Source organism: Arthrobacter sp. BE255 (genome assembly GCF_031457335.1).
In the GTDB taxonomy this organism is placed as follows: domain Bacteria; phylum Actinomycetota; class Actinomycetes; order Actinomycetales; family Micrococcaceae; genus Arthrobacter.
This window is the reverse complement of record NZ_JAVDWK010000003.1, coordinates 225,316-282,986: the sequence shown is the minus strand read 5'-3', so window position 1 is coordinate 282,986 and position 57,671 is coordinate 225,316. Positions and strand designations below refer to the sequence as shown.

Genomic DNA, 57,671 nt, shown 5'->3' with positions numbered 1-57,671 from the left:
TGCCCTCTTTGGTGGGGGTGAACCTGATGTAGTTGGTCTTGCCCGGGATCATGTCGCGCTTCTGCAGGAAGGCGGGAACCCAGAACGAGTGGATGACATCGCGGGAGTTCAGCTCTACGTCCACGGACTTGCCAACGGGCAGGTACAGCGTGGGGAGCTTCTCTTTGTCGATGGTGTCGCCGGTGAGGTGCGCCTGGACACCGGCTTCGTGGACGTCCTCTTCGACGACGTCGCCGGACTTGTAGTTGAAGTCCCAGGCCCACTGCTTGCCACGGACGTCCACAACGACGTCGGCGGGCTGTGAGCGGTCATCAATGGCCTGCTGGTCGCGGTCGGTGAAGTAGAAGAACACCAGGACCATGAACAGCGGGATTGTCAGGTAAAAGACCTCAAGCGGCAGGTTGAAGCTGATCTGCTTGGGAAAGCCCTTGGTCCCCTTGCGGCGGCGGTAGGCAACCAGGCACCAGACGATCAATCCCCAAGTAATGATGCCCACAACCAGTGCGGCGATCCATGAGTTGACCCAGAGGTCCATGATCCGGTCGGTGTGATTGGTGGTGCCACGCTCGGTGGGCAGCCACCCCTTCTCTACCTCTGGCGAACATCCAGTCAAAACCAACGCGCCGGCAAGTGCCAAGCCTGAGATCGAAGTGATCGTTTTGCGTCGGCTGCCGGTTCGGTTCTGCGAACTCACAGACGGCCCTTCCTACTTGTTGCTGTTGCCCGGCAACGTTGGCTGCCCGGGCACACTAAAAGTTTTACTACTCGGTGTAGAGCTTACCGCTCCGCCGGGCGTTTCGCCCACATGTCGGCACAGTGCGGCCGTGCCGTTTCGGGCACGGCCGCACGAGGTGCCGCCATCGGGCGAAAAGTCCGGGTCAGTGGAACGAATCCCCACAGGCGCAGGAGCCGCCGGCGTTGGGGTTGTCGATTGTGAAGCCCTGCTTCGAAATGGTGTCCTCGAAGTCGATGCTGGCGCCACTGAGGTAAGGCACGCTCATCTTGTCCACGACAACTTCAACGCCGTCGTAGTCGCGGACGGCGTCGCCGTCGAGCAGGCGCTCATCGAAGTAGAGCTGGTAGATCAGGCCCGAACAGCCGCCCGGCTGGACAGCGACGCGGAGGCGCAGATCGGTCCGGCCTTCCTGCTCGAGCAGGCTGCGTACCTTGCCTGCGGCCACGTCAGTCAGCTTGACCTCGTGGGCGGCCAGTTCATCGCTGGCAGCGCTGGTGGTTTCGGTGCTGTTCTCATTGGTTGCGGTGCTCATTGGCCTACCTTCTTAGGACGGTCCCTGGCGGCCCCGCATCAGCGGCGCCTGCCCCTACGGAAACGGTATGGGCTATAGCTACATGCTACGTCGGTCAGACGTGTAGCTCTAACTCCTGACGTAACCATGGAAGCCGGATGGTTGTTCCCTGGGCGCGTCCCGCAACCTCGACGGCGGCACTGCTGTCCGCTGCCGCCGTCGAACGTTCAGTCCAGCCCGTCCGCATTCAGCCGGGCAAGGAGGAAAGCCTCCGCCACGATGGCGTTCCTGAAATCCCCAAGATGAAGGGATTCGTTGGCACTGTGCGCGCGCGAATCGGGGTCCTCGACGCCGGTGACGAGGATCTGCACGTCCGGGTACAGCTCCGTCAGGTCGGCGATGAACGGAATGGAACCGCCGATTCCCATTTCCACCGCGGGCACACCCCAGGCTTCCCCCAGCGCCCAGAGCGCCAGGGACGCGGCCTTGGATGAGGTGTCGGTCAGGAAGGAACTGCCACTCTCCCCCGGTGTGAAGACCACCTTCGCCCCGAACGGCGCGTTGGCCTCCACATGCCGCCGGACGGCGTCCATCGCTTCGGCGGGAACCTGCCCTGGCGCGAGCCGCAGGCTGAATTTCGCCCGGGCCCGCGGCAAAAGCGTGTTCGAGGCCACGTCCACGGCGGGAGCGTCGAAGCCGATAATCGACAGGGCCGGCTTGGTCCAGAGCCGCGAGGCGATGGTGCCGGAGCCCGCCAGCCGGACGCCGTCAAGCACCGAGGCATCCGCCCTGTATTCGGCCTCGGTGAGATCTACGGCCACATCGTCACGTGAAACCAGGCCCGGGATGGCGACGTTGCCTTCAGCGTCGTGCAACGTGGCGATCAGGCGGGCCAGCAACGTCGGGGCGTCCAGCACGGGACCGCCGAACATCCCGGAGTGCACAGCATGCTCGAGCACCTGCACCTCGATGGTTCCGTCGACCAGTCCTCGCAGGCTGGTGGTCAGTGCGGGGATGCCGACTTTCCAGTTGCTTGAGTCCGCCACGACGATCACGTCGGCGCGGAGCAGCTCACGGTGGGCTTCCAGGAAGGAGCGGAAGGTGGGTGATCCGGCTTCCTCCTCCCCTTCGAAGAAGAAGGTCACGCCCAGGCCGAAACTGTCGGCGAGGACTTCGGAAACGGCTGAGAAGGCGGCCACGTGGGCCATGATTCCTGCCTTGTCGTCGGCAGCGCCGCGGCCGTAGAGCCTTCCGTCCTTTTCGACGGCGGCAAAAGGCTCCGTCTCCCACAGGGCCGGGTCTCCCGGTGGCTGAACGTCGTGATGGGCGTACAGGAGGATGGTCGGCTTGCCTGCCGAGGCCTCGCGGCGGGCCACGACGGCGGGTCCGCCCGGTGTGCCGTCCTCTTTGTCGCACCGCAGGATCCGGACATCGTCCACGCCCGTCCGCCGCAGGAGTTCGGCCACGGCCTGTGCGCTGCGGTCAAGGGGTTCAGGGTCGAAGCTTGGCCAGGCGATGCCCGGGATGGACACCAGATCCTTGAGGTGGGCCACCGTGGCAGCAAAAGCACGGTCGATGGAACGCCGGAGTTCGTCGGCATTGATGGCGCCTGCAGGACTGCCGGAGTTGTGCGGGGTTGCCGCTGTAGGAGAAGTCATGGCAAAACACTACCTGCGCCGGAGACCGGCGTGGGCTGCACCACAACCGGGCGCCCGGACTCCGTTCGTCACGGGGCCGGAGGCGGCCCGCCGCAGGGTATTCTGTTGGGGTGTTCGGACGTAAAAAGGAAGCGCCCTCGGCGCAGGAAACGATAGACCAGCAGGCCGCGGAAGCAGCCGCCCGGCAGGACGCCGCGGCAGGCAAGGGTGTGCCCACCCCGAAGCGCAAAGCGCAGGAGGCGGCCCGCAGGCGCCCGCTGGTGCCGGAGGACCGCAAGGCTTCAAAGGCGGCTGAACGGCAGGCAATCCAGGACCAGCGCACGAAAATGCGGCAGGCCCTCGACACCGGGGACGAAAAATTCCTGCCGCTGCGGGACAAGGGCCCGCAGAAGCGCTTTGCCCGTGACTACGTCGACGCCCGTTTCAGCCTGGGCGAGTACCTGATGTTCGGCGCGCTGGTCTTTGTCATCATTTCGCTTGTGGTGCCGTCCACCAGCGAGCAGATGATTTATGTCCTGGGCGGTTTCTGGGTGATGTTCCTGGCCGTTTTTGTGGACGTGTTCATCCTGTCCCGCCAGCTCCGTAAGCGGCTGGCCGGGAAGTTCGGCGAGGTGGAGCGCGGTGTTGTCTGGTACGGCTCCATGCGTTCGCTGCAGTTCCGTAAACTGCGGTTGCCCAAGCCGCTCGTCAAACGCGGCGAATACCCCTCCTAACTTCCGGCCGGTGCACGCGCATCACGGCCCCCAGCTGCAGAAAACCCCGGCGGGTTCACCCGCCGGGGTTTTTGTTTTAGCGGACCGTCAGGACCGGCGGTTCTTCGCCAGCTGCCGGTTGATCCGGGCCGCCCAGAAGGGCCCCTCGTAGAGGAAGGCCGTGTAGCCCTGGACCAGGGTGGCCCCGGCATCGAGGCGGTCCTGGACGTCCCGGGCGTTTTCCACACCGCCGACGGCCACGAGGGTGAGTGCTCCCCCGGTGGCGTCCCGCAGCCGGCGGAGGACCTCCAGGGACCGCTGCTTCAGCGGCGCGCCGGACAGGCCGCCGGCGCCTGCTTTTTCAATGCTGTCGGGTGCCGAGCTGAGGCCGGAGCGCCCGATGGTGGTGTTGGTGGCAATAATGCCGTCCAGCCCGAGGTCCAGCGCCAGGCGGGCGACGTCGTCGATGTCCTCGTCGCTGAGGTCCGGGGCGATCTTGACCAGCAGGGGAACGTGGCGGCCCGCCGACCTGTCGGCTTCCTCCCCCACTGCGGCCAGCAGCGGGCGGAGGCTCTCGACGTCCTGCAGCAACCGAAGCCCGGGGGTGTTGGGCGAACTGACGTTGACCACCAGGTAGTCGGCGGCGGGAGCGAGGCTGCGGGCGCTGACGAGGTAATCCGCAATGGCGTCCTCCAGCTCCACGACTTTGCTTTTGCCGATGTTCACGCCGATGACGGGACGTACGCCGGGATGCCGGCGCTGCAGCGCGGCCCGCGCCGCCTTCAAGCGGGGCTCAACGGTGGCCGCGCCATCGTTGTTGAAGCCCATCCGGTTGATGACCGCCCGGTCTTCGATCAGCCTGAAAAGGCGGGGCTTGGGGTTGCCCGGCTGGGCCTGGCCCGTAATGGTCCCCACTTCCACGTGGCCGAAGCCCAGCTCGGTGAGCGCCTCGATGCCGTGGCCTTCCTTGTCAAAACCCGCTGCCAGGCCGAACGGCGAGGGGAAGGTCAGGCCGAAGGCCGTGGTCTGCAGCGACGGCGACGGGGCAGTGAACTTCTGCAGGATCCTGCCGGCACCGGAGGAATGCGCAAGCCTGATGCCCTTGAATCCGATCTTGTGGGCGCGTTCGGCGTCCATCCATGAAAAGGCCAGCTTAAAGAATGTGGGATATACGCGCATGCCTCTAGTTTTCCGTCTGGGGCGGCGCAGACCAAACCGGAACGGCAACATCCGCCACGACGTCCTCCTTGCAACCGCCGGCCACGCCGCTACTCATGGGTAGGAACGCGGACTAGCATTCATTCATGGACTGGCACCCCGACATCCTTGGTGACGGCTTCGAAGCCTGCAGCTTCGAGGCGGCCGGTGAGGACGGCGTGGCGCGGACCGCGACCCTCGTCAGGTACCGCCCGGCCGCCGGTCAGGCTCCCAAGGCTTCGGGCCGCCGTCGTGCTGTGCTCTTCCTGCACGGATGGAGCGACTACTTCTTCAACGTGGACCTCGCCCGGTTCTGGGCAGACCGCGGCTACGACTTCCATGCCCTGGACATGCACAACCACGGACGGAGCCTTCGCCCGGACGCGCCCGGCGGCTACGTCGGGGACCTGGCGGACTACGACGCAGAGATCAGCAAGGCAATAGGCGTCATCGGCAGCGGCGAGCCGCAGCCGGAACTCACGCTGATGGGGCACTCCACCGGCGGCCTGGTCGCAGCGCTGTGGGTAGCCAACCACCCCGGAGCGGCCTCGCAGCTGATCCTGAACAGCCCCTGGCTGGAAATGCACGGCAACTCCCTGGTGCGGCGGGCCGCGTCAACCATGGTGGCGCCGATGGCGCGGTTCCGGCCCGAGGCCATCCTGCGATTGCCGGAGCGGGGCTTCTACTGGCGCACCATCAGCAGTTCGGCTGAAGGCGAGTGGCCCCTGGACGACCGATACCGGCCGCCCATGGCCTTCCCGCTGCGTGCCGGCTGGCTGAGCGCCATCCTGGCCGGCCACGCGAAGGTGGCGCGCGGACTGGGAATCGGGATCCCCATCCTTGTCCTGCTCTCCCAGGGAAGTGCGAACGGGCCTTTCTGGACCGAAGAGATGCGGCGGACGGACGCCGTGCTTGACGTGAACATCATTGCCCTCCGTGCATTGACGCTGGGGCGCACCGTCACAGTAGAGCGTATCGACGGAGCACTTCATGACGTCTTTCTTTCACCGCCCAAGGTGCGCGCTGATGCCTACGCACGCCTGGCCCGCTGGTTGCGCGGCTACGCGGGTGAGGGCGACGCCGCATCAACCGCGCCGCCGTAACGCCGGTCCCGCTGGGCGTAGATTTCGACGGCGTCCCACAGGGTCCGCCGGTCAACGTCCGGCCACAGCGTGTCCATAAAGACAAACTCGGCATAGGCCGACTGCCACAGCAGGAAGTTGGACAGCCGCTGCTCCCCCGAACTCCGCAGGAACAGGTCTACGTCCGGCAGGTCCGGCTCGTCCAGGTATTTCTGGATGGTCTTTTCCGTGATGGCCCCGGGCCTGAGCCGGCCGGCGGCCACCTCAGCGGCGATCGAGGACACGGCGTCCGTGATCTCCGCGCGGCCGCCGTAGTTAACACACATGTTCAGCGTGCACGTGCTGTTGCCCGCCGTGTACTCCTCGGCTTCCTCCAGTTCGCGGATGACCGAGCCCCACAGCTTGGGCCGGCGACCCGACCAGCGGACCCGCACACCCCAGGCGTCCAACTGGTTGCGCTGCCGTCGTAGCACATCCTTGTTAAATCCCATCAGGAACCGGACCTCCTCGGGTGAGCGGCGCCAGTTCTCGGTGGAGAATGCGTAAACGCTCACGTACTCGATGCCCAGTTCGATCGCACCAGCCATGACGTCCAGCAGAGCCGGCTCGCCGGCCTTGTGCCCCTCAATCCTGGGCAGTCCCCGCTGGTTGGCCCACCGGCCGTTGCCATCCATCACGATGGCTACGTGCCGGGGAATGAACTCGGCGGGAATGGACGGCGCCACGGCACCGGACGGGTGCGGGTAAGGCGCCTCCACCGGGGTGGTCCGCTTTCGGGACGGGCTGTTCTTTTTTCCCAAAGCCACAGTCAGGTACGCTCCACATGTTTGAGTGATTTCACGACACGTTCCAGGTGCCATTGCAGGTAGGCAGCCACCAGTCCGGCAGCTTCCCGGCGGTGGACGGGCAACGACCCGTCCGCCGCCGGCCAGTTCCCGGTCAGCAGGGCACTGAGCAGCACAACTGTTTCCGCTGCCGGGGCGGGAGAACCCGGCGGGCGGCAGTCGTTGCAGACCATCCCGCCCAGGGGTGCCGAGAATGCCGTGTGCGGTCCGGGCCTGCTGCAGCGGGCACAGTCCGTGAAGCTGGGCGCCCAACCGCCGGTGGCCAGCGCCCGCAGCAGGTAGGAATCGAGGATCAGGCCGGCGGAATGCTCATCCCGACTCAGCGACGCCAGCGCGCCAACGAGAAGGTTGTACTGGGCGGTCCCGGCTTCGCCGTCGACATCGGTGAGTTTTTCCGCCGTTTCAGTCATGGCTGCGGCCACGGTGTAGCGGCCGTAGTCGGCAGCGATGTTCCCGCCGTAGGCCCCCTTGGCGACCGCCTGGGTGACGATGTCCAGGGTCCGGCCTGACACAAGCTGGAGGTCGGCCACCATAAACGGTTCGAGCCTCGCGCCGAAACGGCTGCTGGTCCGGCGCACGCCCTTGGCCACGGCCCGGACCTGCCCGTGGTGCTTGGTCAGCAGCGTGATGATGCGGTCCGCCTCGCCCAGCTTATGCGTGCGGAGCACCACGGCGTCGTCCCGGTAGGACCGGGCAGCGAAGGATTGTTGGACCACGCTTAATCTTCCCATTGTCTGGCGGAATGCCGCCCATTGGGACGGGCAGGCGTTGCGCGCCGGGGGTGCCGGCGCGCAACGCGACCGGATCAGGCGCGGGCATCCCTGATGGCGCGGTTGACGGCGGAGATGACTGCCTTGAGCGAGGACATGCTGGTGTTGGCATCGATCCCGACGCCCCACAGCACGCGCTCCCCGACGGCGCATTCGACGTAGGCCGCGGCCATGGCGTTGCCGCCTTCGGAGAGGGCGTGCTCGCTGTAGTCCAGGACCCTGACATCCACGCCGTCCTGGCCGAGGATGTCCAGCAGTGCGGCAATCGGGCCGTTACCGGTTCCGGTCCGGTTCACCTGGCTGCCGTCGATGCCGAGGGATGCGTGCAGCGTCATGCCGCCGTTCTCGTCCGTTTCGGTGCGGACGGTTCCCAGGGAATAACGGCCCCACTGCCCGTCGGACTCGCTCGCGGGCAGGTACTCGTCCTGGAAAACCTGCCAGAGCTGGGAGCCGCTGACTTCGCCACCCACGGTGTCGGTGCGCTTCTGGATCACACCGGAGAATTCGATCTGGGCGCGGCGCGGCAGGTCCAGGCTGTGCTCGTTCTTGAGCAGGTAAGCCACGCCGCCCTTGCCGGACTGGGAGTTCACCCTGATGACGGCTTCGTAGCTGCGGCCCAGGTCCTTGGGATCCACGGGCAGGTACGGGACCTGCCAGGTGAAGTCGGCGACGTCCTTGCCGGCAGCGGCGGCATCCCGTTCCAGCGCCTCGAAGCCCTTCTTGATAGCGTCCTGGTGCGAGCCGGAGAAGGCTGTGAACACCAGGTCCCCGCCGTACGGTGAACGCTCCGCCACGGGCAGCTGGTTGCAGTATTCAACCGTGCGGCGGACGTCGTCGATATCGGAGAAGTCGATCATCGGGTCGATGCCCTGGACGAAGAGGTTCAGGCCCAAGGTCACCAGGTCAACGTTTCCGGTCCGCTCGCCGTTGCCGAAGAGGCAGCCTTCGATCCTGTCAGCGCCGGCCATGTAGCCCAGCTCGGCCGCCGCGACGCCGGTGCCGCGGTCGTTGTGCGGGTGCAGGGAGAGGATGATGCCCTCACGGGGGTGCAGGTTCCGGCTCATCCACTCGATGGAGTCGGCGTAGACGTTCGGGGTGGCCATTTCCACCGTGGCAGGCAGGTTGATGATGACCTGGCTGTCCGCAGAAGCTTCGAAGACGTCTGCAACCGCGTTGCACACGCGGACCGCGTACTCCAGTTCGGTTCCGGTGAAGGACTCCGGAGAGTACTCATACGTGACGTGCGTATCGACGAGGGTTTCCTCGTACTTCTTGCACAACCGGGCGCCCTGGAGTGCGATGTCCAGGATTCCGTCCTCATCCTGGTTGAACACCACGCGGCGCTGCAGCACGGATGTGGAGTTGTACAGGTGGACGATGGCCTGCTTGGCGCCAACCAGGGACTCGTAGGTCCGCTCGATCAGGTGTTCGCGGGCCTGCGTCAGCACCTGGATGGTGACGTCGTCCGGAATGTGGTTGCCTTCGATCAGCTGGCGGACGAAGTCGAAGTCGGTCTGGGAAGCGGAGGGGAACCCGACCTCGATCTCCTTGTAGCCCATGCGGACCAGCAGGTCGAACATCTTCATTTTGCGGGCGGGGCTCATCGGGTCAATCAGGGCCTGGTTGCCGTCGCGCAGGTCCACGGCGCACCAGCGCGGGGCCTTGGTGATGATCTTGTCCGGCCAGGTGCGGTCCGGAACCTCAACGGTGATCTGCTCGTGGAACGGGCGGTACCGGTGGGCGGGCATTCCTGAGGGCTTCTGTGCGTTTCGCATTACTATCGGGGCCTTTTCTGTGGTTCTTATCTGAAAGGTGGCCGGGCAACACAAACTCCGCGACGAGGGTGGGCCTTGCGCTAGATCGCGTCTGAGGCCTCGCCGCGGCAGCTAAGAAGGAGGAGCTCTGCGCGCACCATTTGAGGGTAGCACGCGTGCGTAAGATGAGAGGGCACCACCGTCCTTGTCGTCCAGCATGCAGACCCCGCGCCGGTGCCGGCACCGGCGCGGACCGTCACACGAAGGAGCTTACGTGCCCATCTCGGGGATCGATCTGTCCAATATTGACCACAGCGTCCGGCCGCAGGATGACCTGTACCAGCACGTGAACGGGTCCTGGCTCAAGGCCACCGAAATTCCGGATGACCGCCCGCTCGAGGGAACTTTCACCGCGCTGCGGGACGGAGCGGAAATCGCAGTCCGCGACATCATCGAGGAGGCTGCCGGCAAGGGCGAAACAGCCAGCGGCATCGAGCGGAAAGTGGGCGACCTCTACAACAGCTTCATGGACGAGGCCACCGTGGAGGCCAAGGGCATGGATCCCATCCGCGACCGGCTGGCCGACGTGTTCGCCACCGGCACCGCTGCCGAGCTCGTAGCCTTGGCCGGACGGCTTTTCCGGGCCGATGTCTCGGGACTCTTCTACATCTATCCCGCGCCTGACGCCGGGAACCCGGACCGCATCCTGCTGTACACAGGCCAGGGCGGCCTTGGACTGCCGGATGAGTCGTACTACCGAGAGGAGAAGTTCGCTCCGATGGTCACGGCGTACGGGGATCACGTGCGCGCCATGTTTACCCTCGCCGGCGTCGGGAATCCCGAGGAAGCCTCGGCCCGGGTGGTGGGCCTGGAAACCCGGCTGGCCTCACACCACTGGGACAACGTCACCCTGCGGGACCCGCAAAAGACCTACAACCTCAAGACCGCCGACGAAGCTGCCGCGCTGTTCCCCCTGCTCGGAACATGGTTCGACGCAGCAGGCATCGATGCTGGCAAGCGGCAGGAAATTGTCGTCAGCACACCGGACTTCTTCAGCGGCGCCAGCGGGCTCCTCGAATCTGAGCCCCTCGGCACGTGGCAGGAATGGCTTGCCATGCGGGTTATCGGCGCCGCCGCGCCATACCTGTCCCAGGCATTCGTGGACGCAAACTTCGCGTTCTACGGAACCACCATCAGCGGCACACCGCGGAACAAGGACCGCTGGAAGCGCGGGGTCGGCGTCGTCGAAGCAGCCCTCGGTGAAGCCGTAGGACAGATCTACGTCTCACGGCACTTCCCCGAAACGCACAAGGCACGCATGCAGTCCCTGGTGTCCAACCTCATCGAGGCGTACCGCCAAAGCATCACCGGCCTTGACTGGATGGGCGAGGACACCAAGGCCGAAGCACTGCGCAAGTTGGCCGCATTCCGGGCCAAGATCGGCTACCCGGACAAATGGATTGACTACTCCGCCGTGGAAATCGACCCCAAGGACCTCCTGGGGAACGTAGAGCGGGCGCACAATGCCGACGTCGACCGCCACCTCGACGAGGTAGGCAAGCCCGTGGACCTCAACAAGTGGCTCATGACCCCGCAGACGGTCAACGCCTACTACCACCCCATGCTGAATGAGATCGTTTTCCCGGCAGCCATCCTGCAGCCGCCGTTCTTTACCGCCGACGCGGATGACGCGGTCAATTACGGTGGCATCGGAGCCGTCATCGGCCACGAGATCGGCCATGGTTTTGACGACCAGGGGTCCCAGTTCGACGGCGGCGGCGCGCTGCGGAACTGGTGGACCGAAGAGGACCGGAAAGCGTTCGAGGAACTGACAGCCAAGCTCGTGGCCCAGTACGACGCACTGTCCCCCTATGCGGCGCCCGGCCACAACGTCAACGGCCGCCTGACCCTTGGCGAAAACATCGGCGACCTGGGCGGCCTGACCATTGCCTACAAGGCCTACCTGATCAGCCTCGACGGCAAGGAGCCGGAAGTTCTTGACGGGCTGACGGGGCAGCAGCGCTTCTTCGCGTCATGGGCGGCCGGCTGGCGCCAGGTCATCAGGTCCGAGGAAGCCATCCGCAGGCTGGCCACGGATCCGCACTCCCCCAACGAGTTCCGGACCAACGCGATCGCCAAAAACCTGGATGCCTTCCACGAAGCGTTCGGCGTGACCGAACAGGACGGCATGTGGATGCCGCGCGAGGACCGCGTCAGCATCTGGTAAACCGGGGCGAAAGGGCGGGCCGCCACGAACGTGCCGGCCCGCCCTTTCGCTTGAACGCGGGTAACCCGTTCAGCCCGCGACGATGAGCTCCGGGTTCGCCTGCTGGCAGACGGCGTCACCCGCAGTCTGGTTAACGATGTCCCCAGGGAGGGCAGCCGCTCCGTACGTGGCACCGCTGGTGAAGTCGGTGCCGAGGTAAACCTGGACGCCGACCACCGCCGGGGCGGGCAGCATCTGTGCCGCGGGAATTCCCAGTAGGGCAGCCACATCCGCGGCCACATCCGCGAACTCGGATCCGTAGTAGACCACGGACTGTGCCACGGGCTGGGCTTCCAGCCGGCCGGTCTGGGTGAAGCCGCCGGACACCAGCGCCTGGATAATCTCCTGCGCCCGCCCGGGAACGCCCGTGCCGTTCGCCACGGTCACTGGCTGGAGTGCCTTGTCGTAGGGAGGTGCAGGCGGAACAGTTTCGGTCGGCGTTGCGGTGGGGGCAGGGGTTGCCGTATCAGAGGGCGACGGCGTGGTGGGGGCCGTGGGGTCGGTGAGGTCCACGTCCTTGCGGAGCGCCGAAAACAGCTGGGCGCCCGCAGGTTCGGCGATTTCCAGCCGGTTCGGATCCTGCACGGCAGGCGTGGTGGGAACGGCTACGAAGGCAACCTTGCTGATGTCGATGTTTTTGAGCCGGTTGCCGATCGTGAGCAGGGACGGCACCGAGGCCAGCCCTTCGTCCACGGTGAGATTCTGCGTGACAGTGTCAGCGATCCGTAGCATCTTGCCGGGATCGGACAGGGTGCCTTCGTCCTTGATCTTGCGGGTCAGGGAGGAGAGGAAACCCTGCTGGGCCTTTATTCGCCCCAGGTCGCCGCCGTCTGCGAAAGCGTGCCGGGTCCGCAGGAAGGCAAGGGCCATTTCGCCCTGCACGGCGGACGTCCCCTTCGGGAGGCGGAGGCGTGAGTCAGGATCGTAAACGGCGTCGCTGATGCATACCTCAACACCACCGACGGTGTTGGACAGCTCCTTGACGGCGTTGAAGTCGGCCATCATGAAGTGGTCCACTTCGAGGCCGGTGAGTTTGTTGACGGTGTCCACCGCGCACCCGATGCCGGCCTGGGCCATCGCCTCGTTGATCATGACTCCGCTGCGGGCGGGGTAGACCTGGTTTGTTTTCTGGTCCTTGCACTGGGGAATGTCCACCAGCAGGTCCCGGGGGAAGCTAATGACATTGACGCGCTTGTTGTCGGCTGAAATGTCCATCAGCATCATCACGTCGGACTGCCCGTAGCCGCTGGAGAGATCAGCCGCGCCGTACTCGGAGTTCTTGCCGTCCCTGGTATCGGAGCCGAGGATAAGGATCTGCATCCGGTCGTTGGCGTCGCTCACAGGGTTGGAGTTGCCATCCCCTGCGGTCAGCGGCGCCTTGGAGATGTTGGACTGAAGCCGGAAGTACCAGTACCCGGCGAAGGCAAGGCCGCCCACCACCACAACGGTGACGACTGCTGTGGCCACTTTCAGCCACACCGGCATCCGGCGCTGCGATCCCAGGTGGCGGGCTGCACCCACCCCGGCGTCTTTCGCGTGGCGGGAAACTGGTCCTGATCCGGCTGACAGGTCAGCTCCGTACTCGCGCTCGTCGCGGCCTCGAACCACAGGGTGTACCTTCCTCTAAAATCTGAATCCGGCCCATTTTAGTAGTCCAGGCTGGGAAAAAGCCGGGTGCCCCGGCCAGGGGCACCCGCTGGGATGTTCTCAGAAGCCTAGCTTGACCAGCTGTTTGGGGTCCCGTTGCCAGTCCTTGGCCACCTTCACGTGAAGGTCCAGGTAGATACGGGCGCCGAGCAGCGCCTCGATTCCCTTGCGCGCGTTGGTACCCACCTCGCGGAGCCTGGCCCCGCCCTTGCCAATGATGATGGCCTTCTGGGACGGCCGCTCCACATAGAGGTTTACCCGGACGTCCAGGAACGGCCGGTCCTCGGGGCGGCCTTCACGGGGCACGATTTCGTCCACGACAACGGCCAGGGAATGCGGCAGTTCGTCGCGCACGCCTTCCAGGGCAGCTTCCCGGATGAGTTCGGCGATCATGACGGCTTCGGGCTCGTCCGTCAGGTGCCCGTCCGGGTAGAGGGGCGGGGACGCCGGCATGTGGCTGATCAGGACGTCGGCGACGATGCCCACCTGGAAGCCGTCGGTGGCGGACACCGGGACGATGTCCTTCCAGCCGTCCTCACCGAGGACCTCCCGGCCGAGGGCGTCGACGGCGAGGAGCTGCTCGGTGAGGCCTTGCTGGTCCACCGTGTCGGACTTCGTGACGATCGCGATGACCGGCTTGTTGCCGATGGCGGCGAGCTGGGCAGCGATAAATTTGTCACCCGGGCCGATTTTCTCGTTGGCCGGCAGGCAGAAGCCGATGGCGTCAACCTCGGCGAGGGTGTCAGCGACGAGGTCGTTGAGGCGTTTTCCCAGCAGCGTGCGGGGGCGGTGCAGACCGGGAGTGTCCACCAGGATCAGCTGGGCGTCGTCCCGGTGGACGATCCCGCGGATGGTGTGGCGGGTGGTCTGCGGCTTGGCCGAGGTGATGGCCACTTTCTGGCCCACCAGGGCGTTGGTCAGGGTGGACTTGCCGGCGTTGGGACGTCCCACCAGCACGGCAAAGCCGGCGCGGAAGCCGCCGAAGTCTTCTTTGGCGGCATCCTTGTTGCCTGGGTGGTTATTTTTCTTGCTCACGTGGAACTCCCTGCTGGGTTGTTTCCGCCTCGTCGAGGAGGTCTTCAAGGTCAGTGTCTACTTTTGGTACGGCTGCCGCAACGATGTGGCTGACACGGTTGCGGCGGCCTTCAAGGCGTTCGGCGCGCAGCGCTATGCCGCCCACCTCCACGGTGCTCCCGACAATTGGTACCCGGCCAAGGGCCTTTGCCAGCAGCCCTCCCACGGTGTCGACTTCGTCGTCGTCGAGTTCGATGTCAAAAAGTTCGCCAAGGTCATCAATGCTCATACGGGAACTGACCCGGTAGGAGCCGTCCTCCAGCGCTACGGCCTCGGCGCTTTCAGTGTCGTATTCGTCCACGATCTCCCCGACGATCTCCTCGATGAGATCCTCCAGTGTGACCAGGCCGGCCGTGCCGCCGTATTCGTCAATCACGATGGCTACGTGCGTTGATTCCTTCTGGAGTTCCCGGAGGAGGTCGCTGACCGGCTTGGATTCCGGAACGTAGCGCACCTCACGGGCCAGTGATTCGACGGGCGGCGGCTCTTCGTCGGGCCCCAGTTCGTGAAGCGTGGCGGCAACGTCCTTGAGGTAGACGATGCCCAGGATCTGGTCCGTGTTGTCCTGTATTACCGGAATCCGGGAATAGCCGGACCGCAGGAACAGGGACATGGCACGCCTGAGGCTGGATCCGGCGTCGATGCTGAGGATGTCTGTCCGGGGCACCATGACGGCGCGCACCAAGGTGTCGCCGAAGTCGAAGACGGACTGGATCATCTCCGCCTCGGTGTCCTCGATCATGTCCGATTCACTGGCCCGGTCCACAAGTTCGCGGAATTCCTGTTCGCTGAAGAATGCCTCATCGCCTCCCGGCGCACCCGGCGCGGCGGCACTGCCGAGCGCCACCAGCCACGCAGGGATGGGTCCCAGGACCCAGGTGAGGAAACGGATGAGGGGCGCCGTGAACCTCACCACCGCTGCCGAGTGGAGCCGGCCGAGCTGACGCGGCGAGACACCGACGATGACGAATCCGAGCAGGGCCATAATCCCGGTGGCTGCCAGCCCGGCGAGCCAAACGTTGTCCAGAAGGCTGTGCAGCAGGACGGCAACTGCCACCGCGGATGCCATCTCGAACCAGATCCGCCAGAACCTCAGTGCGCGGATGTGGGCCACCGGGTGCGCCATGATGCTCCTCATGGCGTTCCCGCGGCTCCTGAGGAGAGCCTCTTCGGCGTCGTGCCGCGGAAGAAAATTGAAGGCAGCCTCGGCCGCGGTCAGGACGGCGGCAATGCTGAGGAACGCCAGGGCCATGCCAACAAGGAGCAGGGGCGTCACTGCGTTGTCTCGGCGGGTGCTTCTTTGCCGGTGAAGCCGGACAGCAGTTCGCGCTGGAGCCCGAACATCTCAGCCTTTTCTTCGGGCTCGGCGTGGTCGTATCCGAGAAGGTGGAGGATTCCGTGCGTTGTCAGCAGGAGCATCTCGTCCTGGAGGGAGTGCCCCGCATTTTTCGCCTGCACTTTGGCCACCTGCGGGCAGACGGCGATGTCACCCAGCATTCCCTGCGGGGTGGGCCGGTCCGGCGTGCCGGGGGTCAGCTCATCCATGGGTACCGAGAGGACATCCGTGGACCCTGGCTCGTCCATCAGTTCGATGTGGAGCTTCTCCATCGCCGGTTCATCCACCAGGAGAATGGACAGTTCGGCCTGCGGGTGGATGTACAGCTGGCCAAAAATATACCGCGACAGCGCCACGAGCTCTGCCTCGTCCACCTGGACACCGGATTCGTTGTTCACTTCGATGCTCATGCGCGCTCCCCCTGCTTTTCACGGCCTACCGAATGCTTGACCCTGTTCCGCTGGACGTCGTCCCAGACGCTGTAGGCCTGGACGATGTCCCCGACGAGGCGGTGGCGTACGACGTCGGTGGCGTCCAGGACCGAGAAGTTGATGTCCTCGATGCCGCGCAGGATTTCCTCCACGATGCGCAGCCCGGAGCGGGTCCCGAACGGGAGGTCCACCTGGGTGACGTCGCCGGTGACCACCATTTTGGAACCAAAACCGAGCCTGGTGAGGAACATCTTCATCTGTTCGGGCGTGGTGTTCTGTGCTTCGTCGAGAATGATGAAGGCGTCGTTGAGGGTACGGCCGCGCATGTACGCAAGCGGAGCCACTTCGATGGTGCCGGCGGCCATGAGCCGCGGGATGGATTCCGGATCCATCATGTCGTGGAGGGCATCGTAGAGCGGCCTGAGGTAGGGGTCGATCTTGTCGCTGAGCGTGCCAGGCAGGAACCCGAGCCGCTCGCCGGCTTCAACAGCAGGCCGGGTCAGGATGATGCGGCTGACTTCCTTCTGCTGAAGCGCCTGTACCGCCTTGGCCATGGCCAGGTACGTCTTGCCTGTGCCTGCGGGGCCGATGCCGAAAATCACCGTGTTGGCGTCGATGGCGTCCACGTAGTTTTTCTGGTTCAGCGTTTTGGGCCGGATGGTCCTGCCACGGCTGGAAAGGATGTCGTGGGTCAGGACATCAACCGGGTTCTGCAGGGACTGGCTCCTCAGCAGGGCCACGAGTTGCTGCAGCACGGCGGGGCTGATCACTGTGCCGCGGGCGACCAGGCCCCGGACCTCCTGCAGCAGCCGCATGATCCTGGGGACATCGGCGGCAGGTCCGCTGATGGACAGTTCATTGCCGCGCACATGGAAATTGACGGCCGGGAACTGCTCTTCGATGAAACGGAGGGCCTCATCATGGCTGCCGAGCGACTGGACCATCTGATCGGAGTTGTCAAAAACGACCACCTCCGTCCGGATGCCGGGAAGGGTGTGGGGAAATTCTCCTGCGGTGCGCTCAGTATTCAGCCGGCGCTTTCCGTTCGCTGATTCAGTCATGGTGCTGGCCCGCAGGCCTGTGGTCCCCTCCAGTTCAAATTCGGTATTCCGTGGACCGCCCGGGCGTGTTGCCACACCCGCCGGAGGTCTCCGGGTTCATACCATCTTACGCCAGCGCAGGGCCAGAGGCGGCTGAGGCGAGGGCTTCACAGCGGCTCTGCGCGGCCCGCCGGCGGTATCGGAACGGCCCCCGGGGCCGGGAAGTTGCCGTCATTAGGTATCAACTTCGTATCGGCCTCATATCGTTCCCGTTGCAGTTGCACCGGCCGGCCGGGTTCGGCCCTCAGGGCCAGTTTCCTTGTGCGATGCTGGAAATCAAGGCCGTCCGGGGACCGGCTCCATGATCACAGCCAGGAAGGACAGTGCCATCACAGTGCCGGGACCAGTAACGCCCCTTGCCGTGGGACCTGCCCTGCGGCGCATCCGCTCCACCGCTTTGCTGGGCCTCCTGCCCGCTGTCCTGGTCCTCTCCGGCTGCATTGCGGATCCCGGGCCGGAGCCCACGCTGGCGCAGAATTCAAGCCAGGCGGCGGAAAACACCCCGCCGGGGGCGCCGTCCACCAGCGCACCGCTGGAAACCACGCAGTCATCCAACAAGGCGCCCGTCTACTGGATCGGCCGCAGCAACAACAACGCATTCCTTTACCGCGAGTTCAGGGATGTGCCCGAACAGGAAAACCCGGTGACCAGGGCACTGCGGGCCATGATGTCGGACAAGCCCCTCGACCCGGATTTCTTCACGCCGTGGCAGAACCCCAAGAAGCTGGCCACGTCCATCTCCGGCAAGAACGTCATCACCGTTGACGTCTCCGCGGACGCCTTCAACAGCAACCTCGACGCCGACATGGCCGGCCGCGCCATCCAGCAGCTGGTGTACACGGCCACGGCAGCCGGGGCGAGTTCAGGCCTCATCGATTCCGGCCAGCAGATCCAGGTGATGGTTCTGGTGGACGGGCACACCGACTACCTTGCGTTCAACCACGTGCGCCTTGGCACCCTGATGTCCCGCAGCGCCGGAATGGTGGCTCCGGTATGGATCATCGATCCGCAGGAGGACGTGGAAGTCGCCGATGGCAGTGTCAAGATCACCGGGCGCAACACGGTCCCCGGCGGCAAGCTGCGCTGGCGGATCCTGCGCGAGGAGGAGAACGGCGATAAGACGCCCTTCCTGACGGGTGAGACCACCGCCGCGGTGGAGGCCGCCCAATCCGGCGTGTTTACCCTCGCCTTGACGCTCACCCCCGGCGACTACGAGCTTCGCGTCGCACAGGCGGACCCCTCAGGCAGCGATCAGGAGCTGAACGTTGATACGCGCAGCTTCAACGTCCGCTAGTAGCCAAACACTCATCCCGCAGGTGCGGCCCAGCGACCCAACACGTCGCTGGCAAGCACCACCGCGGCGGGACCGGCGGTGGACGATCTCAGCACGTGGTGCCCAAGGAGCGCCGTTACCGCGCCGGCACTGCACAGCCTGGTCACCTCACGCGGACTGATCCCGCCCTCCGGTCCCACAATGAGCAGGATTTCGCGGGGCACGCTGCCGTCCGCCGTTGCCTGCCAGGACTCCAGAACGGAGCGGAACGGCCGGACGGCGTGCTCGTGCAGGATGATGGCGAGGTCGGCCTCGGCGGCTGCTGCAGCCAGCCCGGCGGTTTCGACGGCGGCCCGCACCTCCGGGATCCAGGCGCGCCGTGCCTGCTTGGCGGCAGCGTTGGCCACTGACTGCCATTTGGCGTGTGCCTTCGCTGCCCGCTCGCCCTTCCACCGTACGATGGACCGCTCGGACTGCCACGGGATGACGGCGTCGATTCCCAGCTCGGTGGCGGTTTCCACGGCGAGCTCGTCCCGGTCGCCCTTGGCCAGCGCCTGCACCAGGACCAGACGGATGCCAGGTTTTTCTTCGGCCGTCAGCGCGGAGCACTCAACTGTCAGTTCGGACGGTGATGCGGCCACCACCGTTCCGGTCAGCCGTTTGCCGGCGCCGTCCGCGATGTCCACGGACTCGCCGGGGGCAAGCCGTTTGACCGCCACGGCGTGCCGGGCCTCGGGCCCCTGCAGGACAAATTGGGCGCCGGGGACCAGGTGGTCCAGCGTCCCGGCAGCGCTGAAGAAAACCGGATTGCTCACCGCTACAGGTTACCGAGCCGGTCCCGGAGCTTGGCGAAGACGCCGCCGCTGGCGGCAAGTTTGCCCTCCGTGAACTGTTCGCCGCGCAGCTTCGCCAACTGCCGCAGCAGGTCTTCCTGTGCCGAATCGAGCTTGGCCGGCGTCTCCACCTGGAGGTGCACCTTGAGGTCGCCGCGGCCGTAGCCGCGAAGGTGGGTCACACCCAGGCCACGCAACGTGATGATCTCGCCTGACTGGGTACCCGACTTGACGTCGATTTCCTGCAACCCGTCGAACGTCTCCAGGGACACTTCCGTGCCCAGCGCCGCTGCGGTCATCGGGATGTTCAGTGTGGCATGCAGGTCGTCGCCGTCACGCACATAGGTGGCGTCGTTGTTGACCCGGATCTCAACGTAAAGATCGCCGGCGGGGCCCCCTGCCGGGCCTGCCTCGCCCTGGCCTGAAAGCTGGATCCGGGTTCCGGTGGCAACGCCGGCGGGGACCTTGATGGTCATCGAACGCCGGCTGCGGATCCGGCCCTGCCCGCTGCATTCGTTGCAGGGGTCCTTGATCACGGTGCCGAAACCTTCGCAGCTACCGCACGGCGCCGCCGTCATGACCTGGCCCAGGATGGACCGCACCGCCCGCTGGACCTGTCCGCTGCCGCCGCAGATGTCGCAGCGTTCCGGGTGGCTGCCCTCCCGGCAGCAGGAGCCGTTACAGGTGGGGCAGACGACGGCGGTGTCCACTTCGAGTTTCTTGTTGACCCCGAAGACGGCGTCGCGGAGTTCGATCCTGACGCTGATGAGGGCATCCTGCCCGCGCCGGACGCGCGACGCCGGACCGGCGGATCCTCCGGCGCCGAAGAAGGTGTCAAAGATGTCCTGGAAGGCGAAGCCCTGCCCGGCGTAACCGCCGCCGCCGAAGCCATTGTCAGTGCCGTTTTCGTTGCCGGTGGTGTCATAGACCCTGCGCTTCTGCGGGTCGGAAAGCACCTCGTAGGCGTGGGTCACGGCCTTGAAGCGGTCCGAAGCGTCCTCACCGGGGTTGACATCCGGGTGAAGCGTGCGGGCCAGCTTGCGGTAGGCCTTCTTGATCTCTTCCCCGGTGGCTTCCGGTGAGACTCCAAGGACGTCGTAGTGGCTGCTCAAAGTTCGTATCTCTTCCTGTTTGTCCTGCTGCAGTCGGACTGCTTGCACTGCTCTTCTTGCCTGGGGCCCGGCCAGGTGCGGTCAGGGGCCCAGAATCCTTGACAGGTAGCGGGCCACGGCCCTGACTGCCGCCATGGTGGTGGGGTAATCCATCCGGGTGGGGCCGAGTACCCCGATCTTGGCCGTGCTGTCCGGGCCGTACGCCGTGGCGACCACCGATGCTTCGGCGAGCCCGTCGTATGGGTTTTCGCGCCCGATGCTGACCGTCACGCCGCGGGGATCCTGCGCCATCTCGCTGAGCAGGCGCAGCATGACCACCTGTTCCTCAAGTGCTTCAAGCACCGGGCCGATACTGAGCGGGAAGTCAACGTTGGACCTGGCGAGGTTGGCGGTGCCGGCCATGACCATGCGGTCTTCGCGGCTGTTGTGGGCAAGGACCTCAAGGCCGTGGGCCAGGGCCTGCGCCGCCGGCCGCTGCCCCGGGCCAATCCCGGAAACCACCGCGGGCAGCGACTGGGTCAGCTGGCTGAGCGGGGTTCCGGCGAGCGAGCCGAGGAACCTGCCCCGGATGCCGGCGAGGGCGTCGTCGCCCAGGTCCTGCCCGACGTCGACCACTTTTTGCTCCACCTTGCCGGTGTTGGCGATGAGGACAACAAGGACCTGGCGGGGGGCCAGGAGCACAAACTCGATGTGGCGGATCGTGGCGCGGCTCAGGTGCGGGTACTGGACCACTGCCACCTGGTTGGTCAGCTGTGACAGCAGCCGGACGGTGCGCTCCAGGACGTCGTCGAGATCATCCGAGCCTTCGAGGAGCGTCTGGATGGCGCGGCGTTCAGCCTGTGACAGCGGTTTCATTGCAGAGATCTGGTCCACAAACAGCCGGTAGCCCTTGTCCGTGGGGATGCGGCCGGCGCTGGTATGCGGCGCTGTGATGAGGCCGTCATCCTCCAGTGCCGCCATATCGTTGCGGATGGTGGCGCTGGACACGCCCAGATGGTGGCGTTCAACCAGCGCCTTGGACCCCACCGGTTCGCGGGAGTGCACGTAGTCCTCCACGATGGCACGCAGGACTTCAAGTTTGCGCGGCTCGCTCACACTCCACCTCCATCCAGGATCACGGGCACCGGGTTTGCCCCCGCCGGGCGCACCGGCCGCGGCTTAGCACTCGACATGCCTAAGTGCTAACAGTCTAATATGACTCACCCCGTTGTTAGCATTGGTACCGCTCCGGGCGAAATTCCGGGCCAGGACCTAGGCAAGGCGGAACACATCCATGCAATACCAGAACTGGGGCCCCCAGGAGATCGCCGCTCCCGTCCGGAGCCAGCTCCCGGAAGTGCCGGTGGAGCGGGGCATGGTCCTGGAGGATGTCCAGTCAGGCTGGGTGGGGGCCGTGACGAGGGTCGAAAAATCCGGCGGCATGCATGTCGTGGCGTTGGAGGACCGGCGCGGCAAATCGCGTTCCTTCCGGCTTGGCTACGGCTTCCTCCTCGAAGGGCAGCCCATCCGGCTCATGCCGCCGGCACCCCGGCAGGCCACCGCCCCGGCCGGCCGGACGGCCTCCGGTTCGGTCCGTGTCGCCGGGCAGCGGGCACAGGTGGCGAAGGCCAGCCGGATCTGGGTGGAGGGCAAGCACGACGCCGAACTGGTGGAAAAGGTCTGGGGAGACGACCTTCGGGTGGAGGGCATCGTCGTCGAGCCCTTGCACGGCATTGATGATCTGGCCGCCGCCGTGGCGGACTTCTCCCCGGGTCCCGGCCGCAGGCTCGGCGTGCTTGTTGACCACCTGGTGCCGGACTCCAAGGAGTCCCGGATCGCGGACGCCGTGATGGCCTCCCCGGGGGCAGCGGGCAATGTCCTCATCGTTGGCCATCCCTATGTCGACGTGTGGCAGGCCATCCGGCCTAACGTGCTGGGAATTGAAAGCTGGCCCGTCATCCCCCGTGGCCAGGACTGGAAGACAGGCATCCTGGCGGCGTTCGGCTGGCCCCACTCCACTAAGGAAGACATCGGCCTGGGCTGGCAAAAACTGCTGGGCGCGGTCCGCAGCTACGCAGACCTGGAAGCCTCGCTGCTGGGCAGGGTGGAAGAAGTCATCGACTTCCTGACCGTTCCCTAGCAGTATTCTTGGTACTGCAGGTGCCGCTGCACTTGGGCCCGGCACCCTGTAAGTTTGAATGTTCTACATCAGCGCACCATTGCATTTTCGAAGGAAGACACACCGTGGCAGAAAACGCACGCGAACACAGGGACAACCAGGGCGGCCAGGGCCGCTCCGAGTACCATGGCGTTCCGGCAAACGCGCTGCCCCTGACGGCCAGTGAAGACCGGCAGTGGGCTACGCTGGCTCACTTCGGCGGCATTCTCGGGTGCGTTCCGTCGCTGCTGATCTACCTCATCTTCCGGGACCGCGGGCCGTTTACCGCCCAGGAATCCAAGGAAGCGCTGAACTTCAGCCTGCCTCCCACCATCGCGGCCGTGGTGGCCAACCTGCTGGTATTCATCCCCGTGATCGGCAACATCTTCGCCGTCATTGCCACGCTGATCTGGATCGCGCTGACGTGCTATTCCGTTGCTGCCGGCATCCACGTGAACCGCGGCCAGCCGCACCGCTACCAGTACAACCTGCGCTGGATCAAGTAACCGCACTCAAAAGCAACGCGGGGTCACTTCTGTCCCAATCCGGCAGGGATATTGGGCGGGAAGTGACCCCGCGTTGCTTTGCGCCGTTCAGTCCGGCAGGATCCTGCGGACCACGGCGTCGGCGAGCAGCCGGCCCTTCAGCGTCAGCACCAGCTGTCCCCAAAATGCCTGTGCAGGCTCCACCAGCCCGTCCGCGATGAGTCCGGCCACTTCTTTCCGGCCCGACTCCCCCAGCGACCTGATGCCAACACCGGTGACGAGGCGCGCCTCGAGCATGATCCGTTCCATGTCCCGTGTGCCGTCGTCGAGGGTCTCCCGCCCGGCGGCCGGTGAGAGCCCCTGGGCCAGCCTGCCGGCATAGGCCGTAGGGTGCTTGACGTTCCACCAGCGCACACCGCCCACGTGTGAGTGGGCTCCGGGGCCGATGCCCCACCAGTCGTCACCGCGCCAGTAAGCCAGGTTGTGCCGGCATGCCTGCTCCGGTGTCCGTGACCAGTTACTGACCTCATACCAGCTGAGTCCTGCCTCGCCGATCAGCTGGTCGGCGAGTTCGTACTTGTCGGCGTGGTCGTCGTCGTCGATTCCCGGGACCTCACCGCGGCGGATCTGGGCGGCGAGCTTGGTGCCGTCCTCCACGATCAGGGCGTAGGCGCTGATGTGGTCCGGCCCGTACGACAGCGCCGTCTCCAGGGAGTACCGCCAGTCGTCCAGTGATTCCCCGGGCGTCCCGTAGATCAGGTCCAGGCTCACGGCAAGGCCGGCGTCACGCGCCCACTGCACCACCTGCGGCACGCGGCTGGGGATGTGCGTCCGGTCCAGGACCTTGAGCACATGGGGCACGGCGGACTGCATGCCGAAGGAAACCCTGGTGAAGCCGGCGTCCTTGAGGACGGCAAGGGACTCCGGCGTGACGGAGTCAGGGTTGGCCTCGGTGGTGACCTCGGCGCCGGGTTCCAGCCCCCAGCGGCCGACGGCGGCAGCCAGGATCCGTGCGAGGTCTTCCGCAGGGAGCAGGGTTGGGGTTCCGCCGCCGAAAAACACGGTGCTCATGGGCCGGTCCGGGATCCCGGAGGCCCGCAGCGCGGCCGCAGCGAAGTCCACCTCGGACACGGCGGTGCTGGCGTACGCATCCTGCGACGCGCCGACTCCCAGTTCAGTGGCCGTGTACGTGTTGAAATCGCAGTAGCCGCACCGTACGGCGCAGAACGGAATGTGCACATACAGTCCGAAGGCCCGGTCCGCCGCACCGTCCGCTGCCTGCGGGGGCAGCAGACCGTCCGACGGCGCCGGGTCGCCGAGGGGAAGAACGCTAGGCACGGGTGCGGCCTCCGGTGCCTCGGGCCACAGTCATCACTACTTCTTGGCCTTGTCCTTGGACTCGTCAGTGGTCAGCGCGGCGATGAAGGCTTCCTGTGGAACCTCGACGCGGCCCACCATCTTCATGCGCTTCTTGCCTTCCTTCTGCTTTTCCAGCAGTTTGCGCTTTCGCGAAATGTCACCGCCGTAGCACTTGGCAAGCACGTCCTTGCGGATGGCGCGGATGCTTTCCCGGGCAATGATCCTGGAGCCGATGGCAGCCTGGATGGGGACCTCGAACTGCTGGCGGGGAATCAGCTCGCGCAGCTTGGTGGTCATCATCACGCCGTAGGCGTACGCCTTGTCCCGGTGCGTGATGGCAGAGAACGCATCCACCTGCTCGCCCTGGAGCATGATGTCCACCTTCACGAGGTCGGCCACCTGCTCGCCGTCCGCCTTCCAGTCCAGCGAGCCATAGCCGCGGGTCTTCGACTTGAGGATGTCGAAGAAGTCGAACACGATCTCGGCCAGCGGCAGCCGATACCGGATTTCCACCCTGTCCTCGGACAGGTAGTCCATGCCGCCCATCACGCCGCGGCGGCTCTGGCACAGCTCCATGATGGCGCCCACGAACTCGTTGGGCGCCAGGATGGTGGCGGACACCATCGGCTCGCGGACTTCGGCAATCTTGCCGGAGGGGTATTCGCTGGGGTTGGTCACGTGGACCACCTTCTTGTCCTCCAGCGTCACCTCATACTCCACGTTGGGGGCCGTGGAGATCAGGTCCAGGTTGTATTCGCGTTCGAGCCGTTCCCGGGTGATTTCGAGGTGCAGCAGGCCAAGGAAGCCCACGCGGAAGCCGAAGCCCAGCGCGGCGGAGGTTTCGGGCTCGTACACCAGCGCGGCGTCGTTGAGCATCAGCTTCTCCAGCGCATCCCGGAGCACCGGATAGTCCGTGCCGTCCAGCGGGTACAGCCCGGAGAAGACCATCGGCTTGGCATCCGCGTAGCCGGGGAGGGAATCGGAGGCAGGCTTGGCAAGGTTGGTGACGGTGTCGCCGACCTTGGACAGCCGGACGTCCTTTACACCGGTGATGAGGTAGCCCACTTCGCCGACGCCGAGGCCCTTGGACGGAGTGGGTTCCGGGGAACTCACACCGATCTCGAGGAGTTCGTGGGTGGCCCTGGTGGACATCATCTGGATGCGTTCGCGGGGGTGCAGCATGCCGTCAACCACGCGGACGTAGGTGACCACGCCGCGGTACGTGTCGTAGACGGAGTCGAAAATCATGGCGCGTGCAGGGGCGTCCGCGTTGCCCGTCGGGGCCGGCAGGTCACGGACGATTTTGTCCAGCAGCGCCTCGACGCCCATGCCCGTCTTGCCGGAGACGCGGAGTACGTCATCGGGGTCGCCGCCGATCAGGCTGGCCAGTTCCGCCGCGTATTTCTCCGGCTGGGCGGCCGGGAGGTCGATCTTGTTCAGGACCGGAATGATGGTGAGGTTGTTTTCCATCGCCAGGTAAAGGTTGGCGAGGGTCTGGGCCTCGATGCCCTGCGCAGCGTCAACCAGAAGCACTGCGCCTTCGCAGGCCGCAAGCGAGCGGGAGACCTCGTACGTGAAGTCCACGTGGCCGGGGGTGTCGATCATGTTCAGCGCGTAGCTGGTGCCGTCCAGTTCCCAAGGCATGCGGACCGCCTGGGACTTGATGGTGATGCCGCGTTCGCGTTCGATGTCCATCCGGTCCAGGTACTGGGCCTTCATGTCGCGGGACTGGACCACTCCGGTGTACTGCAGCATCCGGTCGGCCAGGGTGGACTTACCGTGGTCAATGTGCGCGATGATGCAGAAATTCCGAATAATGGCCGGATCTGTCGCGGCGGGCACCGGGGCGGTGCGGGCCATGGGAGACACGCAGGGTCCTTACTGTTGGCATTCACACGGACACAGCCAGGGCGCACCGGGGCACGCTGGCGGACAGGCCGCATATTTTCAACCTCCAGTGTCCCACGTCAGGGCCTGCCACACCGCATCCGCCGGACAACACATGGGCGGCACTGCCAGGCCGGCATTTCCCACCCGGCGATAGGGTTTCCCCATGGCACTGAACTTCCGCTCACTGGTCAACGCATTCCAGAAGTCTGTCCGCATCCTGGACGGGATGCGGCGGGAGTCAAGCGCCGCCCCCGGCACCAGGGCGGGCAGCCCTGCCGCGGGGACGCCGGCACGGCCGCCCAAGCCGACGGCGTCAAGGGCCTCCAGCGGGCCGGTCACCGGTTATCCCGGCGATTTCGGCGGCACTGCCACCGTCAGGTACGCGCCGCAGCCGGACGGCGCCCCGGACCCGGGCGAGGTCGTATGGACCTGGGTGCCCTACGAAGAGGACCACAGCAGGGGCAAAGACCGTCCGGTCCTGCTGGTCGGCCATAACGGCCGGTATCTTCTGGGACTGATGCTCACCAGCCGCGACCACGACCAGGACGCCCACGCAGGCAACGACTACGTGGATATCGGAACCGGGGCCTGGGACCGGCTGTCCCGGCCCAGCGAGGCGAAGGTGGACCGGATCCTGCAGATCAGCCCCGACGGGATCCGCCGCGAAGGAGCCGTGCTCGACCGGCGGCGTTTCGAACTGGTTGCCGCAGTACTGCGCAGGCGACACGGCTGGAACTAGGCCTGCCAAATGGCCAGCCTTCGGCCCAATCTGCTATTCTTTATAGCTGTGTGTCCGTGCAGGTCGACGGCCACTGATGGTTGGCCGCCATAGGTATCCCCACGCCGCTCAGTCAATGGCCAATCTGAAAGCCCTCTAGACCATTTCCGCATTAAAAAGAGAGTTCACACGTGGCTAATATCAAGTCCCAGAAGAAGCGCATCCTCACCAACGAGAAGGCACGCCTGCGCAACAACGCAGTCAAGTCTGAGCTGAAGACGGCCATCCGCGCCGTCAACACCGCCGTTGAGTCCACCGACAAGGATGCAGCTGCTGTTGCCCTGGTTGCCGCCAGCCGCAAGCTGGACAAGGCTGTCAGCAAGGGTGTTCTGCACAAGAACAACGCAGCGAACCGCAAGTCGGCGATCTCCAAGAAGGTCAACGCACTGTAAGGCTTCCAGTTCCCTGAACTGATGGTTGTGGCCGGCACCCCCTGGGTGCCGGCCACACCGCTTTAAGCGCGCCGCCCTGTTCCACCCCCGCAGCAGACAGCCCGCCGGGCGGCGCAGTGGGCAGCTGCCCTCAGGTTTTCAGTGCCCGTGTGGGTTTTCAGTGCCCGCGTGCGGAGGTGGCGATGACCGTGACAGCGTGCTCCACCGCGTAGACCGGATCCCGCGAAAGTCCCTTGACCTGCGCATCAGCTTCCGCGGTGACCTGGATGGAGCGGACCAGGCCCTCCGGCGTCCAGCGCCGTACGTCACGCTGGGCCTGTTCCACGAGCCAGGGCTGCATGCCAAGATCCCGGGCGATCTGCGCGGACGACCCCCGCGCGCCCGCCACCTTGGCGACCGTCCTCAGCTTGGCTGCCAGCGCGGCCACGAGCGGAACGGGGTCCGCTCCTGTGGCCAGGGCATGGCGAAGCGCGGACAGGGCCGCCGGTCCGTTGCCCGCCATGGCGGCGTCGGCAACCTTGAAGGCTGTGGCTTCGATCCGGCCGCCATAGTAGCGGTCCACCAGCTCGGGGGTCACAGCCCCGCTTGCATCCGCGATCAGCTGGCTGCAGGCCGCCGCGAGTTCGGCCAGGCTGGCACCCACGGCGTTGACCAGTGACTGGACGGCTTCGCCGCTGATTTTCCGGCCGGCAGCCCTGAATTCCGAGGTGACGAATGCGGTCTTGTCGGCGTCCTTTTTCAGCGGCTGGCAGTCCACCACAGGCCAGCCGCCGGTTTTGACGGCGTCGAGGAGCTTCTTGCCACGGACGCCGCCGCCATGCCGCAGGACCAGTACGACGTCGGCCTCGGGGCGGGCCACATAGGACAGGGCGTCGGCCAGGAAGGCATCGTTCATGCTCTCGACGCCTTCGACCTCGATCAGCTTGTTCTCGCCGAAGAGGGAAGGGCTGACGTGGAGGGTGAGTGACCCGGCTTCGTAGCTTGCCGCGTTGATGCGGGTGACTTCGACATCGGGTGAAGTTGCCCGTACCTGCGCCCTGACACGGTCCATCGCCCGGATCCCGAGGTACTCCTCCGGACCGCCGATCAGGACCACTCCCGCCGGTTCCACGTCCCGCCAGGTGGCCGTACCGGACGCCGTAGTCCTGTTTCGTGCATTCGGCGCAGCGGCCATGCTGGGTTCCTTCCGGAGGTGTTTGTGCAATATCTAAGCCTGCCACGGCGGGCCCGTGGCACCAAGCCACGTCCCGGCATCCTGCGGGGCCGTGGCGGCCAGCCAACGTGTTCCACCGTTTCCAGGAACTTCTCGATGCGGCGGTGCAGGCCAAGGAGCATGTCCACTGCCAGGCGCGGACGAAGTGCCAGCAGCACCATGGCGAGCGTGAGCACCGACAACGCAGCCATGGTCATCAGCCCGGGGACACCCTCGGGCCACGGCAGCGAGGCACCGGGAAGGCCCGCCATGAACCTGGCCGTCCCGGCCACGCCGCTGCAGAAAGTGCCCGAAACTGCTATCAGGGCGGTTGCAGCCCACGGCGCAGGCACCACCAAGGGAACCGCGGCCGTGCCAAGCAGCGTCACCGGCGCAACGAGCGGGGCCGCCACCACATTCGCCACCAGCGAGTAGGTGGAGAATTGCGGCTGCAGGAGCACAATAACGGGACCGCACAGCAGCTGCGCGGACAGCGGCACGGCGACTGCCGCCGCCACCCAGCGCGGCACGACGGCAGGCGTCAGGTCCACCATCCGCTGGCCGAGCACAATGATTCCCAGCGTGGCCAGGACGGACAGCAGGAAGCCGAAGCTGGTACCCAGGCCGGGGTCGAACAGCAAAAGCCCGATGACGGCGAGGCTCAGGAAACTCAGGCCCCGGCCCGTCCGTCCGCCGGCCAGTGACGCAAGGGCGACCGAACCCATCAGGGCGGCCCGCAGGACGCTCGCATCGGGGCCCACCAGGAGAACGAACAACCCCAGGCCCGACAATGCCATGACTGCAGCCGGCACCCGGGGCAGGCGCAGGCTGCGGGCCAGCATTAGGAGGGCTCCCAGAACCAGGCTGCAGTTGGCGCCGCTGACGGCCGTCAGGTGGGTCATGCCAACGGCCTGCATGGCCGCGGTCAGGCCTTCATCCAGCGCGCTGGTGTCCCCTGTGACCATGCCGGGCAGGAGACCGGCGGGGTCCGGTGCCAGGAATGACGCCGCGGAGACATAGAGGCTGCGCAGCTGCGCCGCCCCTTCGTGCCAGCCCGGGTAGCCGCCTGGCAACAGCACCGGGGCTGTTGATGCGGCCAGGATCCCCGCCTCCGTCTGGCCCGGATCCGCACGCCTGAGCTTCCCCGTGCTGCGGATGCGCTGACCGGCCGCCACGAAGCCCCAGTCACCACCGCCCATGACCACGATGTCGGCGCGGCCTCGGATTACCTGGCCGCCGGCCGTGACATCAAGGGCTGTGGCCGGCACGGCCCAGCGCCCGGCCACCCCGCCCTGCCCTGCCGGGGATACGGCACGCGGTGCTCCGGTGACTTCCAGGACGGCCACCACCGATGCGCCGTCCCGCACCGCATCGGACAGGGGGCCATCATGCCGCTGAGACGACGCAACGGCCGAATGCGCGGCCGTGCACACGGCGAGCAGCACAGCGATGGCGGCGGTGGTCAGGAAACTGCGGGGAACACCGACCCGGTGGGCCTTGATGAGGAGAACCGTGGCAATCAGCAGCAGCGCACAGCAAAGCCCGAGGAGGGCTGCCGGTGTCAGCCAGACCCCGGCGACGGCAGCACACCAGACCATCATCGCGGCTGGAGCAAGCCGTACGTCCGTGCGCCGCCGCCCATCTGCCGGGAACGAACGTTGGGGCCGCCCGCGCACCTTCTCCCTGACAACGCGGCGGAGGGTTTCCCCTGCAGGTATTGCCAGCTGTCCCCTACCAGCCGGGGCAACGGGCTGCGTCGGCTGCGCGGAGTAGCCGGCGGGTTCGCCGTCGCCGGTCCCCGGCGCCCTGACGGCCGCCTCCACAAACCGGCTCCACCGGCTGGGCCTACCCACCAGGACCTGCACCGTCAGGGGACATCACTCCACGCTCACCAACGGCAGCAGGGTCTCGAGCATCTTCGGTCCTACGCCGTCCACGGCGTCGAGCTCCTCGACCGACGTGAACAGCCCGTGCTCCTTCCGCCAGTCCACGATGCGCTGGGCCAGTACCGGGCCCACCTTGGGCAATGTTCCAAGTTCCTCAATACCGGCCGCGTTGAGGTTGATCTTGCCCGCGGCGGCGCGCGGTCCGGCGCCGCCCTCAACGGATCCGCCGCCCTCAGCGGATCCCCCGGCCTCACCCGCCGGGGCCCCGGCGGAGTCGGCGGGCAGGGGTTCACCGTGCCGCGGCACATAAATCTTCTGCCCGTCCACAACGACGGCGGCCAGGTTGAGCCGGTCAAGGTCCGCTGCCGCGGTTCCTCCGCCGGCGGCTGCGATGGCATCGTGAACCCGGCTCCCTGGCCCCAGCTCAACGACGCCCGGCCGGGCGACAGCCCCCGCCACATGCAGCACCGCGGGCGCTGCTCCCCCGGGTCCGGCGTCCGCGCCCGCCTGTCCTGGACTCTCCGGTCCCGTGCCGGGCGGCTCCTGCCCGGATCGGGCCGGAGCCGCGCTTCCTGACGGCGTGGCGTCACTGAGAGGCAGCACGTCTGGCCGCCCAATGGAGACCTGCCACCAGAACCAGGTCCCGCACACGACGGCGGCAATGCCCACAAGCACGGCGACCCTCAGCCCCAGCCGCCACCTGAGGACCGGCCCCGTCCGCCCCGGGCCGAACAAGGTTCCGGGCGGGGCGTCCGCTCCGGCTCCATCCGCTGGACCTGGATCCCCGCCCGAGCCGCCGCCGTAGATGAAGCCTTCCCCGCCTCCGGGCAGGAGCCCGCCGGAACCGGATCCGAGGGTAGCCTGCAAACGGCGGCCGGCATGGCGCGCCGCAGGGCTGGCTGCGGATCCAGCATCCCGGCGTGACATATCCACCACGCTAGGGAGGCGGACCGGCCCCGAACAGTGCCGGGTGCGGCTATGTGGAAAGGCCCGGAAGTCCGGCGGCAGGTTCCGACGGCCCGCCGTCCCCTACGATCACGGCCAGGACTCCCAGCCCGGCGTGGGCGGCGAGGACTGCCGGAAGCGAACTGATCTGGGCGCGGGGGCAACCCGGGAGGGCCGCCGCAAGCCTGTCGGCAAGCGCCTCGGCTTCTGCGGGGTTCCCGAAGTGGTGGACAGCGAGGCTGACGCTGCCTGCAGGCCGGGAACCAGCGTCCGCAGCCGCAATCTCCTCCAGCCGTGCTATGGCCCTGGCTGCAGAACGGACCTTTTCCAGCGGAACGATCTTGCCGCCGTCGACCGCCAGGATGGGTTTGATGGCCAGCATGGTCCCGAAGAGGGAGGCGGCCGCCCCGATCCTTCCGCCCCGGCGGAGCTGCTCCAGGCTGGGGACGTAGAAGTACACCTTCGTGCGGCCCAGCTGCGCTTCGGCCATGGCCCGTACGCCGGCAGCGTCCGCTCCTGTTGCCGCGGCGACGACGGCGGCCTGCACGCCCATCCCCAGTGCCATTCCGACGGTGCCGGAATCGATGATCTCGACCGGGATTTCCACCCGGCCGGCCGCCAGGCGGGCCGCGTCCGCGGTGCCGGACAGTCCGCCGGAAATGTGGATGGAGACCACGGCTTCGTAGCCGCGGCGTTCCGCTGCGAGGAAGGCCTGTTCGAACTGGCCCGGTGACGGGCGCGAGGTCTTGACGGATTTGCCGCCCGCGAGTGCGAGGGCAATGGTTTCGGTGATGTCGTCTTCGCCCTCGCCGTAGATTTCCTCGCCCACCATGACGGGCATGGGAATCACGGTCAGGCGTCCGTCGCCGGCACAGGCTTTGACCCATTCTGCCGGCAGGGCGGCTGCCGAGTCCGTGACCACCGCGGTCCGGACGACGTCGGCCCGGCCGGCACCGGAGATTTCCGGCCGGGGCGCGGGGCGCAGGGCCGCCAGACGGTCCCGGAGCCATAGCCAGGCGGCGGAATCACGGTCGGGCAAGTGCGCCTCCTGGAGTTATTGCCGGCCGCCGGAAGGATCCGGCGGCCGGTGCCCCGGCTAGGCCGGGACGATGTTCACCAGTTTAGGTGCACGCACGATGACGGTGCGGATGCCCCGCCCGTCGAGGGCGCGCTGGACGTTCTCCGAGGCGAGGGCCAGTTCACGCAGTTCCTCTTCGCCGATCTCCGGGGAGACTTCGAGGCGGTCGCGGACCTTGCCCTGCACCTGGACGACGGCGGTGACCGTGTCCTGGACCAGCAGTGCTTCATCGTGGGCCGGCCAGCCGGCGTTCGCGACGGAGGCGGGGTGGCCCAGGACATTCCACATGTCCTCGGCTGTGTACGGCGCGAACAGGCTGAGGATGACCGCGACGGCCTCGGCGGCTTCGCGCACCGCGGGGTCGGCTCCGCCGGCGCCGGCGTCAATGGTTTTGCGGGTCGCGTTGACCAGCTCCATCAGCTTGGCCACCACCACGTTGAACTTGTTGCTGTCCAGCAGGGCCGCGGCGTCGGCGATGGTGCGGTGCGTGACGGATCGCAGTGCGCGGTCCCCGGCTGCGGGGTCAACACCGGGCTCGCCGGTGACGTCCTGCGCCAGGCGCCAGGCGCGTGCCAGGAACTTCGCGGAGCCCGACGGCGATACGTCGGCCCAGTCGACGTCGTCCTCCGGCGGGGAGGCGAAGATCATGGTCAGCCGGACGGCGTCCACACCGTATTTGTCCAGCTGCTCGCCGAGGTCAACGCCGTTGCCCAGGGACTTGCTCATGGCCTTGCCGCCGTTGAGGACCTGGCCCTGGTTCAGCAGGGCGCTGAACGGTTCGTCGGCGTCGATCATGCCGAGGTCGTGGATGACCTTGGTAAAGAACCGGGCGTACAGCAGGTGCAGGATGGCGTGCTCGACGCCGCCCACGTACTGGCCGACCGGCATCCACTCGTTGATCTTGGCCGGGTCGAAGGGACCCTCGGTGAACTGCGGCGAGACAAACCGCAGGAAGTACCAGGACGAGTCGACGAAAGTGTCCATGGTGTCGGTGTCGCGCTTGGCTGGGCCGTGGCAGTTGGGGCATTCAACGTTGACCCAGGCTTCGGCTGCGGCCAGCGGGGACGTGCCCTTCGGGGAAAGGTCCTCGCCGCGCAGGTCGGCCGGCAGGGTGACGGGCAGCTGCTCGTCGGGCACCGGCACCTCGCCGCAGGCAGGGCAGTGGATGATCGGGATGGGCGTTCCCCAGAACCGCTGGCGGCTCAGCAGCCAGTCGCGGAGGCGGAAGTTGACGAACTTCTCGCCCGTGCCCTGTTTTTCGAGGATGCCGATGGCGGCGGGGATGGCTTCGGCCTTCGGCAGGCCGTCCAGCACGCCTGAGTTGATCAGGGTGCCCTCCCCCGCCGTCGCCTTGCCGGTAACCGCCGGGTCCTCCTCGCCGGTGTCCAGCACGGCGCGGACGGGCAGGTCGAAAGTCTTGGCGAAGTCGAGGTCCCGCTGGTCGTGCGCCGGGACAGCCATAATGGCGCCGGTGCCGTAGTCGGCCAGGACGTAGTCCGCGGCCCAGACCGGCAGCTTCTCGCCGTTCAGGGGGTTGATGGCGTAGCGGCCGGTGAAGACACCGGTCTTTTCACGCTCGGTGGACTGGCGTTCGATTTCCGTGAGTGCTTTGACCTGCTCGCGGTAGGCGTCCAGGGCCTGGGCGTGCTCGTCGGTGACCAGTTCGACGGCGATCGGCGCGTCGGCGGCGACGACGAAGAACGTGGCGCCATACAGGGTGTCGGGGCGGGTGGTGAAGACCGTGACGTCCTTGGCGGGCTTGCCGCCGTCGGCCTCGATCACAAAGTTGACGTGGGCACCTTCGGAACGGCCGATCCAGTTCTTCTGCATGGCCAGGACGCGCTCTGGCCAGTGGCCGCGCAGCTCGTCCATGTCATCGAGCAGCCGGTCGGCGTACTCGGTGATCTTGAAGTACCACTGGTTCAGCGACTTCTTGGTGACGGCGGTACCGCAGCGTTCGCAGGCACCGTTGACCACCTGTTCGTTGGCCAGCACCGTCTGGTCCTTGGGGCACCAGTTGACCGGCGAATCCTTGCGGTAGGCCAGGCCGCGCTCGTAAAAGCGCTTGAACAGCCACTGGGTCCACCGGTAGTACTCGGGGTCCGAGGTGTGCACCCGCCGGGACCAGTCGGCGGAGATGGCGTAGCGCTTGAACGACGCCGCCTGGGTCTCGATATTGGCGTAGGTCCACTCGCTGGGGTGGGCGTTGCGCTTGATGGCGGCGTTTTCCGCCGGGAGGCCGAAGGAGTCCCAGCCGATCGGGTGCAGCACGTCGAAGCCCTGCTGGCGCAGGTACCGAGCCACCACATCGCCCATGGCAAACGCTTCGGCGTGTCCCATGTGAAGGTCGCCCGAAGGGTACGGGAACATATCCAGGACGTAGCGGCGCTCGCGGGATCCGTCATCGGCGGGGGTGAAGACCTTGAGGTCTTCCCATACCTGGGGCCACCTGGCCTCCATCGCCGCGAAGCTGTAGGTGCCCTCCTCGGGCCCTTCCGCTGCCACTGCTGCTGTTCCGGTCTCTGTCTCCGGCTGAACGCTCACTGCTGCCCTCTTCTGTTCTGTTACGGCATCTGTGCGGCCATAACTTCTCTGATCCCTTCTGCTGCGTGCCCGGCAAACACGCCCGGACACACAAAAGCCCCTCTCCATGGAGGGGCTGCCGCGCGGCAATCCGGTTGAATCCGGATACCGGGCGGCTAACTAAGCAGAAGGATCGCACGCATGGAACTACTTTAGCGCACCACGGAGGGGCGACGTGGTGCCTTCTGCCCTATCCGGCGCGGCCCCGCCTGAATAGACTGGAGCCCGCCGTGCAACAACTGACCCGGACCGGTGACTGAAGGTGAGTGACGACATCCTGTTCCCCCCGCTCGGCCACCCGGCTGCGTCGGCCAGGGAAACCGCCGGCAGCAAGGCCGCTGCCCTTTCCGCGCTCAGCGGCGCCGGCTTCCGCGTTCCGGCCGGATTTGTGGTGACCGAAGCTGCGCTTGCAGCTGCAGAAGCCGGGCATTTGGGTACAGAACTCCAGGCAGCCGCTGCAGCCATCGGGCCCGGCCCTTACGCGGTGCGGTCATCCGCCGCCGCGGAAGACCTGCCGGGCGCGTCGTTTGCAGGCATGTACGAGAGCTACCTCAACGTGGCCCCGGACGGTCTGTCCGCGGCGGTGGAGCGCTGCTTTGCATCCGCCGGCGCCGGCCGCATCCGGGCCTATGAAGCGTCCATCGGGCCGGGGACTGGCACGGGAGCCGCCATGGCGGTCCTCGTCCAGCAGATGGTGGATCCGGTCGCCGCCGGCGTCGCCTTTACCGCCAACCCGCTGACCGGGGAACGCAACGAAACCGTCATCTCAGCGGTTCAGGGCCTGGCGGAGGCCCTGGTGTCCGGAGTCGAAACGGGCGAAGAGTGGGTTGTGCGCGAGGGACGGTCCGTTCGGGTCCGCGGCGCCGGCCGGGTCCTGTCAGCGGAAACCGCGACGGCGGTGGCCACCTGCGCCGGAGAGGTCGCCGGCCATTTCGGCGGCCCCCAGGACATCGAATGGGCAGTGGACCATGCGGGCAGGGTCCAGATTCTCCAGGCCCGGCCGATGACGGCCCTCCCGGAACCCGTGAGATGGGAGCCGCCGGGCAAGGGGGCCTGGCTCAGGAACTTCCGCCTGGGTGAATGGCTGCCCGAACCGGTCACGCCCCTGTTCATGGACTGGCTGATTCCCCGGATTGACAGCGCCTACAACGAGGCCGTCTTCGCGTCTGCCGGCATTTCCGTGGCAATGGGCCACGGACAGGTCAACGGCTGGTACTACGTCTCCCCGCCGAATCCCAAGGCACTGCCGCACCTGCTGTTCGGCGGCGAACCGCGATCCCTGCCCTACTTCTTCAACTCCGTGGTGAGGCCCATGGTCGACCCCGCCGGGGCAGACAGGACGGTCCTGCGTGCACTCGAACACGAATGGCGCACCGAATGCCTGCCCGAGTACCGGAGTCTTGTGGATTCATCATCGGTTGCGGTCGGGACGGCCACGCTGCCGGAACTCATTAACACCGTGGAGCAGGTGGCTCGAAAGGCGGGCGAGTACCTCTGGTTCTTTGCGGCCACTGGCGGTGCCGCCTGGAAGATGGAGCTGGTACTGGCGCGGTTCTGGCGCCGGCACCTCGCCAGGGCGCTCGCGGGCCACGCGACACAGGGGGCACCGGGGGCACAGGAGACCACCGGATACCAGACGCTCCTGGGCGGCCTGGCTCCCGCCCTGCCCGCCGGGGTCCCGCACGCCGTCTACAGCATCGACTGGTACCACAGGACGGCGGGCGAGCAACCCGGCGGGCCCGCTCCCGCCCGGGAGGGCAACGCGCCACGCCACGCACCGATGCCGTCGGCAGCTGGGCGGCGCCGCGCCGCTGAGGCCGCATGCCGTGCGTTGCTGAACGGAAGGCGGCTGAAGCGGTTTGAAAGCCTCCTCGGCCTGGCCCAGCACTATGCCCTGCTCCGCGAGGAGCAGGCCAGGGACTTCACCCTGGGCTGGCCCCTGTTGCGCCGGTGCGCAGCGGAAATAGGAGCCCGCCTGCAAGAGAACGACATCATCCAGGCGCCCGAGGACGTCTACTTCCTGACATTTGACGCCGTGCGCCTGGACGCACCGCCGCAGCATCAGAATGTTGACCGGCGGCGCACGGAGTGGCAGCGCCAGCGGAAACTGGCAGCTCCGCTGGCGTTGGGAAACCTGCCGCCTCTGCTCGGGAACATGTTCGACAGGATCGCGAACAGCGCGCGCAGCACGGGGAACCTTCCGGCAGGCGCCCTGGTGGGGCACCCGGCCAGCCCTGGCCGGGCCCATGGCAGCGTGCGGGTGGTGGACGGTCCGGAGGAATTCTCCCGGTTCCTGCCGGGCGAGATCCTGGTGGCCAGGGCGACGGCGCCGGCATGGACCCCGTTATTTGCGGCTGCCGCCGCCGTTGTCACGGACGGCGGCAACCTGGCTGCGCATGCCTCCCTCGTGGCCCGCGAGTACGGCATACCCGCGGTGGTAGGCACCGGAAACGCCACCCAAATCCTCCGCACCGGCCAATTGGTCACAGTCGATGGCAACGCGGGTATCGTCGAACTGCAGAGTCCTGCCATGACTCTTCCCGAGCCTCTTGTTTAATCGGACAATCGGGTCCATTCTGATTTTCAAGTCTGTGGGGAAACTGGCTGGTCTCAGGTCGAGGAGCCTGAAATGCATAACTGGCGTTTATGTCCACCACAACGATGTGACGGACTAAGAACACCGTCCATCATCCCTGCGAAGAACTAGCGGGGACCGACCATGTTTGGCTGGGTTACCCGGTTCAGCATGCAATTCCGTTTCCTGGTTCTTGCCCTCGCAGCGGGGCTCATCACTTTCGGCGTCGTCAATGTTCCGCATATGGCCGTGGACACGATGCCGGAGTTCGCCCCCGCACAAGTAGAGATCCAAACGGAGGCCCTCGGGCTTTCCGCTGTTGAAGTTGAACAGCTCATCACTGCACCCATGGAAGCAGACCTCCTTAACGGGGTGGCCTGGCTGGACGAGATCCGCTCGAAATCCGTCCCGGGGCTCTCGTCCATCGAACTGGTCTTCGAGCCTGGCACGGACCTCCTGCGCGCCCGCCAACTGGTGGCGGAACGCATGACGCAGGCGCACGCGCTGCCTAACGTCTCATCGCCGCCGCTGATCATGCAGCCGCTGTCTTCCACCAGTCGTGTGCTGATGGTCAGGATGGACTCCAAGGAACTCTCCGGCATTGAGATGTCCGTCCTGGCCCGGTGGAAAATCAAGCCGCGGCTGATCGGTATCCCGGGCGTGGCCAACGTGTCCATCTGGGGCCAGCGCGAACAGCAGCTGCAGGTGGAGGTCACTCCCACTCAGCTGCGTGACAAGGGCATCACCCTGGAGCAGCTTGTCAAGACCACGGGCAACGCCGTCTGGGTTTCGCCGCTGAGCTTCCTCGAAGCTTCGACGCCAGGGACCGGCGGCTTCGTGGAGTCTCCGAGCCAGCGACTTGGCATCCAGCACGTCCTCCCAATCCGCACGCCGGCCGATCTGGCCAAGGTAAGCGTGGAGGAAACGGACCCGGTGCTGCGCCTGGGCGACATCGCACAGGTCAAGGAAGACCACCAGCCGCTGATCGGCGACGCCATTGCAGGAGCCGACGCCGGCCTGATGCTGGTGATCGAGAAGTTCCCGGGCACCAGCACCGTGGAGGTCACCCGGGATGTCGAGGCGGCCCTGAAGGACATGGAGCCCGGCCTCACAGGGGTCCAACTCGATACGTCCGTATTCCGGCCCGCAACCGGCGTCCAGGACTCCGTCAACAGCCTGGGACTTGCCCTGCTGGTCAGCCTGCTGATAGCAGTCGCCCTCTTCTGGCTGCTGTTCCGTTCCTGGCGGGTGGCCCTGGTTGCTCTCGTGGCCATCGCCACGACCGTCACGACGGCGGCCGTGGTGCTGATCGCGCAAAACGCGACGCTGAACATCACTGTCCTGTTGGGCGTCCTTCTCGGCATGTCCGTGATTGTTGGTGACGTCGTCGAAGACGTCCAGGCCAACCGGCGACAAATCGCGGTTCAGCCGGCGTCCGGGACGGAGGCCCAGCCCACGTCGCGGATGAACCACATCGTGCGCTCGGTCCGCACCCCGCTGTTCCACGCTTCGCTGATCATGGTGATTGTCCTCATTCCGACCCTGTTCCTGGCAGGGGTGGGCGGCTCATTCTTTTCGCCGGTCTTCTGGTCGCTGGCGCTGACACTGGCCGCCGCCCTGATCGTCGGGCTGTCCGTCACGCCGGTGGTGGCGCATTTCCTGCTTCCGCCGAAGACGGCAAAACCCAGGGAACTGCCCGCCGTCGCCCGCGGGAAGGCGTACTACGGCCGTGCCCTGGGCGAGGTCAACTCCCGGAAGACGCTGGCCATTGTGGCTGTTGCGGTCGTGGGTATCCTTGGCATCGCGGCAGGCTCGCAACTGGCCGGAAACCGGGCCCTCATTCCCACCCTGCCCGACCGCACCCTGCTGGTCCAGTGGGACACCATGGCGGGGACCTCCACCGACGAAGTCCGGCGGATCGCCGCCCTGGCCTCAAATGAGCTCAGGACGCTCCCGGGAGTTTCCGGAGTCGGCGGCCATGTGGGGCGCGCCATCTCCGCGGACCAGGTGGTCGGGAACAGCTCTGCTGAGCTGTGGGTGTCGATCGAACGGGACGCCAACTTCGCTGAAACGGAGCGGGCAGTACGGGATGTGGTGCAGGGCTACCCCGGTATCGCCCACAACGTGCTGAACTACTCACAGCAGACCGTCGGGGACATGCGCTCCACGCTTGAACCCGGCTTCGCCGTGCGGGTTTACGGAACGGAAATGCCGGTGCTGCGCGAAAAGGCCAACGAAGTCCGCCAGGCGATCCAGAAGATTGACGGTGTCAAGAACCCGGTTATCGCGGCCGCGGACATGACCCCGATCGTCGAGGTCCAGGTCAATCTTGACGCAGCCCAAAAGTTCGGCATCAAGCCCGGTGACGCCAGGCGGGCCGCGGCAACACTCATGCAGGGCATCGTCGTCGGCAACCTCTTTGAACAGCAGAAGGTGTTTGAAGTGGTGGTGCGCGGCGCGGTTGGTGTCAGGGATGACCTGACCAGTATCCGTGAGCTCCTCCTGGATGCTCCCAACGGCGGCCACGTCCAGCTCGGCCAGATCGCCGAAGTCCGTATGGTCCCCAGTGAAGTTGTCATCCAGCATGACGACACCTCGCGGCGGATCGACGTTTTGGCCGACGTCAGCGGACGCCCGCTGGCAGACATCCAGCGGGATATCGAGACCGCGCTCCAGCAAATCCAGTTCCCGCTCGAATACCACGCCGAGGTCCCCACGAAATACAGCCAGCTGCAGGCCGCCGACACCCTGGTCCACGGGCTCGGAATCGCGGCCATCCTGGCCGTGCTGCTGCTGCTCCAGACCGCCGTGAGGAGCTGGAAACTTGCCCTCGCTGTTTTCCTGACGCTTCCCGCGGCGCTGGCCGGAGCGGCGATCGCCGCATGGATCGGGACCGCGTCCCTGTCCTGGTTGTCACTGACAGCGTTTGCGGCCGTCCTGGCCATCGCGGCACGCAACGCGGCACTGCTGTCCGCGCGTGTCGATGAACTGTGGCGGGAGAATACGGACCTGTCACGCACTGACGTCGTCATGGCGGCGGCACGGGACCGGATATCACCGATCCTCAAATCAGCCCTCATAACGTTCCTCGTCCTGATACCGCCGGCCTTCCTCGGCGGCACGGTGGGTGAGGCCTTGATGGTGCCGATGCTGCTGATCATTGCCAGCGGCCTCGTGACCACAACGCTTGTTGGGCTCTTCCTGCTCCCGCTGCTCACGCTCTGGTTCGGTCCCCGCACTGAACCGGAAGAGTGGTCTGAAGTCTACGAATCGGAAGTACCAGTCATGCCCGTTATGGCGGAAAAGGTGGCAGTATCATGACCAGCAAAAAGCCCCTTAGGCGCCTGCCAGTGGCGGCTGCTGCCTGTGCAGCACTGCTGTTTTCACTGCCCGCCTGCGCGCAGCCCTCAGCCCTGGCCGAATCCACCGCCGAAGCTCCGGCCAAAGTGGAGAAGAACGCCACCACGGGCATTGCCCGCATCACGCTGAGCCAGCGGGCAATTGACCGGCTGCAACTGCTCACCGACACGGCCAAACCCGACCCGGGGGGCGCCGGGGTCCTGCTCCCCTACGCTGCGCTGCTGTACGACGCCCAAGGCAAGACCTGGGTCTACGTCAATCCTGAGCCGCGGGTCTACGAACGACAGGCCGTCACCGTGACCAAAGTCGAAGCGGGCGCGGTGACGGCCAGTGCCGGCCCGGCCGCGGGGACAGTATTGGTAACGGTCGGCGCGGCTGAGCTGTTCGGCGCCGAGTTCAACACGGGTAAATGACATGCGGCGGATCGTCGCGGCCAGCCTGAGGTTCAGATCGATCGTCATCGCCATGGCCGCGGCGCTGATGATCATGGGCGGCGCCCAGCTCAGCAACGCCTCCGTTGACGTGTTCCCCGAGTTTGCGCCGCCGAAGGTCGAAGTCCAGACAGCCTGCCTGGGGCTTACTGCCGCCGAGGTGGAAGAACTGGTGTCGGTCCCCATGGAAGAGGCCTTCAACGGCATCGACGGGCTCCACCACATGCGGTCCAAGTCGGTACCGCAGCTGTCCTCGATCGTGATGGAATTCGAGAACGGCACGGACCTGCTCACCGCGCGGCAGCTGGTGTCCGAGCGGATGGCGACGGTCATCCCGACGCTGCCCACCTGGGCGGCGCCACCGTTGATGCTGCAGCCGCTCTCATCCACGAGCCGGGTCATGAAGATCGGGCTGTCCTCCGACACCCGGTCCCTGATCGAGATGTCAATGATCTCGTACTGGAACATCAGGGCCCATCTGCTCCGCGTTCCTGGCGTGGCAAACGTGGCAATCTGGGGCGAACGCCTTCAGATGCTTCAGGTCCAGGCCGACCCGGCCAGGCTGGCGGCCAACAACGTCAGCCTTGAAACCGTGATGAGTACCACTGCCAATGCCCTCGACGCCGGCCTGCTCAAGTATTCCTCCGGCGCCATGATCGGCACGGGAGGGTCCCTCGACACGCCCGCCCAGTCAATCGGAATCAGGCACGTCCAACCCATCACCACACCCGCGGACCTCGCGCAAGTGGCACTGGAGGACCGGGAGGGACAGCCCCCGCTCAAGCTGAGCGACGTGGCAACCGTGGTGGAGGACCACCAGCAGCTCATCGGTGACGCCGTCATCAACGGCGGTCCCGGACTGATGCTGATCGTGGAAAAACTGCCGTGGGGCAACACCCTCGAAGTAACACGGGGGGTTGAAGATGCACTGAAGCAGCTGGAGCCCGGCCTGACCGGGATCGCCGTGGACACCACCATCTTCCGGCCGGCGACGTTCATCGAGGAATCCCTGGGGAACCTCGGCATCGCCCTGCTGCTTGGCTGCCTGCTGGTCATCATGGTGCTGAGTGTCTTCCTCTTCCAGTGGCGGACGGCGCTGGTCAGCGTGCTGGCCATCCCCCTGTCCCTGATGGCGGCGGCCCTCGTGCTGTATTGGACCGGCGGCACGATCAATACCATGGTGCTTGCGGGGCTGGTGATTGCCGTCGGGGTGGTTGTGGACGACGCCATCATCGACGTCGAAAATATCGTCAGACGCCTGCGGCACCACCGGGCAGTGGGCGGTACAGGCAGCACTGCCCGGGTAGTGGTCAACGCATCGCTAGAAGTGCGCGGGCCAATCGTCTATGCCACGCTGATCATCGTTGCCGCAACGGTTCCGATCTTCTTCCTGGACGGCCTGACAGGGGCCTTCTTCCGGCCGCTGGCAACGTCCTATACCCTCGCGGTGTTTGCGTCGATGCTCGTGGCGCTGACGGTTACCCCGGCCATGGCCTACATCTTCCTGCGCAATGCCAAACTGGAGGACAGGGATCCGCCCGTCGTCAGGGTTCTGAAGCGCTGGTACGGCAATGCACTCCGGCCGCTGGTCCGGCGTCCCGTCCCCGGGTACCTGACGCTGGCCGCCGTTGGCGTGATCGGCATCGTGGCGGCTCCGCTGCTGGGCCAGTCCCTGTTGCCCTCCTTCAAGGAGCGTGATTTCCTGATGCACTGGATCACGCAGCCGGGTACCTCAAACTCCGAGGAAGTCCGTGTCAGCCAACTGGCCTGCAACGAACTCATGACCATTCCAGGCGTGAACAATTGCGGGTCACACATCGGCCAGGCTTTCGCTGCCGATGAGGTGGTGGGTGTCAACTTCGGTGAAAACTGGATCAGCGTTGACCCGGGGGTCGACTACGACGAGACCCTGGCATCGGTCCAGGCAGTTGTGGAAGGGTACCCGGGAATCCAACGGGACGTGCAGACGTACCTCAAGGAACGCATCCGCGAGGTGCTCACCGGAACCGGGTACGCCGTCGTCGTCCGCGTCTATGGCGACGACCTGGCGATACTCCGCCAGGAGGCCGACAAGATCAAGGAAATCCTCGGCGGCATTGACGGTGCCATCGGTGCAAAGGTTGCCCTGCAAGCCAATATTCCGCAGATCGATGTGGAAGTGGACCTGGAAGCAGCGAACCGCTACGGGCTGAAACCGGGCGATGTGCGGCGCGCCGCGGCCACCCTGGTGGCCGGCGAAGAGGTGGGCGACGTCTACCGGGACGGCAAAGCCTACGATGTGCAGGTATGGAGCGCGCCGGAGATCCGCACGAGCGTCACAAGCATCGAGAACCTCGTCCTGGATACACCGTCAGGAATGAAAATCCGGTTGGCTGACGTGGCCAAGGTTGCGGTGAAGCCCACACCCAATGTTATTGAGCGTTCAGAGGGCTCAAGGCGCATCGACGTCAGCGCCAACGTCAAGGAAGGCGATCTGGCCAAGGTCGTGGACAAGCTCAAGACCGGCATGGAAACCATACAATTCCCGGTCGGCTACAGTGCGGCTGTCCTCGGCGAGTACGCCGAACGCCAGGCCGCATCACAACGGCTGCTGCTGTTCTCGGCAGGCGCCGTCCTCATGGTCTACTTCCTCCTGCAGGCTGCTTTTAAGAGTTGGCGGCTTGCCACCCTGGCCATCCTGACGCTGCCTGTGGCGCTCGTGGGCGGGGTGATCGCCGCCCACCTCAGCGGCGGAATCCTGTCCCTCGGTTCTCTGGTTGGCTTCCTGACCCTGATGGGAATCGCGGCCCGCAACGGCATCCTGCTCATCAACCACTGCCAACACCTGGAGCAGTACGAGGGTATGGCCTTCGGACCGGCGCTGGTACTTCGGGGGGCTGCAGAGCGCTTGTCTCCGATCCTTATGACCACCCTCGCCACGGCCTTGGCCCTGGTGCCCCTGGTGGTGATGGGAAACATCCCGGGCCACGAGATCGAACATCCCATGGCCGTGGTGATCCTGGGCGGGCTGGTCACGTCAACACTGGTCAACCTGTTCATCGTCCCTTCGCTGTACCTGCGTTTCGCCAAAGCCGGCAACGGCCGCCGGCACAAGGCACACGTGCTGAAACCCGCGCCTGCGGCTTAGGCAGCTCCCCACGAAATGAAAGGCACGTGAGATGGCTTTTCGAGCACCTCGTTTTACGGCGTACGGGTCCGCGTTGCTGCTGGCCTTCGGATCACTGACCGTGATGTCGGCAGGGACGGCGGCGGCCGCACCGCCGTCCCCGGAGCTCTGCGGGCCCGGGTCCGCGATCAATTTTGACCGGACGGATTTCCAGGCCTGGCCCCAGGTGGACAACAAGTGGTTCCCGCTCACGCCGGGCATGCAGTTCACGACAACCGGCACCGTAACCTCCCAGGACGGGGTCCACGAGCACTCCGTGGTCCACACAGTGACCGGCCTGACGAAGGTGATCGACGGAGTCACGACCCGCGTGATGTGGGACCGCGACTACGACGACGGCGAATTGGTCGAATCCGAGCTGGCCTTCTTCGCGCAGACCCGCAAGGGCGCCGTGTGGCTCTTCGGCGAATATCCTGAGGAATTTGAAAACGGCGAATTTGTTGGCGCACCCAGCACGTTCGTCAGCGGAATCGCCAAGGCGCAGGCCGGGATCGCCATGCAGGCGCTGCCCCGGACCGGCACACCGGAGTATGTCCAGGCCTATGCACCCAAGGTCGACTTCCTTGACTGCGGAAAGGTTTTCCAAAAGCACCAGTACCTCTGCGTCCCCACCGGCTGCTACAACAACGTGCTGGTCATTGACGAACGCAACCCCCTGGAACCGGACGCCGGACACCAGCGGAAGTTCTACGCAGCCGGAACCGGGCTGGTCAAAGTCACCGCCGTGGGCGGGCCTGACCAGGAATTCATGGACCTCGTGAGCGTGAAGAAACTGGGCGCCGCGCAGTTTGCGGCGGTCAACGCGCAGGCGCTGGAACAGGACGAGAGGGGTTACACCGTCAGCAGGAGCGTCTACGCCAAGACGCCGCGGGCCCAGCTCGGCTGACTCTGACTGCCGTGCCGGCGGAGGGTCGGTGACCCGGGGCCCTGACCCGCACAAGACGAGGGAGGACGGCACTCCTCGGGCCGCCCTCCCTCTTCATGAGTATCCTGCGTCCGCTTCAGGGTGCCTAGCGGACGTCCTCGTCCACCCAGTCCATGGACTTCGTGACCGCCTTCTTCCACAGGCGCAGCTGGCGGTCCTGCTCGGCCGCCTCAAGCTGCGGTTCCCAGCGCTTGTCCTCGGCCCAGTTGGCCGACAGCTCACCAAGGTCCTTCCAGAATCCGACGGCGAGGCCCGCTGCGTAGGCGGCGCCCAGGGCGGTGGTTTCCACGACCTTCGGCCGGATCACCGGGACGCCCAGGATGTCTGCCTGGAACTGCATCAGCGCGTCGTTGGCGACCATGCCGCCGTCGACCTTCAGCTCCGTGAGCGGAACGCCGGAGTCCGCGTTGACCGCGTCCAGTACCTCGCGGGTCTGGAATGCCGTGGCTTCCAGGGCTGCGCGGGCGATGTGGTTCCTGTTGACGAACCGGGTCAAACCCACGATGGCGCCGCGGGCATCCGAGCGCCAGTACGGGGCGAACAGTCCGGAGAACGCGGGCACGATGTATACGCCGCCGTTGTCCTTGACCGACGCAGCCAGTGTCTCCACCTCCGGGGCGCTGCTGATCATGCCGAGGTTGTCACGCAGCCACTGGATCAGGGAACCGGTGACGGCGATGGAACCTTCCAGGGCATAGTGCGTTGCGGCATCCCCCAGTTTGTAGCCGACGGTGGTGAGCAGGCCGTTCTTGGAGTGCACGATCTCCTCACCGGTGTTGAAGATGAGGAAGCAGCCGGTGCCGTAGGTGTTCTTGGCTTCGCCGGCCTGGAACGCGGCCTGGCCGAAGGTTGCGGCCTGCTGGTCGCCCAGGATGCCCGCTACCGGGATTTCCCGCAGCAGCTGTGAAGTGTGGACGGTGCCGTACACCTCGGAGGAGGACTTGATCTCCGGCATCATGCTCAGCGGGACACCGAAAATCCCCAGGATTTCCTCGTCCCAGCTCAGTGTCTCCAGGTCCATGAACAGGGTCCGCGAGGCGTTGGTGACGTCCGTGACGTGCACACCGCCGTCAACGCCGCCGGTCAGGTTCCACAGGACCCAGGCATCGGTGTTGCCGAAGACCAGGTCACCGGCCTCCGCCTTGGCCCGTGCGCCCGCGACGTTGTCCAGGATCCATTTGATCTTGGTGCCGGAGAAGTAGGTCGCAAGCGGAAGGCCCACCTTCTGCTTGAACCGTTCCGGCCCGCCGTCCCTGGAGAGCTCGTCAACGATGTCCTGCGTGCGGGTGTCCTGCCACACGATGGCGTTGTAGACGGGCTCGCCGGTGGTCCTGTCCCACACCACGGCGGTTTCGCGCTGGTTGGTGATGCCGACGGCGGCGATGTCGTGCCGGGTCAGGTTCGCCTTGGAGAGCGCGGAGGCGATGACCTCCCGGGTGTTGTTCCAGATCTCGGCGGCGTTGTGTTCCACCCAGCCTGCCTGCGGGAAGATCTGTTCGTGCTCCATCTGGCCCGACGAAACGATGTTGCCGCTGTGGTCGAAAATGATGGCCCGCGAGCTGGTGGTGCCCTGGTCGATGGCGATTACGTACTGGTTCATAATGACGTCCTTGTCTGTGTACTGGGTGTTACTGTGAGGTCAGGCGGCGGCGGTAACGATGATGGGTGCGATCTTTGCGACAATACCGGCCAGGGCGCCGCCCACAAGGGGTCCTGCTACGGGAATCCACGAGTAGGCCCAGTCGCTGGTTCCCTTTCCCTTGATGGGCAGCAGTGCGTGGGCGATGCGCGGACCCAGGTCACGGGCCGGGTTGATGGCGTAGCCCGTCGGTCCGCCCAGGGATACGCCGATGCCCACCACGAGCAGCGCAACGGCCAGCGGTCCCAGGCCTGAGGGCGTTCCGCCGAGGGTGAGGATCACGAATACCAGGACAAAGGTGCCAATGATCTCGGTGACCAGGTTCCACGCGGTGGCGCGGATCGCGGGGCCGGTGGAGAACACGCCCAGCTTGCTTGCGGACTCCGGTTCGGCGTCGAAGTGCTGCTTGTAGGCGGCCCAGCAGACTACTGCGCCGAGGAAAGCCCCCAGCATTTCGCCGCCGAAATAGGTCAGCGTGGACGCAGCATCAATCGGGACGCCCGGCGCGTACTCCGCCTTGCCGTTAACCAGCAGGCCCACGGTGACGGCGGGATTGAGGTGCGCGCCGGACTTGGCGGCAACAAAAACGCCCGCGAAGACGGCGATGCCCCACCCCCAGGTCACCATCAGGAACCCGCCGCTGTTGCCTTTGGTGCCCTTCAGGGCAACGTTGGCCACGACGCCGCAACCCAGCAGGGTGAGCATGGCCGTTCCGAAGACTTCGGAAAGGAAAACTATTCCAAGAGACATCTTTGACTCCTCTATTTTCTGTTGTCGGTCCTTCGCAGGTTTGAAGGATCGGCCCGGGAGCTGTGGCGCCCGGGCCGTCAGCCGTGCCGCTTAGGCAACCAGGCTGTGGATCTGTACGCGGTGGAAACGCTCCAGCACTTCCTGGGCGGCACGGATCTCTGCGGCCGTGGCCGCAGCATCCCAGCCCAGCGGGCCGGCGAGCACGTCCGCCACCTCGTGAAGCAATTCGCCCGTGACCAGGCCGCGGAAGGCCAGGGATGTGCGGCGGATGAGTACGTCGGCAAGGTGCCCCACCTGCTCATTGGCGGCCATGAACTCCAGCTCGCGGACGCTGAGTTCGTGCGTGGAGTGCAGGAGGCGGTCGGGGCCGGCGTCGAGGTGGCGCATGACTTCCGCAGCCCGGGTGCCGTAGCGCGTCAGCAGGACCGCGGTCCGGTCAGCGTTGCGGGTGGCGGACATGTGGGCCTTGATCCATTGCTGGACCCCGGCTTCGTCGTCGGGGAAGGCGGCTCCGCCTCCGATGGCGAGCTTCGCCGTCGAAACCTTCCGTTCCATCCCCAGCTCGGCGAGGACGTCGTTGGTCATGTGCTCGGCCAGCGCGCGGAACGTCGTCCATTTGCCGCCCACCAGGGAGAGAACGACGGCGCCGGCCCCGGCTTCGCGGCGTTCGATCCGGTAGTCCCGGGAGACAAATCCGGGCTGGGTTGCGTCGTGCCGGGGAAGCGGACGGACGCCGGAGAACGTGTAGACGATCTGACCGCTGTCGACCGGGATGTCCGGGAAGACATGGCCGATGAGTTCGAGGAAGTAGTCGATTTCGCCGTCGGTGCACACGGCGTCCTGGCCCATGTCGGCATCCACATCGGTGGTTCCCACCAGGACCCTGTCCCCCATCGGGTAGATCAGGACGATCCGGCCGTCGGTGTGTTCGAAGAAGATTTCGCGGCCGCGGCACGCCTCGAGGAGGCCGGGGTGGTCCAGGACGATGTGTGAGCCCTTGGTGCCGCCCATGAAGCGGGAGGCGGCGCCCATCGCTTCGTTGGTGAGGTCCACCCAGGCACCGGTGGTGTTCACGATGACGTCGGCGGTGAAGTCAAACACCTCGCCGGTAAGTTCGTCGCGCAACTGGACGGTGCTGCCCGTGGCAGGACCGCCGGTTCCTGCCGCCGGCCCCGGTTTCATCGATTGGAGTGAGAGATAGTTGCTGGCCCGCGCCGTGGCGTTGGTGTGGCCGGCAGCGCCCAGCCCGGCTTTCTCGCCGTCCTGGAGCACGTCGAGGGTGAGGCGCTCGGGGTTGTGGACGGAGGCGTCGAAGTACGTGGCTGCATATTTGATGCCGGGGTTCAGGTGCGGCAGTTCGGCCAGTGCGCGTTTGCGGCCGCGGAACTGGTGGCGGGGAACGGAGCCGCCGTCCCGGGAGAACGAATCGTAGAGGCTCAGGCCAAGCTTGATGAGGAATGCGCCACGTTCCTTGGGCTTGCCCTGTTGTTTGTGGGTCAGGAAGCGCAGGGGCGCGGACAGCACGCCGGAGAAGGTGCTGAAGATCGGAATCGTGGTCTGGAGCGGCTTCACGTAGTGGGGTGCGATGCGCAGCAGCCGGTTCCGTTCCACCACTGATTCCCGGACGAGGCGGAACTCGCCGTTTTCCAGGTACCGGATACCCCCGTGGATCATGTGCGACGAGGCGCCGCTGGCACCCTGGCAGTAGTCGCCGCGCTCCACCAGGGCAACGTCAACTCCCTGCAGGGCAAGGTCGCGGAACGTGCCGACGCCGTTGATGCCGCCGCCGATGATCAGCACCCTGGCCTGCGGACGCTGTCTCAGGGCCTGCACAGCTGAACGCGGTCCGCTGGCCGGAGAAGGCGCAGCTCCGCTGTGGCCGAAAAAATCCTTGGTTCCCAAAACAACTCCCTTGGGGTTTGGTGTGTGCGGCCGCCGCCCGGCGTTCCGCAGGTGTCCAACTATTCTTTGAAGTAATGGAAAATGGAGTCAACCTTTATGCACAAACGTGCAGAATGGATCCTCATGTCACCGTCCCGCCACTCCGACGCCCTGCGTGCCGCACAGATGTACTACCTGCAGGACCTCACCATGGACGCCATCGCCCGGGAGCTCCGCACTTCCCGTTCCACGGTGTCCCGGCTCCTGTCCTCGGCCCGGGAGTCGGGCCTGGTGCAGATCCAGATCCGGAATCCGCTTGACACCGGCCCGGAACTGGAGGGGTTGATCCGTGACACATACAACGTTGACGCGCACGTTGTCCCGGTCCTGGAAACCCTCAATGAGGCGGAAACCCTTGACCGCGTGGCCATGCAGGCCGCGCGCACCATCGGGCCGCTGGTGGATTCGAACGCCATCATCGGGGTGGCCTGGGGGTCCACGCTGAGCGCGGTCAGCCGGCACCTGACCCGCAAAATCACCCACGACTGCGTCATTGTCCAGCTCAACGGCGCCGGAAACATGCACACCACGGGCATCACCTACGCAAGCGACATCATGCGCCGCTTCGGCAGCGCCTACGGGGCCCGCGTTGAGCAGTTCCCGGTGCCGGCGTTTTTTGACCACGCCGCGACCAAGACAGCCATGTGGAATGAGCGCAGCGTGCAACGGATCCTGGAGCTGCAGTCGCGGATGAGCATCGCGATCTTCGGTGTGGGCTCGGTGGACGCGGACTATCCCAGCCACGTCTACGCCGGCGGCTACCTGGACGAAAGTGACCTGAGGATCCTGGCAGGATCGGACGTAGTGGGCGACGTCGCCACCGTCTTTTTCCGCGGCGACGGGTCCTCTGACGGCATCGTCCTGAACGAACGCTCCACCGGGCCTGCGCTCGCGGAACTTAAACAGGTCAGGCGCCGCATCTGCGTGGTGTCCGGAGCGTCCAAGATCAACGGGCTCCGCGGGGCATTGACGGCGGGGCTGGCAACGGACCTGATTCTTGATGAGGCATCCGCGCGCCGGCTGGTGGGTTTTGACGGCGCCGCCTGAGGGAGTCTGTGTACAGAATGGGTAGAGTCGTTGCTATGAAAACCTCACCCCGGCTCAGCCTGAACAACGGCGTGCTGATCGACCAGTTGGGATATGGGCTCTACAAGGTTCCGGTGGCGGAGGCGTCCGCCCTGGTCTCCACCGCGCTCGGCGCCGGCTACCGCCATTTCGACACCGCTGCCATGTACGGAAACGAAACCGGCGTGGCCCGCGGAATCAGTTCCCTCTTCGGGTACGACGGCGGAATGGGAACCGGAAGCGGCGGCTCCGGGGAAGCGTCGCCTGCGTTGGCCCGCGGGGACGTCTTCATCACCACCAAGGTCTGGAACGATGACCACGGCTATGACTCCACGCTGCGTGCGTTTGATAACTCCATGGTGAACCTTGGACTGGACTACGTGGACATGTACCTGATCCACTGGCCCTGCGCCCGGCGCGGGCTGTTCACGGACACCTACCGTGCCCTGGAAACCCTGTACCGGGAAGGGAAAGTGCGGGCCATCGGTGTCTGCAACTTCCAGCCCGCCCACCTGGACCAATTGCTGCAAACGGCGGAGGTGGTGCCGGCCGTGAACCAGATCGAGCTGCACCCGTGGCTCCAGCAGGCTGAGCTGCGGGAGAAGCACGATGCGCTGGGAATCCGGACCGAAGCCTGGAGCCCCCTGGGGCGCGGACAGGTCCTGGCGGATCCGGTGGTCCTGGCGTGCGCTGCTGAACACGGCGTGAGCGCGGCGCAGGTCATCCTGCGCTGGCACATCCAACTGGGCAACATTGCCATCCCCAAGGCCAGTACCGAGGCCCGGATCCGGGAGAACCTGGACGTCTTCCGCTTTGAACTTTCGGACCGCGACATGGTTGCGCTGGCCGAACTTGACCGGGGCCACCGCACCGGGTCCCATCCCGACAACGTCAACTAGGACCGAGGCAATGAAAACAGCTGACCCGCAGCCTCCGGCCACGCCGTCGTATTTCAGCCGGGAACTCGAGGCCCGGACCCGGGCTGCCCGCATCGAGCTCGACGGCGGCACGGTGGCCTACTGGACCTACGAACCGGTCCAGGTGACGCCGGAGACCCGGACCATCCTGGTGATCCACGGCTTCCGCGGTGACCACCATGGACTGCTCAGGGTTGCGGACCAGCTGCCCGGGATGCGGCTCATCATGCCGGACCTCCCCGGCTTCGGCAGCTCCGCAGCCTTCGCTTCGGGACCACATTCCGTGGAGCACTACGGCACTTTCATCACCGGCTTCATGGCGGCACTGGGCCTCGGACCGGACACCGTCCTGCTGGGCCATTCCTTCGGTTCGATCGTTGCCGCGCACTTCGTGGCAGCCCACCCCGGCGCGGTCTCGCCGCTGATCCTCATTAACCCGATCGCCGCACCGGCGCTGGAAGGGCCGAAGGGGATCATGACCAAACTCGCCGTGCTGTACTACCGGCTCGCGGCCCGGCTCCCCCAGGGGCCCGGCCTTGCCCTGCTCCGCAACCCGCTGATCGTCCGCGTCATGAGCGAGGCCATGGCCAAAACTCCGGACAAGGAACTGCGCCGTTTCATCCACGGCCAGCACCATTCCTATTTCAGCGACTTCGCCGACCGGGACAGCCTGCTGGAATCGTTCACGGCCTCCGTCAGCGGAAACGTGGCAGAGGTGGCCGGGCAACTGGCGCTGCCGGTCCTGCTCATCGCCGGCGAAAAGGACGAGATCGCGATGCTGCCCGACCAGCACCGCCTCGCCGCCCTGCTGCCGGACGGGACGCTCAAGGTGATCCCCGGCGTCGGGCACCTGATCCATTACGAGACGCCGGCGCCTGCAGCCGGCTTCATCCGCAGCTTCCTTAAGGACCATCCCGCGTGAAAATTGTCGTCGATGCCCGCTTTACCCGGACCGACCACCACGACGGAATCAGCCGTTATGGAGCCAGCCTGATAGCGGCAACGGCGAAGGTCGCCGACGTATCCATGCTGATCAGCGACCGCCGGCAGCTCGCCCTCCTCCCTGATGTGCCCTACACCCTGATCAACAGCCCACTGTCCCCCATGGAGCTGTTTGTGGCGCGGAAAATCAACCCGCTCGGAGCTGACGTCGTGGTCTGCCCCATGCAGACCATGGGAACCTGGGGCCGCAACTACGGACTGGTCCTTACCCTGCACGACCTCATTTATTACGAGCACCCGGCACCTCCCGGCTTCCTTCCCGCACCCGTGCGGGTGCTGTGGCGCCTCTACCACAAGGCCTTCTGGCCGCAACGGCTCCTGCTCAACCGGGCAGACATCGTGGCCACCATCAGCAGGACTACGGAAGCCCTGATGGCAAAGTACCGGCTCACCAGCCGGCCGGTGCGGATCATCAGCAACGCGCCGCAGCCGGACCAGGAACCGCGGGACGCCACCGCCGGGGCCGAGCATTCACTCGTCTACATGGGCTCATTCATGCCCTACAAAAACGTGGAGACCATGGTGGCCGGCATGGCCGACCTGCCGGACTTCACCCTGCACCTGCTGAGCAGGATCACCCCGGAACGCCGGGCCGAGCTGGAAATCATGGTTCCCGCCGGCGCGAAGGTGGTGTTCCATAACGGCGTGACCGACGACGAGTACGCCACGCTGCTCCGGCGCGCCACCGCCCTGGTAAGCCTTTCCCGGGCGGAGGGCTACGGGCTGCCGCTCGTGGAGGCCATGGCGCTGGGCACGCCGGTCATCGCCAGCGACATCCCCATCTTCCGCGAGGTGGGCGGCCACGCCGCGTCCTACGTTGATCCCGGTTCTGCCGCGGAGTTCGCCGCGGCCGCGAAGAAACTGCGGGACGACGGGCACTGGCAGGACGTGTCGCGCCAGTCCGTGGTGCGGGCCGCGGAGTTCAGCTGGGATGAATCAGCCAGGCAGCTCGTTGACGTGGCCCACGACATCGTGGCCATGCGTTCGGGCCGGAAACGCCCGTCGCATCCGGCCTAACCGGCCTAAAGGACGTCCACGCCGTCCAGGCGGAGCTGTACCGGCTCCCCGCTCCGCTTGGCCGCGGCGGCCGCACGCGCGGCCCGGAGCACCCTGGTCACCGTCGCGGCCTGCCCGTACGGGAAGAACAGCAGCGTACGGACGTCCTCGCCGACGCGCTGGGGAGCGGCTGCGCCGACCAGCAGCACCGGCGCCGGACCCGCTGTCCGCAGGTCCACCCCGGCGGCTGTCAGCTGCTTTTCGGCACCCTCGGTGAAATGTACGACGGCGGCGCGCGGGCCGGTGACGGATGCGATCCGGACGGCGGGGGGCAGCTGGAGCTCCACCCGCAGGGCCAGTTCGCGCTGGGCATAGCCGGCGGGATCCCAGCGCAGCAGTGCACCGACCGCCGCAGTATCGGCTGCCGTGATCACCACGAGGCCGCCTTCGGAGGCCGGCCGCACCAGGGCGGCGGCATTGAACCAGCGCCGGACGGTGTCCTCCCCCGCCCGGAGGTTTTCGCGGCGGAGCAGCGAGTCGCCGTCGAGCAGCAGCGCCGCGGCGTACCCGCCCTCCGCCACCGGCTCGGCACCCACGGTGGCGACCACCAGGGCCTTCGCGCTGCCAACGTCAGTCTTGATGTGGTCCCCAGAGGAGGTGACCACGGCTTTGCCGGGGAACGCCCGGCCCAGCTCCTCGGCCGTCCGCAGGACCCCCGTTGCACCCTTTCGGAGCTGGCGGCCGCCGCAGTGGCTGCACTGCCAGTCCGGGGCCGGCGTGGAGCACCAGCGGCATTGCGGAAGGGCGGCGCTCCCGCTGGCACCAGCGACGGCCAACGGCCCCTGGCAGGATCCGCAGCGTGCCGGCTCGCGGCAGGTCTCGCAGACCAGCGACGGCGCGTAGCCGGCGCGGGCCACCTGCACCAGGACCGGTCCGCGTTCCAGGCCTTCCTTGGCGGCGCGCCAGGCAGCACCAGGCAGCCGTGCGATCCGGGCCAGCGGGTCCCGTTCCTGTTCGAAGCTGTCCGCGGTGTTCAGCACCCTCGGGACGGTGGCACGCAGGGCTGGGCGTTCGGCGTCGATGGGCGTGGCCCAGCCGGTTTCCACCAGGCGCTGCAGTTCGGTGCTCCGGGTGTGGCCGGCCATCAGGCAGGCCGTGCCCTCCTGGCCGGCGCGGAGCAGCAGCACGTCGCGGGCGTGGGCGTACGGTGCCCGCTGCTCGATATGGAGATCGTTGCCGTCGTCCCAGCAAGCCACGAGGCCGAGATCCCGGACCGGCGCGAACGCTGCGGACCTCGTGCCGATGGCCACCCGCGCCGAGCCGTCGAGGACACGGAGGAAGTTCCGGTACCGCGGCGTGGGGCCGTCATCGGCGGTCAGACGGGCGATGTCGCTGGCCGGCAGGACCTCCTCCAGCGCTTTTTCCAACCGGTCCAGGTCGCGGTAGTCGGGAACCACCACCAGTGCGCCGCGGCCGGAGGCACGGACGGCAGCAACCGCCTGCGCGACCAGCCGGGGCCATGCCGCCGGACCGAAGCCCTGGAGCGGGCTGAACACCGCCCGCGGGGAGCCGCCCTCCCCCAGGTGCCGGATGAAAGCCTGGCCGTTGCGGTAGGCATCCCACCCGCCGGAGGCAGCGGACCCGGCTGTATCGGCCGAGGGCCCAGTCGAGTTGCCGGGCATTGGGCCGGCGGCGTGGACCGGCGCGGCAGCATCCCCTTCCGGATCTTCTTCACTTTCAGAGCGGGCCAGGAGCTCCTTCTCCAGCCTGGCAACGCGCGGCGGAACCGCGGCGCGGAGCACGTCGCTGACGGTTCCGGCATAGCGGGCGGCAACGGCGGAGGCAAGGTCCCGGACGGCCGGGGTGAGGACGGGCAGCGGCGAGATGACCTTGTGCAGCGGGACCAGGGTATGGCCGGCGTCGGATTCGGCGGCGCGTTCCATGATGAAGCCGGCCAGGTCCTGGCCGTTGAATTTGATTTTGACCCGCACGCCGGCCTGGGCGGCGGCGTCGAGGTCGGCAGGCACACTGTAGTCAAACGGGCGGTCCAGGTGCGGCAGCGGCGATTCGACGAGCACCCTGGCCACCGGGAGGTGTGTTGCCAGCGGGGGGCCGGCCTGTGGCTTGCGCGCCGGGAATCCCTGGAGCAGGGACAGCTGCACGGCACCGGGGAGGCCAGGCTCTGCCTGTGCAGTTCCGTCTGTTGCCATGGCGGCTACCCCCTTTCGAACCAGCAAACCACCTGGCCCCGACATTTTCGGCCGGGGCCAGGTGGCTGGACTGGACGTTGCTGAAGGCTAGGCGTTGAAGAAGGCCTTGAGGTCGTCCACGCGGTCCAGGCGCTCCCAGGTGAAGTCGGGATCGTCACGGCCGAAGTGCCCGTGCGCCGCCGTCTTGGCGTAGATGGGGCGCTTGAGGTCCAGGGCGTCGATGATGGCCCGCGGGCGGAGGTCGAAGATCTCCGCAATGGCGGCGCTGATCCGTGCCGGGTCCACCGTTTCCGTGCCGAAGGTCTCCACGTAGGTGCCCACGGGGCGTGCCTGGCCAATGGCGTAGGCAATCTGGATTTCGGCGCGCTTGGCCAGGCCTGCAGCCACCACGTTCTTGGCTACCCAGCGCATGGCGTAGGCTGCCGAGCGGTCCACCTTGGACGGGTCCTTGCCGGAGAAGGCGCCGCCGCCGTGGCGGGCCATGCCGCCGTAAGTGTCAACGATGATCTTGCGTCCGGTCAGGCCGGCGTCGCCGACCGGGCCGCCGATGACGAACTCACCGGCGGGGTTCAGGATGTTGGCGGTCCGGGAGATGTCCAGGTTGGCGGCGGCCAGCACCGGGTTGATCACAAAGGAGGCGAGGTCGGCGCGGAGCCGGTCCAGGCTGGTTCCTTCGGCGTGCTGGCTGGAGATGACCACGGTTTCCACGGAAACCGGTACGTCCTTGTCGTACCCGATGGTGACCTGGGTCTTGCCGTCGGGACGGAGGTAGGACAGCTCGCCGGACTTGCGCACCTCGGTGAGGCGCTCGGACAGGCGGTGCGCGAGCCAGATCGGCGTCGGCATGTAGGACGGTGTCTCGTCGCTCGCGTACCCGAACATCAGGCCCTGGTCACCGGCGCCCTGGAGGTCGTAGTCGTCCTCCTGGCGGCCTTCGCGGGCTTCCAGCGAGTTGAACACGCCGCCGGCGATGTCGTTGGACTGCTGCCCGATGGAGACGGACACGCCGCAGCGGGCGCCGTCGAATCCGTTGGCGGACGAGTCGTAGCCTATTCCCAGGATGGTCTCCCGGACGATCTGCGGGATCTCAACGTAGGCGTCCGTGGTGACCTCGCCGGCCACGTGGACCAGGCCTGTGGTGGCCATGGTCTCGACGGCGACGCGGGACTCGGGGTCCGCTGCCAGCAGGGCATCGAGGATGGCGTCGCTGATCTGGTCGCAGATCTTGTCCGGGTGGCCTTCAGTCACGGACTCCGAGGTGAAGAGCCGGAGGGCGGAGGGCGTGGCCCCGTGGGTGTGGGGAATGTGCAGCGGTAAAGTCACTCAACTACCTTACTGGTTGGGAATCGGACGTCCGGCAGCGTGTGTCCCCGTACTAAGGAAACGTCGCGTGGCCTGCCGTCAGGCGCGGGGCGAAACGTGGTTCAGCTCATAGCCGATCCGGTTAATTACGGCGGCCGAGACTTCGGTCTTGGTTCCGGATGCCTCTTGGGGTTCGGAGCCGGAGCGCGACAGGATGACTACGGCGTTGGTGTCCTGGCCGAAGACCTTGTCCGTACCCACATGGTTGACCACCAGCAGATCGCAGCCTTTGCGCCTGAGCTTGGCTTCGGCGTAGGCCAGGACGTCGCCTTCGCCGTCACCGGTCTCCG

At 66.2% G+C, this 57,671-nt stretch carries 45 protein-coding genes (2 of these 45 only partly in view); 17 read left to right on the top strand and 28 right to left on the bottom strand.

Features of this window, described 5'->3' with window-relative positions:
- The 3 genes from coxB to J2X42_RS07600 form a co-directional block, all read right to left on the bottom strand.
- Positions 1-694, bottom strand: the 5' portion of a protein-coding gene (gene coxB, locus J2X42_RS07610; RefSeq protein ID WP_310163824.1) for a cytochrome c oxidase subunit II. The gene continues 179 nt to the left of window position 1, outside the view; the window shows 694 of its 873 coding nt (coding positions 1-694); the start codon lies at positions 692-694; the stop codon falls past the left edge of the window.
- A 184-nt stretch (positions 695-878) separates the two neighbouring features.
- On the bottom strand, positions 879-1,268 hold the full coding sequence (locus tag J2X42_RS07605; protein WP_066291471.1) for an iron-sulfur cluster assembly accessory protein: 390 nt from the start codon (positions 1,266-1,268) through the stop codon (positions 879-881).
- 206 nt (positions 1,269-1,474) lie between these two features.
- Positions 1,475-2,905, bottom strand: coding sequence for a dipeptidase (locus tag J2X42_RS07600; protein WP_310163820.1), 1,431 nt, complete (start codon positions 2,903-2,905; stop codon positions 1,475-1,477).
- 110 nt (positions 2,906-3,015) lie between these two features.
- Between J2X42_RS07600 and J2X42_RS07595 the strand changes: the two genes are divergently transcribed.
- The gene (locus tag J2X42_RS07595; protein WP_310163819.1) at positions 3,016-3,618 is read left to right on the top strand and encodes a DUF3043 domain-containing protein; all 603 of its coding nucleotides are present in this window, start codon (positions 3,016-3,018) and stop codon (positions 3,616-3,618) included.
- An 87-nt stretch (positions 3,619-3,705) separates the two neighbouring features.
- On the opposite strand, the gene J2X42_RS07590 is transcribed toward J2X42_RS07595, so the two are convergent.
- On the bottom strand, positions 3,706-4,776 hold the full coding sequence (locus tag J2X42_RS07590) for a quinone-dependent dihydroorotate dehydrogenase (protein ID WP_310163817.1): 1,071 nt from the start codon (positions 4,774-4,776) through the stop codon (positions 3,706-3,708).
- 125 nt (positions 4,777-4,901) lie between these two features.
- Here J2X42_RS07590 and J2X42_RS07585 point away from each other — a divergent pair, with 125 nt between their 5' ends.
- Complete coding sequence (locus tag J2X42_RS07585) at positions 4,902-5,897, top strand: alpha/beta hydrolase (RefSeq protein WP_310163815.1); 996 nt, start codon at positions 4,902-4,904, stop codon at positions 5,895-5,897.
- Here the strand turns inward: J2X42_RS07585 and J2X42_RS07580 are convergent.
- The 3 genes from J2X42_RS07580 to leuA form a co-directional block, all read right to left on the bottom strand.
- Entirely contained in the window at positions 5,855-6,682 is an 828-nt protein-coding gene (locus J2X42_RS07580; RefSeq protein ID WP_310163814.1) for an isoprenyl transferase, read from the bottom strand. The genes J2X42_RS07585 and J2X42_RS07580 overlap by 43 nt on opposite strands.
- Positions 6,683-6,684: 2 nt before the next feature.
- Positions 6,685-7,437: a DNA repair protein RecO gene (recO, locus tag J2X42_RS07575; RefSeq protein WP_310163812.1), complete on the bottom strand. Its 753-nt coding sequence runs from the start codon at positions 7,435-7,437 to the stop codon at positions 6,685-6,687.
- 89 nt (positions 7,438-7,526) lie between these two features.
- Entirely contained in the window at positions 7,527-9,266 is a 1,740-nt protein-coding gene (leuA, locus tag J2X42_RS07570; protein WP_310163811.1) for a 2-isopropylmalate synthase, read from the bottom strand.
- Between the two features lie 253 nt (positions 9,267-9,519).
- On the opposite strand from leuA, the gene J2X42_RS07565 reads away from it, so the two are divergent.
- Positions 9,520-11,472, top strand: a complete 1,953-nt coding sequence (locus J2X42_RS07565; RefSeq protein WP_310163809.1) for a M13-type metalloendopeptidase — start codon at positions 9,520-9,522, stop codon at positions 11,470-11,472.
- Positions 11,473-11,541: 69 nt separating this feature from the next.
- On the opposite strand, the gene J2X42_RS07560 is transcribed toward J2X42_RS07565, so the two are convergent.
- The 5 genes from J2X42_RS07560 to J2X42_RS07540 form a co-directional block, all read right to left on the bottom strand.
- Positions 11,542-12,996: an LCP family protein gene (locus J2X42_RS07560; protein ID WP_310164299.1), complete on the bottom strand. Its 1,455-nt coding sequence runs from the start codon at positions 12,994-12,996 to the stop codon at positions 11,542-11,544.
- A gap of 222 nt (positions 12,997-13,218) precedes the next feature.
- Positions 13,219-14,193: a GTPase Era gene (gene era / locus J2X42_RS07555; protein ID WP_310163808.1), complete on the bottom strand. Its 975-nt coding sequence runs from the start codon at positions 14,191-14,193 to the stop codon at positions 13,219-13,221.
- Positions 14,177-15,508, bottom strand: a complete 1,332-nt coding sequence (locus tag J2X42_RS07550; protein ID WP_310163807.1) for a hemolysin family protein — start codon at positions 15,506-15,508, stop codon at positions 14,177-14,179. Before J2X42_RS07550 ends, era begins: the two co-directional genes overlap by 17 nt.
- Positions 15,505-15,978, bottom strand: a complete 474-nt coding sequence (gene ybeY, locus J2X42_RS07545) for an rRNA maturation RNase YbeY (protein ID WP_310163806.1) — start codon at positions 15,976-15,978, stop codon at positions 15,505-15,507. Before ybeY ends, J2X42_RS07550 begins: the two co-directional genes overlap by 4 nt.
- Complete coding sequence (locus J2X42_RS07540) at positions 15,975-17,060, bottom strand: PhoH family protein (RefSeq protein WP_310163803.1); 1,086 nt, start codon at positions 17,058-17,060, stop codon at positions 15,975-15,977. The genes ybeY and J2X42_RS07540 overlap by 4 nt, the downstream gene beginning before the upstream one ends.
- 340 nt (positions 17,061-17,400) lie before the next feature.
- On the opposite strand from J2X42_RS07540, the gene J2X42_RS07535 reads away from it, so the two are divergent.
- Positions 17,401-18,393 (top strand): GerMN domain-containing protein, encoded by a 993-nt coding sequence (locus J2X42_RS07535; protein WP_396134039.1) that lies wholly within the window; start codon positions 17,401-17,403, stop codon positions 18,391-18,393.
- A gap of 11 nt (positions 18,394-18,404) precedes the next feature.
- Here the strand turns inward: J2X42_RS07535 and J2X42_RS07530 are convergent, their stop codons facing one another.
- The 3 genes from J2X42_RS07530 to hrcA form a co-directional block, all read right to left on the bottom strand.
- Positions 18,405-19,187, bottom strand: a complete 783-nt coding sequence (locus J2X42_RS07530) for a 16S rRNA (uracil(1498)-N(3))-methyltransferase (protein ID WP_310163801.1) — start codon at positions 19,185-19,187, stop codon at positions 18,405-18,407.
- Positions 19,188-19,189: 2 nt separating this feature from the next.
- Positions 19,190-20,317 carry a molecular chaperone DnaJ gene (dnaJ, locus tag J2X42_RS07525; RefSeq protein ID WP_131133055.1) on the bottom strand — a complete coding sequence of 376 codons (1,128 nt, stop codon included), beginning with the start codon at positions 20,315-20,317 and terminating at the stop codon, positions 19,190-19,192.
- Between the two features lie 81 nt (positions 20,318-20,398).
- Positions 20,399-21,412: a heat-inducible transcriptional repressor HrcA gene (hrcA, locus tag J2X42_RS07520; protein WP_310163799.1), complete on the bottom strand. Its 1,014-nt coding sequence runs from the start codon at positions 21,410-21,412 to the stop codon at positions 20,399-20,401.
- Positions 21,413-21,590: 178 nt separating this feature from the next.
- Here hrcA and J2X42_RS07515 point away from each other — a divergent pair, with 178 nt between their 5' ends.
- Both J2X42_RS07515 and J2X42_RS07510 read left to right on the top strand, forming a co-directional pair.
- Positions 21,591-22,436: a DUF3097 domain-containing protein gene (locus tag J2X42_RS07515; protein WP_310163796.1), complete on the top strand. Its 846-nt coding sequence runs from the start codon at positions 21,591-21,593 to the stop codon at positions 22,434-22,436.
- Positions 22,437-22,540: 104 nt separating this feature from the next.
- A complete protein-coding gene (locus J2X42_RS07510) occupies positions 22,541-22,960 on the top strand; it encodes a DUF4870 domain-containing protein (RefSeq protein WP_131133058.1) in 420 nt (139 codons plus the stop codon).
- Between the two features lie 87 nt (positions 22,961-23,047).
- Here the strand turns inward: J2X42_RS07510 and hemW are convergent, their stop codons facing one another.
- Together hemW and lepA are read right to left on the bottom strand one after the other, a co-directional pair.
- The gene (gene hemW, locus J2X42_RS07505) at positions 23,048-24,277 is read right to left on the bottom strand and encodes a radical SAM family heme chaperone HemW (protein ID WP_310163793.1); all 1,230 of its coding nucleotides are present in this window, start codon (positions 24,275-24,277) and stop codon (positions 23,048-23,050) included.
- A 36-nt stretch (positions 24,278-24,313) separates the two neighbouring features.
- Entirely contained in the window at positions 24,314-26,167 is a 1,854-nt protein-coding gene (gene lepA, locus J2X42_RS07500; protein WP_310163790.1) for a translation elongation factor 4, read from the bottom strand.
- 184 nt (positions 26,168-26,351) lie between these two features.
- On the opposite strand from lepA, the gene J2X42_RS07495 reads away from it, so the two are divergent.
- Together J2X42_RS07495 and rpsT are read left to right on the top strand one after the other, a co-directional pair.
- The gene (locus J2X42_RS07495) at positions 26,352-26,927 is read left to right on the top strand and encodes a type II toxin-antitoxin system PemK/MazF family toxin (protein ID WP_310163786.1); all 576 of its coding nucleotides are present in this window, start codon (positions 26,352-26,354) and stop codon (positions 26,925-26,927) included.
- A gap of 170 nt (positions 26,928-27,097) precedes the next feature.
- A complete protein-coding gene (gene rpsT / locus J2X42_RS07490; protein WP_066291556.1) occupies positions 27,098-27,358 on the top strand; it encodes a 30S ribosomal protein S20 in 261 nt (86 codons plus the stop codon).
- Between the two features lie 157 nt (positions 27,359-27,515).
- On the opposite strand, the gene holA is transcribed toward rpsT, so the two are convergent.
- The 5 genes from holA to leuS are packed head-to-tail and all read right to left on the bottom strand — an operon-like array spanning position 27,516 to position 35,003.
- Positions 27,516-28,532, bottom strand: a complete 1,017-nt coding sequence (gene holA / locus J2X42_RS07485; RefSeq protein WP_310163782.1) for a DNA polymerase III subunit delta — start codon at positions 28,530-28,532, stop codon at positions 27,516-27,518.
- Positions 28,445-30,403, bottom strand: coding sequence for a ComEC/Rec2 family competence protein (locus tag J2X42_RS07480; RefSeq protein WP_310163779.1), 1,959 nt, complete (start codon positions 30,401-30,403; stop codon positions 28,445-28,447). Before J2X42_RS07480 ends, holA begins: the two co-directional genes overlap by 88 nt.
- 24 nt (positions 30,404-30,427) lie before the next feature.
- Positions 30,428-31,363: a helix-hairpin-helix domain-containing protein gene (locus J2X42_RS07475; protein WP_310163776.1), complete on the bottom strand. Its 936-nt coding sequence runs from the start codon at positions 31,361-31,363 to the stop codon at positions 30,428-30,430.
- Positions 31,364-31,412: 49 nt separating this feature from the next.
- On the bottom strand, positions 31,413-32,420 hold the full coding sequence (locus tag J2X42_RS07470; protein ID WP_310163773.1) for a DegV family protein: 1,008 nt from the start codon (positions 32,418-32,420) through the stop codon (positions 31,413-31,415).
- Positions 32,421-32,477: 57 nt separating this feature from the next.
- Positions 32,478-35,003: a leucine--tRNA ligase gene (gene leuS / locus J2X42_RS07465; protein WP_310163769.1), complete on the bottom strand. Its 2,526-nt coding sequence runs from the start codon at positions 35,001-35,003 to the stop codon at positions 32,478-32,480.
- 301 nt (positions 35,004-35,304) lie between these two features.
- Here leuS and J2X42_RS07460 point away from each other — a divergent pair, with 301 nt between their 5' ends.
- From J2X42_RS07460 to J2X42_RS07440, 5 genes are all read left to right on the top strand, one after another.
- Positions 35,305-37,599: a PEP/pyruvate-binding domain-containing protein gene (locus J2X42_RS07460; protein ID WP_310163765.1), complete on the top strand. Its 2,295-nt coding sequence runs from the start codon at positions 35,305-35,307 to the stop codon at positions 37,597-37,599.
- A gap of 189 nt (positions 37,600-37,788) precedes the next feature.
- Positions 37,789-40,938, top strand: coding sequence for an efflux RND transporter permease subunit (locus tag J2X42_RS07455; protein WP_310163761.1), 3,150 nt, complete (start codon positions 37,789-37,791; stop codon positions 40,936-40,938).
- Entirely contained in the window at positions 40,935-41,390 is a 456-nt protein-coding gene (locus tag J2X42_RS07450) for a hypothetical protein (protein ID WP_310163758.1), read from the top strand. Before J2X42_RS07455 ends, J2X42_RS07450 begins: the two co-directional genes overlap by 4 nt.
- Before the next feature lies 1 nt (position 41,391).
- Positions 41,392-44,535, top strand: coding sequence for an efflux RND transporter permease subunit (locus tag J2X42_RS07445; protein ID WP_310163756.1), 3,144 nt, complete (start codon positions 41,392-41,394; stop codon positions 44,533-44,535).
- Positions 44,536-44,566: 31 nt separating this feature from the next.
- Positions 44,567-45,460: a hypothetical protein gene (locus J2X42_RS07440; protein WP_310163754.1), complete on the top strand. Its 894-nt coding sequence runs from the start codon at positions 44,567-44,569 to the stop codon at positions 45,458-45,460.
- A gap of 124 nt (positions 45,461-45,584) precedes the next feature.
- Here J2X42_RS07440 and glpK read toward each other — a convergent pair whose 3' ends face one another.
- From glpK to J2X42_RS07425, 3 genes are all read right to left on the bottom strand, one after another.
- Positions 45,585-47,099, bottom strand: coding sequence for a glycerol kinase GlpK (glpK, locus tag J2X42_RS07435; RefSeq protein ID WP_310163752.1), 1,515 nt, complete (start codon positions 47,097-47,099; stop codon positions 45,585-45,587).
- A gap of 39 nt (positions 47,100-47,138) precedes the next feature.
- Positions 47,139-47,888: an MIP/aquaporin family protein gene (locus tag J2X42_RS07430; protein ID WP_310163748.1), complete on the bottom strand. Its 750-nt coding sequence runs from the start codon at positions 47,886-47,888 to the stop codon at positions 47,139-47,141.
- Between the two features lie 90 nt (positions 47,889-47,978).
- Positions 47,979-49,721 carry a glycerol-3-phosphate dehydrogenase/oxidase gene (locus J2X42_RS07425; RefSeq protein ID WP_310163745.1) on the bottom strand — a complete coding sequence of 581 codons (1,743 nt, stop codon included), beginning with the start codon at positions 49,719-49,721 and terminating at the stop codon, positions 47,979-47,981.
- A 192-nt stretch (positions 49,722-49,913) separates the two neighbouring features.
- On the opposite strand from J2X42_RS07425, the gene J2X42_RS07420 reads away from it, so the two are divergent.
- Genes J2X42_RS07420 through J2X42_RS07405 form a run of 4 tightly spaced genes read left to right on the top strand, consistent with a single transcriptional unit; the run spans position 49,914 to position 53,830 of the window.
- On the top strand, positions 49,914-50,876 hold the full coding sequence (locus J2X42_RS07420) for a sugar-binding domain-containing protein (RefSeq protein ID WP_310164294.1): 963 nt from the start codon (positions 49,914-49,916) through the stop codon (positions 50,874-50,876).
- Between the two features lie 35 nt (positions 50,877-50,911).
- A complete protein-coding gene (locus tag J2X42_RS07415) occupies positions 50,912-51,793 on the top strand; it encodes an aldo/keto reductase (RefSeq protein ID WP_310163742.1) in 882 nt (293 codons plus the stop codon).
- A gap of 10 nt (positions 51,794-51,803) precedes the next feature.
- Positions 51,804-52,733 carry an alpha/beta hydrolase gene (locus J2X42_RS07410; protein WP_310163739.1) on the top strand — a complete coding sequence of 310 codons (930 nt, stop codon included), beginning with the start codon at positions 51,804-51,806 and terminating at the stop codon, positions 52,731-52,733.
- Positions 52,730-53,830, top strand: coding sequence for a glycosyltransferase family 1 protein (locus tag J2X42_RS07405; protein WP_310163737.1), 1,101 nt, complete (start codon positions 52,730-52,732; stop codon positions 53,828-53,830). The genes J2X42_RS07410 and J2X42_RS07405 overlap by 4 nt, the downstream gene beginning before the upstream one ends.
- Before the next feature lie 5 nt (positions 53,831-53,835).
- Here J2X42_RS07405 and J2X42_RS07400 read toward each other — a convergent pair whose 3' ends face one another.
- The 3 genes from J2X42_RS07400 to coaBC form a co-directional block, all read right to left on the bottom strand.
- Positions 53,836-56,019, bottom strand: a complete 2,184-nt coding sequence (locus J2X42_RS07400) for a primosomal protein N' (protein WP_310163735.1) — start codon at positions 56,017-56,019, stop codon at positions 53,836-53,838.
- A gap of 87 nt (positions 56,020-56,106) precedes the next feature.
- A complete protein-coding gene (gene metK / locus J2X42_RS07395) occupies positions 56,107-57,342 on the bottom strand; it encodes a methionine adenosyltransferase (RefSeq protein WP_131133075.1) in 1,236 nt (411 codons plus the stop codon).
- Positions 57,343-57,420: 78 nt separating this feature from the next.
- On the bottom strand, positions 57,421-57,671 hold the final stretch of the coding sequence (coaBC, locus tag J2X42_RS07390) for a bifunctional phosphopantothenoylcysteine decarboxylase/phosphopantothenate--cysteine ligase CoaBC (protein ID WP_310163733.1). It continues 994 nt past the right edge of the window; the window shows 251 of its 1,245 coding nt (coding positions 995-1,245); its start codon lies off the right edge, out of view; its stop codon occupies positions 57,421-57,423.

Coding starts and splice junctions, on each gene's coding strand:
- J2X42_RS07605 (WP_066291471.1), bottom strand. CDS start 1,268: ATGAGCACCGCAACCAATGAGAACAGCACCGAAACCACCAGCGCTGCC.
- J2X42_RS07600 (WP_310163820.1), bottom strand. CDS start 2,905: ATGACTTCTCCTACAGCGGCAACCCCGCACAACTCCGGCAGTCCTGCA.
- J2X42_RS07590 (WP_310163817.1), bottom strand. CDS start 4,776: ATGCGCGTATATCCCACATTCTTTAAGCTGGCCTTTTCATGGATGGAC.
- J2X42_RS07585 (WP_310163815.1), top strand. CDS start 4,902: ATGGACTGGCACCCCGACATCCTTGGTGACGGCTTCGAAGCCTGCAGC.
- leuA (WP_310163811.1), bottom strand. CDS start 9,266: ATGCGAAACGCACAGAAGCCCTCAGGAATGCCCGCCCACCGGTACCGC.
- J2X42_RS07560 (WP_310164299.1), bottom strand. CDS start 12,996: ATGCCGGTGTGGCTGAAAGTGGCCACAGCAGTCGTCACCGTTGTGGTG.
- ybeY (WP_310163806.1), bottom strand. CDS start 15,978: ATGAGCATCGAAGTGAACAACGAATCCGGTGTCCAGGTGGACGAGGCA.
- J2X42_RS07540 (WP_310163803.1), bottom strand. CDS start 17,060: ATGACTGAATCAGCGAACGGAAAGCGCCGGCTGAATACTGAGCGCACC.
- J2X42_RS07535 (WP_396134039.1), top strand. CDS start 17,401: ATGATCACAGCCAGGAAGGACAGTGCCATCACAGTGCCGGGACCAGTA.
- J2X42_RS07515 (WP_310163796.1), top strand. CDS start 21,591: ATGCAATACCAGAACTGGGGCCCCCAGGAGATCGCCGCTCCCGTCCGG.
- J2X42_RS07495 (WP_310163786.1), top strand. CDS start 26,352: ATGGCACTGAACTTCCGCTCACTGGTCAACGCATTCCAGAAGTCTGTC.
- holA (WP_310163782.1), bottom strand. CDS start 28,532: ATGGCCGCTGCGCCGAATGCACGAAACAGGACTACGGCGTCCGGTACG.
- J2X42_RS07475 (WP_310163776.1), bottom strand. CDS start 31,363: ATGTCACGCCGGGATGCTGGATCCGCAGCCAGCCCTGCGGCGCGCCAT.
- J2X42_RS07455 (WP_310163761.1), top strand. CDS start 37,789: ATGCAATTCCGTTTCCTGGTTCTTGCCCTCGCAGCGGGGCTCATCACT.
- J2X42_RS07450 (WP_310163758.1), top strand. CDS start 40,935: ATGACCAGCAAAAAGCCCCTTAGGCGCCTGCCAGTGGCGGCTGCTGCC.
- J2X42_RS07445 (WP_310163756.1), top strand. CDS start 41,392: ATGCGGCGGATCGTCGCGGCCAGCCTGAGGTTCAGATCGATCGTCATC.
- J2X42_RS07440 (WP_310163754.1), top strand. CDS start 44,567: ATGGCTTTTCGAGCACCTCGTTTTACGGCGTACGGGTCCGCGTTGCTG.
- glpK (WP_310163752.1), bottom strand. CDS start 47,099: ATGAACCAGTACGTAATCGCCATCGACCAGGGCACCACCAGCTCGCGG.
- J2X42_RS07430 (WP_310163748.1), bottom strand. CDS start 47,888: ATGTCTCTTGGAATAGTTTTCCTTTCCGAAGTCTTCGGAACGGCCATG.
- J2X42_RS07420 (WP_310164294.1), top strand. CDS start 49,914: ATGTCACCGTCCCGCCACTCCGACGCCCTGCGTGCCGCACAGATGTAC.
- J2X42_RS07415 (WP_310163742.1), top strand. CDS start 50,912: ATGAAAACCTCACCCCGGCTCAGCCTGAACAACGGCGTGCTGATCGAC.
- J2X42_RS07410 (WP_310163739.1), top strand. CDS start 51,804: ATGAAAACAGCTGACCCGCAGCCTCCGGCCACGCCGTCGTATTTCAGC.
- J2X42_RS07400 (WP_310163735.1), bottom strand. CDS start 56,019: ATGGCAACAGACGGAACTGCACAGGCAGAGCCTGGCCTCCCCGGTGCC.